The 57,671-nt window shown below is 43.8% G+C and carries 51 protein-coding genes and 1 tRNA gene (1 of these 52 cut by a window edge); 26 read left to right on the forward strand and 26 right to left on the reverse strand.

The window, feature by feature from the left end; all coding sequences use genetic code 11:
• Together OC23_RS01900 and OC23_RS01905 are read left to right on the forward strand one after the other, a co-directional pair.
• A protein-coding gene (locus tag OC23_RS01900) for a hypothetical protein (protein ID WP_038342353.1) crosses the window boundary here: on the forward strand, nucleotides 1-183 show its 3' end. It extends 333 nt beyond the left edge of the window; 183 of the gene's 516 nt are visible here — the last part of the coding sequence; its start codon lies off the left edge, out of view; its stop codon occupies nucleotides 181-183.
• Between the two features lie 56 nt (nucleotides 184-239).
• The gene (locus OC23_RS01905; protein ID WP_038342355.1) at nucleotides 240-503 is read left to right on the forward strand and encodes a 50S ribosomal protein L7/L12; all 264 of its coding nucleotides are present in this window, start codon (nucleotides 240-242) and stop codon (nucleotides 501-503) included.
• A gap of 38 nt (nucleotides 504-541) precedes the next feature.
• Here OC23_RS01905 and OC23_RS01910 read toward each other — a convergent pair whose 3' ends face one another.
• Nucleotides 542-1,870, reverse strand: a complete 1,329-nt coding sequence (locus tag OC23_RS01910; RefSeq protein ID WP_038342356.1) for a hemolysin family protein — start codon at nucleotides 1,868-1,870, stop codon at nucleotides 542-544.
• A gap of 144 nt (nucleotides 1,871-2,014) precedes the next feature.
• On the reverse strand, nucleotides 2,015-3,004 hold the full coding sequence (locus OC23_RS01915; protein WP_004773639.1) for a LysR family transcriptional regulator: 990 nt from the start codon (nucleotides 3,002-3,004) through the stop codon (nucleotides 2,015-2,017).
• Between the two features lie 527 nt (nucleotides 3,005-3,531).
• On the opposite strand from OC23_RS01915, the gene OC23_RS01925 reads away from it, so the two are divergent.
• The gene (locus OC23_RS01925) at nucleotides 3,532-5,136 is read left to right on the forward strand and encodes an isocitrate lyase (protein ID WP_038342361.1); all 1,605 of its coding nucleotides are present in this window, start codon (nucleotides 3,532-3,534) and stop codon (nucleotides 5,134-5,136) included.
• 284 nt (nucleotides 5,137-5,420) lie between these two features.
• Here OC23_RS01925 and OC23_RS01930 read toward each other — a convergent pair whose 3' ends face one another.
• The 3 genes from OC23_RS01930 to OC23_RS01940 form a co-directional block, all read right to left on the reverse strand.
• Complete coding sequence (locus OC23_RS01930; RefSeq protein WP_038342362.1) at nucleotides 5,421-6,047, reverse strand: superoxide dismutase; 627 nt, start codon at nucleotides 6,045-6,047, stop codon at nucleotides 5,421-5,423.
• A gap of 227 nt (nucleotides 6,048-6,274) precedes the next feature.
• A complete protein-coding gene (locus tag OC23_RS01935) occupies nucleotides 6,275-6,898 on the reverse strand; it encodes a superoxide dismutase (protein WP_038342364.1) in 624 nt (207 codons plus the stop codon).
• Nucleotides 6,899-7,225: 327 nt separating this feature from the next.
• Nucleotides 7,226-7,984, reverse strand: a complete 759-nt coding sequence (locus OC23_RS01940) for a Nif3-like dinuclear metal center hexameric protein (protein ID WP_038342365.1) — start codon at nucleotides 7,982-7,984, stop codon at nucleotides 7,226-7,228.
• Nucleotides 7,985-8,172: 188 nt separating this feature from the next.
• Here OC23_RS01940 and OC23_RS01945 point away from each other — a divergent pair, with 188 nt between their 5' ends.
• The gene (locus OC23_RS01945) at nucleotides 8,173-9,354 is read left to right on the forward strand and encodes a trypsin-like peptidase domain-containing protein (protein ID WP_038342366.1); all 1,182 of its coding nucleotides are present in this window, start codon (nucleotides 8,173-8,175) and stop codon (nucleotides 9,352-9,354) included.
• 202 nt (nucleotides 9,355-9,556) lie between these two features.
• On the opposite strand, the gene OC23_RS19565 is transcribed toward OC23_RS01945, so the two are convergent.
• The 4 genes from OC23_RS19565 to map all read right to left on the reverse strand — a co-directional run bounded on the left by OC23_RS19565 (nucleotide 9,557) and on the right by map (nucleotide 13,138).
• The gene (locus OC23_RS19565) at nucleotides 9,557-9,691 is read right to left on the reverse strand and encodes a hypothetical protein (RefSeq protein WP_264673645.1); all 135 of its coding nucleotides are present in this window, start codon (nucleotides 9,689-9,691) and stop codon (nucleotides 9,557-9,559) included.
• Nucleotides 9,684-10,889, reverse strand: coding sequence for an MFS transporter (locus OC23_RS01950; RefSeq protein ID WP_038342368.1), 1,206 nt, complete (start codon nucleotides 10,887-10,889; stop codon nucleotides 9,684-9,686). Before OC23_RS01950 ends, OC23_RS19565 begins: the two co-directional genes overlap by 8 nt.
• Before the next feature lie 164 nt (nucleotides 10,890-11,053).
• Nucleotides 11,054-12,109 (reverse strand): OmpW/AlkL family protein, encoded by a 1,056-nt coding sequence (locus OC23_RS01955; protein WP_171194720.1) that lies wholly within the window; start codon nucleotides 12,107-12,109, stop codon nucleotides 11,054-11,056.
• A gap of 204 nt (nucleotides 12,110-12,313) precedes the next feature.
• Entirely contained in the window at nucleotides 12,314-13,138 is an 825-nt protein-coding gene (map, locus tag OC23_RS01960) for a type I methionyl aminopeptidase (protein WP_038342369.1), read from the reverse strand.
• A gap of 213 nt (nucleotides 13,139-13,351) precedes the next feature.
• On the opposite strand from map, the gene rpsB reads away from it, so the two are divergent.
• Nucleotides 13,352-14,104 (forward strand): 30S ribosomal protein S2, encoded by a 753-nt coding sequence (rpsB, locus tag OC23_RS01965; RefSeq protein WP_004652723.1) that lies wholly within the window; start codon nucleotides 13,352-13,354, stop codon nucleotides 14,102-14,104.
• A 138-nt stretch (nucleotides 14,105-14,242) separates the two neighbouring features.
• Nucleotides 14,243-15,118 carry a translation elongation factor Ts gene (tsf, locus tag OC23_RS01970; RefSeq protein WP_038342370.1) on the forward strand — a complete coding sequence of 292 codons (876 nt, stop codon included), beginning with the start codon at nucleotides 14,243-14,245 and terminating at the stop codon, nucleotides 15,116-15,118.
• Between the two features lie 101 nt (nucleotides 15,119-15,219).
• Here the strand turns inward: tsf and OC23_RS01975 are convergent, their stop codons facing one another.
• From OC23_RS01975 to OC23_RS01980, 3 genes are all read right to left on the reverse strand, one after another.
• The gene (locus tag OC23_RS01975) at nucleotides 15,220-15,690 is read right to left on the reverse strand and encodes a copper resistance protein NlpE (protein WP_038342371.1); all 471 of its coding nucleotides are present in this window, start codon (nucleotides 15,688-15,690) and stop codon (nucleotides 15,220-15,222) included.
• 111 nt (nucleotides 15,691-15,801) lie between these two features.
• A complete protein-coding gene (gene ykgO / locus OC23_RS18640) occupies nucleotides 15,802-15,927 on the reverse strand; it encodes a type B 50S ribosomal protein L36 (protein ID WP_005231541.1) in 126 nt (41 codons plus the stop codon).
• 220 nt (nucleotides 15,928-16,147) lie between these two features.
• Nucleotides 16,148-17,062 (reverse strand): LysR family transcriptional regulator, encoded by a 915-nt coding sequence (locus tag OC23_RS01980; protein WP_038342375.1) that lies wholly within the window; start codon nucleotides 17,060-17,062, stop codon nucleotides 16,148-16,150.
• Between the two features lie 98 nt (nucleotides 17,063-17,160).
• Here OC23_RS01980 and OC23_RS01985 point away from each other — a divergent pair, with 98 nt between their 5' ends.
• Both OC23_RS01985 and OC23_RS01990 read left to right on the forward strand, forming a co-directional pair.
• A complete protein-coding gene (locus tag OC23_RS01985) occupies nucleotides 17,161-18,369 on the forward strand; it encodes an alpha-hydroxy acid oxidase (RefSeq protein WP_038342604.1) in 1,209 nt (402 codons plus the stop codon).
• Nucleotides 18,370-18,483: 114 nt separating this feature from the next.
• Nucleotides 18,484-19,800, forward strand: coding sequence for an MFS transporter (locus tag OC23_RS01990; protein WP_038342376.1), 1,317 nt, complete (start codon nucleotides 18,484-18,486; stop codon nucleotides 19,798-19,800).
• A 169-nt stretch (nucleotides 19,801-19,969) separates the two neighbouring features.
• Here the strand turns inward: OC23_RS01990 and OC23_RS01995 are convergent.
• The 3 genes from OC23_RS01995 to OC23_RS02005 all read right to left on the reverse strand — a co-directional run bounded on the left by OC23_RS01995 (nucleotide 19,970) and on the right by OC23_RS02005 (nucleotide 23,042).
• Nucleotides 19,970-20,045: transfer RNA gene (locus tag OC23_RS01995), tRNA-Gly, on the reverse strand.
• Between the two features lie 62 nt (nucleotides 20,046-20,107).
• A complete protein-coding gene (gene cysS, locus OC23_RS02000) occupies nucleotides 20,108-21,529 on the reverse strand; it encodes a cysteine--tRNA ligase (RefSeq protein ID WP_038342377.1) in 1,422 nt (473 codons plus the stop codon).
• A 106-nt stretch (nucleotides 21,530-21,635) separates the two neighbouring features.
• Complete coding sequence (locus tag OC23_RS02005; RefSeq protein WP_038342378.1) at nucleotides 21,636-23,042, reverse strand: purine-cytosine permease family protein; 1,407 nt, start codon at nucleotides 23,040-23,042, stop codon at nucleotides 21,636-21,638.
• A gap of 364 nt (nucleotides 23,043-23,406) precedes the next feature.
• Here OC23_RS02005 and OC23_RS02010 point away from each other — a divergent pair, with 364 nt between their 5' ends.
• The 11 genes from OC23_RS02010 to OC23_RS02060 all read left to right on the forward strand — a co-directional run bounded on the left by OC23_RS02010 (nucleotide 23,407) and on the right by OC23_RS02060 (nucleotide 34,320).
• Complete coding sequence (locus OC23_RS02010) at nucleotides 23,407-24,384, forward strand: KpsF/GutQ family sugar-phosphate isomerase (protein WP_038342379.1); 978 nt, start codon at nucleotides 23,407-23,409, stop codon at nucleotides 24,382-24,384.
• A gap of 3 nt (nucleotides 24,385-24,387) precedes the next feature.
• Nucleotides 24,388-24,927 (forward strand): KdsC family phosphatase, encoded by a 540-nt coding sequence (locus tag OC23_RS02015; protein ID WP_038342380.1) that lies wholly within the window; start codon nucleotides 24,388-24,390, stop codon nucleotides 24,925-24,927.
• 39 nt (nucleotides 24,928-24,966) lie between these two features.
• Nucleotides 24,967-25,515, forward strand: coding sequence for an LPS export ABC transporter periplasmic protein LptC (gene lptC, locus OC23_RS02020; RefSeq protein WP_038342381.1), 549 nt, complete (start codon nucleotides 24,967-24,969; stop codon nucleotides 25,513-25,515).
• Complete coding sequence (gene lptA, locus OC23_RS02025) at nucleotides 25,499-26,047, forward strand: lipopolysaccharide transport periplasmic protein LptA (RefSeq protein WP_038342382.1); 549 nt, start codon at nucleotides 25,499-25,501, stop codon at nucleotides 26,045-26,047. Before lptC ends, lptA begins: the two co-directional genes overlap by 17 nt.
• Nucleotides 26,047-26,793, forward strand: a complete 747-nt coding sequence (gene lptB, locus OC23_RS02030) for an LPS export ABC transporter ATP-binding protein (protein WP_038342383.1) — start codon at nucleotides 26,047-26,049, stop codon at nucleotides 26,791-26,793. The genes lptA and lptB overlap by 1 nt, the downstream gene beginning before the upstream one ends.
• Nucleotides 26,794-27,136: 343 nt before the next feature.
• Nucleotides 27,137-28,627, forward strand: coding sequence for a TolC family protein (locus OC23_RS02035; RefSeq protein WP_081407282.1), 1,491 nt, complete (start codon nucleotides 27,137-27,139; stop codon nucleotides 28,625-28,627).
• On the forward strand, nucleotides 28,624-30,747 hold the full coding sequence (locus OC23_RS02040) for a type I secretion system permease/ATPase (RefSeq protein ID WP_038342388.1): 2,124 nt from the start codon (nucleotides 28,624-28,626) through the stop codon (nucleotides 30,745-30,747). Before OC23_RS02035 ends, OC23_RS02040 begins: the two co-directional genes overlap by 4 nt.
• A 24-nt stretch (nucleotides 30,748-30,771) precedes the next feature.
• Nucleotides 30,772-31,962 (forward strand): HlyD family type I secretion periplasmic adaptor subunit, encoded by a 1,191-nt coding sequence (locus OC23_RS02045; RefSeq protein ID WP_038342389.1) that lies wholly within the window; start codon nucleotides 30,772-30,774, stop codon nucleotides 31,960-31,962.
• A gap of 93 nt (nucleotides 31,963-32,055) precedes the next feature.
• Nucleotides 32,056-32,655, forward strand: a complete 600-nt coding sequence (locus tag OC23_RS02050; RefSeq protein ID WP_038342390.1) for an IMPACT family protein — start codon at nucleotides 32,056-32,058, stop codon at nucleotides 32,653-32,655.
• Nucleotides 32,648-33,262 (forward strand): acyltransferase, encoded by a 615-nt coding sequence (locus tag OC23_RS02055; protein ID WP_038342391.1) that lies wholly within the window; start codon nucleotides 32,648-32,650, stop codon nucleotides 33,260-33,262. Before OC23_RS02050 ends, OC23_RS02055 begins: the two co-directional genes overlap by 8 nt.
• Nucleotides 33,263-33,477: 215 nt before the next feature.
• Nucleotides 33,478-34,320 carry a universal stress protein gene (locus tag OC23_RS02060; protein WP_038342392.1) on the forward strand — a complete coding sequence of 281 codons (843 nt, stop codon included), beginning with the start codon at nucleotides 33,478-33,480 and terminating at the stop codon, nucleotides 34,318-34,320.
• Nucleotides 34,321-34,439: 119 nt separating this feature from the next.
• Here the strand turns inward: OC23_RS02060 and OC23_RS02065 are convergent, their stop codons facing one another.
• From OC23_RS02065 to mutS, 5 genes are all read right to left on the reverse strand, one after another.
• Nucleotides 34,440-35,108 carry an O-methyltransferase gene (locus OC23_RS02065; protein ID WP_038342393.1) on the reverse strand — a complete coding sequence of 223 codons (669 nt, stop codon included), beginning with the start codon at nucleotides 35,106-35,108 and terminating at the stop codon, nucleotides 34,440-34,442.
• A gap of 131 nt (nucleotides 35,109-35,239) precedes the next feature.
• The gene (locus OC23_RS02070; RefSeq protein ID WP_038342394.1) at nucleotides 35,240-35,953 is read right to left on the reverse strand and encodes a D-Ala-D-Ala carboxypeptidase family metallohydrolase; all 714 of its coding nucleotides are present in this window, start codon (nucleotides 35,951-35,953) and stop codon (nucleotides 35,240-35,242) included.
• Between the two features lie 127 nt (nucleotides 35,954-36,080).
• Nucleotides 36,081-36,410: a ferredoxin FdxA gene (gene fdxA / locus OC23_RS02075; protein ID WP_038342395.1), complete on the reverse strand. Its 330-nt coding sequence runs from the start codon at nucleotides 36,408-36,410 to the stop codon at nucleotides 36,081-36,083.
• Nucleotides 36,411-36,578: 168 nt separating this feature from the next.
• Entirely contained in the window at nucleotides 36,579-36,746 is a 168-nt protein-coding gene (locus OC23_RS19110; RefSeq protein WP_038342396.1) for a hypothetical protein, read from the reverse strand.
• A gap of 136 nt (nucleotides 36,747-36,882) precedes the next feature.
• A complete protein-coding gene (mutS, locus tag OC23_RS02085; RefSeq protein ID WP_038342397.1) occupies nucleotides 36,883-39,540 on the reverse strand; it encodes a DNA mismatch repair protein MutS in 2,658 nt (885 codons plus the stop codon).
• 611 nt (nucleotides 39,541-40,151) lie between these two features.
• Here mutS and OC23_RS02095 point away from each other — a divergent pair.
• Entirely contained in the window at nucleotides 40,152-41,546 is a 1,395-nt protein-coding gene (locus OC23_RS02095; protein ID WP_038342399.1) for a hypothetical protein, read from the forward strand.
• A 108-nt stretch (nucleotides 41,547-41,654) separates the two neighbouring features.
• Nucleotides 41,655-42,272 carry a TetR/AcrR family transcriptional regulator gene (locus OC23_RS02100; protein ID WP_038342400.1) on the forward strand — a complete coding sequence of 206 codons (618 nt, stop codon included), beginning with the start codon at nucleotides 41,655-41,657 and terminating at the stop codon, nucleotides 42,270-42,272.
• A 135-nt stretch (nucleotides 42,273-42,407) separates the two neighbouring features.
• Here OC23_RS02100 and tcuB read toward each other — a convergent pair whose 3' ends face one another.
• The 6 genes from tcuB to OC23_RS02130 form a co-directional block, all read right to left on the reverse strand.
• On the reverse strand, nucleotides 42,408-43,538 hold the full coding sequence (tcuB, locus tag OC23_RS02105) for a tricarballylate utilization 4Fe-4S protein TcuB (protein WP_038342401.1): 1,131 nt from the start codon (nucleotides 43,536-43,538) through the stop codon (nucleotides 42,408-42,410).
• Complete coding sequence (gene tcuA, locus OC23_RS02110) at nucleotides 43,528-44,934, reverse strand: FAD-dependent tricarballylate dehydrogenase TcuA (RefSeq protein ID WP_038342402.1); 1,407 nt, start codon at nucleotides 44,932-44,934, stop codon at nucleotides 43,528-43,530. The genes tcuB and tcuA overlap by 11 nt, the downstream gene beginning before the upstream one ends.
• A 103-nt stretch (nucleotides 44,935-45,037) precedes the next feature.
• Nucleotides 45,038-45,967: a LysR family transcriptional regulator gene (locus OC23_RS02115; RefSeq protein WP_038342404.1), complete on the reverse strand. Its 930-nt coding sequence runs from the start codon at nucleotides 45,965-45,967 to the stop codon at nucleotides 45,038-45,040.
• Nucleotides 45,968-46,099: 132 nt separating this feature from the next.
• Nucleotides 46,100-46,894 (reverse strand): substrate-binding domain-containing protein, encoded by a 795-nt coding sequence (locus OC23_RS02120; RefSeq protein ID WP_038342406.1) that lies wholly within the window; start codon nucleotides 46,892-46,894, stop codon nucleotides 46,100-46,102.
• Nucleotides 46,895-46,991: 97 nt separating this feature from the next.
• Nucleotides 46,992-48,302 (reverse strand): MFS transporter, encoded by a 1,311-nt coding sequence (locus OC23_RS02125; RefSeq protein ID WP_038342408.1) that lies wholly within the window; start codon nucleotides 48,300-48,302, stop codon nucleotides 46,992-46,994.
• Between the two features lie 275 nt (nucleotides 48,303-48,577).
• On the reverse strand, nucleotides 48,578-49,507 hold the full coding sequence (locus OC23_RS02130; RefSeq protein ID WP_038342409.1) for a LysR family transcriptional regulator: 930 nt from the start codon (nucleotides 49,505-49,507) through the stop codon (nucleotides 48,578-48,580).
• 304 nt (nucleotides 49,508-49,811) lie between these two features.
• Here OC23_RS02130 and kdpA point away from each other — a divergent pair, with 304 nt between their 5' ends.
• From kdpA to OC23_RS02155, 5 genes are read left to right on the forward strand one after another with little or no spacing between them, the layout of a single operon-like run.
• Nucleotides 49,812-51,509 (forward strand): potassium-transporting ATPase subunit KdpA, encoded by a 1,698-nt coding sequence (gene kdpA, locus OC23_RS02135; RefSeq protein ID WP_038342412.1) that lies wholly within the window; start codon nucleotides 49,812-49,814, stop codon nucleotides 51,507-51,509.
• A gap of 16 nt (nucleotides 51,510-51,525) precedes the next feature.
• Nucleotides 51,526-53,538: a potassium-transporting ATPase subunit KdpB gene (gene kdpB, locus OC23_RS02140; protein ID WP_038342415.1), complete on the forward strand. Its 2,013-nt coding sequence runs from the start codon at nucleotides 51,526-51,528 to the stop codon at nucleotides 53,536-53,538.
• Between the two features lie 9 nt (nucleotides 53,539-53,547).
• Nucleotides 53,548-54,159, forward strand: coding sequence for a potassium-transporting ATPase subunit KdpC (kdpC, locus tag OC23_RS02145; protein WP_038342417.1), 612 nt, complete (start codon nucleotides 53,548-53,550; stop codon nucleotides 54,157-54,159).
• Nucleotides 54,160-54,172: 13 nt separating this feature from the next.
• Entirely contained in the window at nucleotides 54,173-56,821 is a 2,649-nt protein-coding gene (locus OC23_RS02150; protein WP_038342420.1) for a sensor histidine kinase, read from the forward strand.
• Nucleotides 56,822-56,832: 11 nt separating this feature from the next.
• Nucleotides 56,833-57,531: a response regulator transcription factor gene (locus OC23_RS02155; protein WP_038342421.1), complete on the forward strand. Its 699-nt coding sequence runs from the start codon at nucleotides 56,833-56,835 to the stop codon at nucleotides 57,529-57,531.
• Nucleotides 57,532-57,671: the final 140 nt, after the last annotated feature.

Here is a 57,671-nt window from a genome sequence, read left to right on the forward strand (position 1 = left end):
GCACAGGCAATTCAACGTGAAGATGCGATTGTGACGCATGATTTACACAATATTTTTCCATTCTGGAAAGAGGGCTGGCCAATGGTTCAGTTTGATAATGCCTATAAGATTCTTGCAGAAGATATCACCATCCATTATCAGGCAGTGCTTGACCAGTTAATTGCCCTATATGGCGGAAATTAAGGTATATCTCTTGTCCTGAACAACGATTTACGAAAATAACAAGGATTGTTAATTTTATGAATTTACCACCGGATATTCCGCCAGAAGCATTACAGGTATTGAGGGCAGGACAACTGATTGATGCCATTAAAATTACACGGGAAAAAACCGGTTTGGGCCTGAAAGAATCCAAAGATTTAATTGATCAGTATTTACAGGATCATCCGCAGGAACAGGCTTTGATTCAGGAGCAGCTGGCGCAACGTAGTCGTGGCAGTGTTAAAATCCTGCTGATCATACTGGCCATACTGGCTGGCCTGATCTGGTTCCTGATGAAATAAAAAAGCCCCGTTATGGGGCTTTTCTTATCTAGCATACATTACTGTTCTGGCGCTGCTGACGGATCAGTCTCCAGGCTTGGAACAATTTGTGTTACCAGTAACTGGTCAATTTTATAATGGTCAATATCAACTACTTCAAATTTAAAACCGGCATATTCTACTGCATCGGCAGGGCGTGGAATCTTGCGTAGACGATACATGATAAACCCGGCAATGGTTTCATAATTCTCATTTTCAGGAAACTCTTCGATTTCCAGTACATGTTTGACGTCTTCAATGGGCGTACTGCCATCAATCAGCCAGGAATGATTGTCACGTTTAATGATTTGCTGTTCTTCATCCATTGGGGTTACCCAGTCGCCCATGACCGTAATCATGATGTCACTGAGGGTAATCACACCAACGACCAGCGCGTATTCATTGATAACAACTGCAAATTTCTCTTTGGTTGAACGGAAACGGTCAAGCAGTTCGGACAGGGTCAGTGTATCCGGGATAATCAGCACATTACGGATGGTTGATTCATTGAGCTGGGTAAAGGATTGATTGTTGAGTATACGAACCAGAATATCCTTGGCATCAACATAACCGATCACCTGATCGATATGTTCATTACAGACCAGAAATTTTGAATAGGGATATTCGGCCAGTTTTTGACGAATACTTTCTTCCGGTTCGGTCAGGGTAAAAAATACCACATTCTCACGGGTCGTCATACTTGAAGGAACGGTACGTTCTTCCAGCTCAAATACGTTTTCGATGAAATGATGTTCCTGTTTTTGCAATACGCCAGCCTGTGCGCCTGCATCCATGACAGCCGAAATATCATCAAAAGTGATATTGTCATCACGAGTGGTATTGACTTTGAACAGCCGGAACAACAGATTGGCAATGGCATTGATGCCCCAGGCCAAAGGTTTGCAGATCTTGATAAAAATCTGGATCGGTTCAATCACGCTAATCGCGATTTTTTCCGGTGCGATCATTGCCAGCCGTTTTGGCATGAGATCGGCAAACAAAATAAAGAGTGAAGTGACCAGGGTAAAGGAGAGGGCAAACCCGATTGTCTGTAACCAAGGGCCGTCGTAAAACCGAACAATCAGATCGACAAAAAATGGCCGAAATGCTGCTTCACCTAAAATACCACCCAAAATTGCGACTGCATTTAAACCAATCTGGGATGCAGCGAAGAAATCGGCGGATTGTTCTTGTAAATCTAAAACTTTCTGTGCCCGGGTTTCGCCAGATTCGGCCAAAATTTTTAATTTAACTTTTCTGGCGCCAGCGAGAGCAATTTCTGTGAGTGATAAAAAGCCTGCTGCAGAAATCAGCAGAACAATGACAATAATATTTTGAAAGAGACTCACACATCACCTGTGTTGCATATTATTATGAATATGTTGTAACACAAAAAAGAACCGAGGTAATCAAAACATTACCTCGCTATAACAGTTTTGCAGAGCAAACAAGCATATCCATTAGGAATTAAATATTATTATAGAGCAATATTTTTAGTATTGTGAAAATTGTGAGTTATTTAATAGAAATTCACGGTTCTCTTCTTCAATCATCTGTCTTGCCACAAACAGGATCAGCTGTCTTAACCAGCGATGCGCAGGATGATGATGCAATAAAGGGCACCAAGCCATTTTTAATTCAAATTCCGGAATATAAAAAGGCGGATCTTTTATAACCAGCTTTGGATTCTGGGTTTGCAGGCGTGCCATACGGGTAGGCAGGGTTGCAATCAGATCAACATTTTGGGCCAAAAGTGCAGGCATCTGGTAATGGCGGGTAAAGACAGAAATCTTACGGCGCTGACCAATACGTTCCAGTGCCTGATCAATCCAGCCGAGGCCGGCCTGTTTATCCGGATTTACCCCGAAACCGACGCCCATGCCTGTTTTTGACACCCAGATGTGCTGGGCATCGAGATAGCTTTTCAGGTTAAGATGGGTAACCGCAGGATGCTTGTCATTTAAAATACAGCTAAAGCTATCGCGCCACACCAGTACCTGATGGAAGCTTTGCGGTATTTCATTAAAGCGGTTAATGGCCAGATCAACCTTACCCTGTTCCATGTCCCGATAAGACACATCACTTGGTGTCAGAAAATCCAGTACTACATTGGGAGCTTCCGAGCGTAATGCCTTGACCAGTCGAGGCACCAAGGTTGCTTCGGCATAATCGGAAGTCATGATGCGAAACACACGGGTACTGGTATAAGGACGGAATTCGGTACGTGGCTCCAGAATCATGGAAAGATCTGAGAGCGCATCACGGATACGCGGTTGTAATTCTAGGGCACGCTCTGTTGGTGTCATGCCTTCAGAAGAGCGAATAAGTAGGGGATCATTAAACAGATTACGTAAACGACGTAAAATATTACTCATCGCGGGCTGGGTCACACCCAATTGTTCTGCTGCACGTGTGACATTTTTTTCACGAAGAAGTACGTCAAGGTAAATTAATAAATTAAGATCGACCCGCTCCAGATTCATAAAAAAAATACCGAAAATAAAATCCTTAAATTGTGTTGAATTATGACATAACTAAACCCTTTTGTGTAACTTAATCCTACATAAAAGCAACAGCGACGCGCGCCGGAGCACCGTTTGGGTTTGCCAGTGCGGGTGTGCCGGTTGCCTTAAAAATGTTTTCTATCCTTGGCCTGTTTCGGCAACAGAAATGCAAGCAAAAACTGTATTTTTTTAACTTTTTAAACGGTAAATTGAGGTGTTTTTTGAACTGTAGAGTCTAAAAAATAGGGCGAAAATAGGCTTGTTGAGTATGTTGTTGTATTTTGAAAGTTTAATAAAAACATGTGTTTAATATGTGTTTTTGGATTTTTTGAAAAATGCCTATACATATATTTTTTAAGAAAATACCGAAGATTAAGCCAGAATATTGGATAAATCGCTTGCCAAAGACTAAGCTTTGATTCATGTTGATGAGGCGCTTGAAATCTAGACTAAATACAATCAGGTTTTTAGCCCCCATTCGATGCCAATCCTCAAAGGAATATATCATGACTACATATCAAACAGCGATTGATGCAATCCGCGAATTAAAAGCAAAATTTGGCAACACTTGGGCAGATATTAGTCCTGAAGATGCTGCACGTATGCAAATGCAAAACCGTTTCAAAACCGGTTTGGACATCGCAAAATACACAGCTGCAATTATGCGTCGTGATATGGCTGAATACGATGCCGATTCTAGCAAATACACTCAATCATTAGGTTGCTGGCACGGTTTTATCGCACAACAAAAAATGATTGCGAATAAAAAATACTTTGGCACAACAAGCAAGCGCTATATCTATCTTTCTGGCTGGATGGTTGCTGCTCTTCGTTCAGAATTTGGTCCGTTACCTGACCAGTCAATGCACGAAAAAACGTCTGTTCCTGCTTTGATCGAAGAAATCTACACTTTCTTGCGTCAGGCAGATGCTAAAGAATTAAACGACTTATTCCGTGCACTCAAGAAAGCACAAGATGCTGGTGATACTGCTAAAGCAGCTGAAATCACTGCACAAATCGATAACTTTGAAACTCACGTTGTGCCAATTATTGCCGACATCGATGCTGGTTTCGGTAACGAAGAAGCAACTTACTTGCTTGCGAAGAAAATGATCGAAGCAGGTGCATGTGCACTTCAAATTGAAAACCAGGTGTCTGATGCGAAACAATGTGGTCACCAAGCTGGTAAAGTAACTGTTCCACATGAAGATTTCATCGCTAAAATCCATGCATTACGTTATGCATTCCTGGAAATGGGCCTTGAAGAAGGGATTATCGTTGCGCGTACTGACTCTGAAGGCGCTGACCTGACTCAAAAAATCCCAGTAGTTAAAGAGCCAGGCGACATCGCTTCTCAATACATCAGCTACCTTGATACAACTGAAATCGACATCGCTGATGCTGAAGAAGATGAAATCCTGATCAAGCGTGATGGTAAACTTCACCGTCCTAAGCGTTTAGCTTCTGGTTTATATCAGTTCCGTGCCGGTACTCAAATTGACCGCGTGGTACTTGACTGTGTAACAAGCTTGCAAAATGGTGCTGACCTTCTTTGGATCGAAACTGCGACTCCAAACGTAGAAGAAATCGCTCACATGGTAAACCGTGTACGTGAAACCATTCCTAATGCGAAGCTTGTTTATAACAACAGCCCGTCATTTAACTGGACTTTAAACTTCCGTCAACAAGCTTACGATCGTTGGGTTGCTGAAGGTAAAGATGTTTCTGCTTATGACCGCGCTAAATTAATGAGCGCTGAGTACGATGACAGTGAATTAGCTGCTGATGCTGACGCGAAGATCCGTACATTCCAGGCAGATGCTTCTCGTGAAGCAGGTGTGTTCCATCACTTGATCACACTTCCGACTTACCACACTGCAGCGCTTTCTACTCATGAGCTTGCACAAGGTTACTTCGGTTCTGAAGGCATGTTGGCTTATGTTGCTGGCGTACAACGTAAAGAAATCCGCGGTGGTATCGCTTGTGTTAAACACCAGGCAATGGCGGGTTCTGACATCGGTGATGATCACAAAGAAATCTTCTCTGGTGACAATGCGCTTAAAGCACATGATGACGCTAAAAACACAATGAACCAGTTCGCTGCTCACTAAGCATTGGATTGATTCAAAAAAACCCTGCACATGCAGGGTTTTTTATTGTCTTAAAACTTGCATGACCCAAAATCAATCTTTGGTTTAGTCTTGATGGAACGATGTATTTGGTCTGACGATGAACCGGCAACAGCCTTGTGTTTACAAGATGGATAGAAGAAGGGGTGGCTTGTTTGCCCAAGCAGTGATTCTAAAAAATGATGCGAAGCTATGTAGCCTGAAAAATACAGACATAAAAAAACTGCTCATCAAGAGCAGTTTTTTTATATTGAAGAAATAATCAGTTATTTCTCAACACCTGCTGGTTGACCTGCAAGTTTGGCGTTTGCATAGTCCCAGTTAACCAGGCTTTCAAGGAAAGTTGCGATGTATTTTGGACGTAAGTTACGGAAATCGATGTAGTAAGCGTGTTCCCAAACGTCAATCGTTAATACAGCAATTTGGCCATGAGCAAGTGGAGTATCTGCATTTGAAGTTTTGGTAATTGATAATTTACCGTTTACTTCGTCAGCAACTAACCAAGCCCAACCTGAACCGAATTGAGTTGTTGCAGCAGCAGTGAACTCTTCTGCAAATTTTTCGTAGCTACCAAAAGCTTCGTCAATTTTTGCTGCAATCGCACCTGTAGGTTTGCCACCACCGTTTGGCTTCATGCTGTTCCAGTAGAATGTATGGTTCCATACTTGAGCAGCATTGTTGAAGATACCTGCTTTAGATGCATCGCCAGCAGTCGCCTTGATGATTTCTTCTAAAGTTTTACCTTCAAGATCTGTACCTTTGATCAGGTTGTTTAAGTTAACAACATAAGTATTGTGGTGCTTGTCGTGATGGTATTCTAGAGTTTCACGAGTGATGTGAGGTGCTAAATCATCATAGCCATATGGAAGTGCAGGTAAAGTAATGGTTGTCATGTTTCATTCCTTGCAAATTTGCTGGGTTTTACATTAAGTGCTTTTATTGTAAATGATTCTGTATGCAATAGGGCAGTCTTTTAATACACAAAATATGCAAAAAACTTCTGTATGAGACATATACCATACACAATATGTGGTTAGAGCTTATCGTGATTTCAGTTAAGCTTTTCTATCGCTCTAACCATTTTTTTCATTTTGAAATAAAGTGGTGTTTACCTTAAAAATCAAACTTTTTTGTTTTTTATGGCAGCCTGATAACGGCAATTGACTTCATTCCAGTCCACCACATTATAAAATGCAGCGATATATTCAGGGCGACGGTTCTGATATTTCAGGTAATAGGCATGTTCCCACACATCCAGCCCCAAAACAGGAATATGACCCTGCATCAGAGGAGAGTCCTGGTTTGCACTACTTTCCACAATAAGTTGTTGCTCTGCTGTTACACTTAGCCAGGCCCAGCCACTCCCGAAACGGCTAAGTGCTGCTTTGGTAAAAGCTTCTTTAAATGCATCAAAACCACCGAGTTGCTGGTCAATGGCTGCCGCGATAGCGCCTGTCGGTTCACCGCCACCTTGTGGACTCATGATGGTCCAGAACAGGGAGTGATTGGCATGTCCACCTGCATTATTGATTACCGTATTTTTAAGCTCGGCAGGCACTTCATTTACCTTGGCAACCAGTTCTTCTACAGGAAGTTTTTGCCAGGCTGTGCCTTCAATCGCGGCATTAATGTTATTGATATAGGTCTGATGATGTTTACTATGATGGATTTCCATGGTCTGGGCATCAATATGTGGTTCAAGCGCATCGTAAGCATAAGGAAGAACAGGTAAAGAATAGGCCATCTGGGTTTTCCTTTTTTAAATAAGTGATTTTTTACAGGGAATGGATTTGCCATTATTATTTGAATAATTGATAATGAGAATCAATATCTTTATTGCTGATTTTTTTATGCTTGAAAATGGATAAAAAATAAATTTTATTTATAGATCATTGAGACGCCAACGGATAGCAAACTAGCTCTGCTATGGCGTTGATAGCGTGTATCTAAATACATGAAATAGAGAATAGATTGAACAGAAAATAGGGTGGGTGCTTGTTGGGATTACAGTTCATGCCTGTTAACCCCTGAATGAAAAGGTATTTCATCCAGAGGTAATGTCTCGGTTGCTTTAGATCGGATTGTTTAATTCAAAATATTCAGATTCAATGGCAAACTGTGTTGCAATTGCCTGTGCTAAACGTTGTACTCCATAACGTTCAGTGGCATGGTGGCCACAAGCGAAATAGTGTACGCCGAGTTCTTTGGCTTCATAAAAGGTACGTTCGCTGACTTCGCCAGAGATATAGGCATCGCAATTTGCTTGCGCTGCCTTGCTGATAAAGTCTTGTGCGCCGCCCGTACAGAAGCCAACTTTTCTGATGGCAGTTTTATCGCTTGGCAAATGAATTACATTAAAATCAAAGATCGCTTGTAACTTTGTTTTGAACTGCTCGGGACTAAGAGCATGGTCTAAATAGGCAATGTTGCCGATAGGGTGCTTTTCACCTGGATCTAATGCGTCCAGATCATGTAATCCCATCAAATCGGCAATGGCGACGTTATTGCCTAAAGTCGGATGCGCATCTAGTGGCAGGTGATAGGCAATCAGGGAGATATTATTCTGAATCAGTTTTTTGATGCGATTGCCACGCATACCGGTAATCGGATAGGGTTCGCCTTTCCAGAAATAGCCATGATGTACCAGTAATACATCGGCTTGTTGGGCAATCGCGGCATCAATGGCATCTTCTGATGCTGTTACGGCACATAAAATTTTATTGACCTCGGCTTTGCCTTCAATTTGTAAGCCGTTTGGTGCGTAGTCTTTAAACTCGTTTGCTTTTAAGGTCTGATTACACCAGTGCACAATATCATGCAAATTTGCCATGCGATTCCTCAAATCATTAATCACTTTTATAGGAGTCAATAAAAACATATTTTTAAATGTAACTAAAGCTAGACAAAACTTTTTTAACTTTTGCATTGATTTTAAGCAATTTACTTTACAATAGTGGAAACTTCCAGTTCTTCAATAAATTACGTACATCACATAATTTCGCCTAGAGGATAATAGACGTGCGCCGTGCATTTACATGGTTACCTTGGGTATTACTCATTCTTGTTATAGTTAGTTTTCTGGTTTGGCAGAAATCACATCAACCGAAACCGACAGTAGCGGCTGATGGCGTAAAAATGCCTGCCGAGAAGGTTGAACCACTCATTGATACTTCACGTGCCGGTGGGGTGGTGTCCTATAGTGCTGCGGTCAAGGTGGCTGCGCCAGCGGTGGTAAATATCTTTACCACACAGAAAGTCAAACAGATGAATCATCCACTGCTGAATGATCCTGTATTCCGTGAATTTTTTGGCAATCAGGTGCCACAACAGCCCCAAAATGAAAACAGTCTGGGTTCAGGGGTGATTGTGCGTGCAGATGGTTATATCCTGACCAATAATCATGTTATTGCCCAAGCTGAACATATTGTGGTAGCGCTGCATGATGGACGCCGTGCCGAAGCGAAAGTGATAGGGACAGATCCTGATACAGATTTGGCCGTAATCAAGATCGAGCTGGATAAATTACCGGTATTGCCGTTTAAATTGAGCGGTAATGAAGTCGGAGATGTTGTACTTGCGATTGGTAACCCGTTTGGTGTTGGCCAAACCGTAACACAAGGGATTATCTCGGCAACCGGCCGTTCTGATCTGGGGATCAATACCTATGAAGACTTTATTCAAACCGATGCTGCGATTAACCCGGGTAATTCTGGTGGAGCATTGATTGATGTAGCGGGAAATCTGATCGGCGTTAATACTGCGATCTTCTCTCAGTCTGGTGGTTCATTGGGCATCGGCTTTGCTATTCCTGCCAAGGTTTGTCAGCAGGTGCTTAATTCAATTTTGAAAGATGGTCGTGTCGTGCGTGGCTGGTTAGGCATTAGCTTAATTCCAAATAATCTGGATGAAGATGTACTGGCTGCTAAACCGGTGGGTGTTACTGTTGCCGATGTTTTGCGTGAAGGGCCAGCCGATACGGCAGGCATTAAACGTGGTGACAAGATCATTCAGGTCAACAATGAACAGATTTCGTCTGCATCACACTTGATTAATTATGTTGCCTTGCAAGCGCCTGATAGCCTGATTGATGTGGTGATTGAGCGAGAAGGCAAGCAACAAACGGTACAGGTAAAAGTGGGAGAGCGTAAAGTGCAGCAAAATGCACAATCGCAATATATCCCGTTGCCGAAACGCCAGTAATAACCACTCAGTATTAACGGGCCAGGGGTTGTGAACATTGGCCCTTATGATTGCCAGTTATAAAAAAGCTTGTTGATTTGGATATCAACAAGCTTTTGGCATTTTACAGACTTTTTTATTTTTCATTTCATCATGTAAATTTTATACTTTGATGACAATTTATTGATCATTAGATGACAAATGTAAAAGATTGAAATACAGGTTAATGGGCGCAGAAAGCCTGATTAAAGTATTCAAATAAATCTGGGGTATGAAACCAGATCAAGATGGATGCACTGATTAAGCAGAAGATCAGTCCAAATAGCAGGATTTTAAGTTTTCGTTCAATATTAGTCATGAATCATGGCCTCTTCATTGACGAACAGATGAATGACGACACCAAAAGCACTTAAAAGCAAACAGGCAAGCCAGATCATATTATAGTTGCCAGCCATGTCATGATTGACACCGCCTAGCCAGCCTCCGAAAAATGACCCGATTTGATGGGTGAAAAATACAATACCGCTGAGCGTGGATAAATATTTTACCCCAAACATGTTGGCAACAATTCCATTGGTCAGTGGCACGGTAGACAGCCACAGTAAGCCCATAATGATACCGAAACTATATACTGTAAAGGTGCTAAGTGGTAAGCATAGAAAGGCAATGATTGCGACACCGCGTAATCCGTACAGTAACATCAGCAGTTTTGGTTTTGAGTAACGATCGCCTAACCAGCCTGCACCATAGGTTCCTACAATATTGAATAAACCAACCAGAGCTAAAAACACTGTACCCGTGGTAGAGTCAAAGCCATGATCGATCAAATAGCCGGGTAGATGCACACCTAAAAATACCACCTGAAAGCCGCAGACCAGAAAACCTAAGGATAACCACCAGAACGGTTTGTGATGGCCAGCAATTTTTAACACCTGTTTAAAACCAAGGCTAGGCTGACTCAATGTCTTGGGTGCTGTAGAGGTAGGAGATTTTAATAGCCAGGCCAAAGGAACAATGAAAGCTATGGCAAATGCACTGACCAGTAGTGCTGCTGGCCAGCCCATAGTTTTGAGTAACAGCAGGGTCGATGGCAGCATGATAAATTGACCGAATGAGCCAGCCGCACTGGCAATCCCCATCACCATGCTGCGTTTTTCTGGAGGCGCTGCACGGCCAACAGCCGAAAGCAGCACGGTAAATGAGGTTGCCGATAGAGCCAGTCCTATTACTAGGCCCAGGCTAAGATTCAGCAGTAGCCCTGTAGAGCTGAATGCCATCATCACCAGGCCAATCGCGTAGAGCAGTCCGCCTGCTGCGACGACTTTTTTGGTGCCATATTTATCGGCAATAGCGCCTGTAAAGGGTTGTGCTGCACCCCAGATCAGGTTTTGCATGGCAATGGCAAAACTAAAAATATGATGACCCCAGCCAAACGTTTCACTCATCGGGACAAGATACAATCCGAAGCCATGACGTACGCCTAGAGAAAGTGCAAGGATGAGCGCACTTCCTATCAGCATATAGATCAACTGTTTTGAGAATTGTGGCTTTGACATTGTTGTTATGATCAAGGAATAAGTGAAAAGTATTTTAAAATACTTCTGTCTATATTTCGATTCTAAAAAATAATTATCCTTTTATAAGTTTAAATACTATTTATGCTTTAAAAAATATTAAAAACAAAAAAAGCAGCGAAGGCTGCTTTTTTGAGAGAATTAGCTTAGAAACGATAGCCGACACCGACATAGGTAATTAATGGATCAATATCAATTTTGGTATTGGCACGAATCAGTTCTTTGCCGGTATTGCGGTCAGTCACATAAATTTTTGCTTCATTATTCATTTTTGAATAAGACACAGAACCTACAGCAAACCAGTTCGGATTAAAGTCATAAGTTGCGCCTACTGTCATGATCGGCGCAAAGGTATCGGTTGCTTTGAGTTTTACGACTGGATCGGCTGAAGAAGTTTTTCCATCTAAAGCTGCACCAGCTTTACCATCATGAATATTCTGGATCATGTGGCCTGCTTTAATTAAATCAGACTCGATTCCTGAGTTGATTTTTAAATCGTTGAAGTAAGCATACATGACACCCGCACCGACATAGGGACGGAATTTATTGACGCCTGATTTGCCGAATTGATAGTGTAATTCTACAGCAGGTAACCAGGCACGTGCTGTAGCCGCTTTATCGCCTTGGGTTAGATCTGTGATAAAGATATCTTGCTTTAAGCCAATTGAGCCTAACGTAGTATCCGCTTTACCCGTAAGAGGGGCGTAGATATTACCTTTGCCTTTAATGTTAACTTTTGGAGGAATACCTGCTTTAATTTCTAAGGAAACATTATCGGTAAAATGATAGTTGGCCATAATACCGACAGTATCAACATCATCTGCTTCCAGACCAGTTCCCTCACTTTTCCAGTTTGAAAGACCATTTACTGTTGCGGTACCAGTTAATAGCCCCGGTAAAGTCTTTGCTGGCAGAAGTTTCAATGCATCATATAACAGGGGATTTGAATCGCGATCTGCGGCATCAAGCACAGCCTGCTTAGACACATCTCCAACTTTTGATTCAGTACCTTCGGCAACACTGGTATTGATATTGACCGGATTGGCAGAACCTTGCGGCATGGCATGAAGCCAGCCAGCAGAAACCGAAAAGCGTTTAAATCCATCACCATCTTTAAAACTAAAATAAGGCGAGTTTGCAAAAGTAATTGTTGGAAAGGTACATAAACCTGTAAGCAGGCAAGCAAATGACTTCTTCATCATCTTGGGACTCCATGTCCTAACGTTTGTAAGGCTTTTTCTTGCGCCCACCATAACTCTTTTTTTTAAAAAAATTGTTTAGTTAAAATTTATAATTGTTATGCTTATGCAAAAAAATGTTTGATTTAGATAAATTGATGAAGGAATTATGAAGAGATAAAAAAAGCCACCGAAGTGACTTTTTTATAAAAAATTAAAGAAAATAAATTACATAAAACGAGACAGGTCTTCTTCAGGACGCGCGGTCAAGACTTCGATGCCGGTTTCGGTTACCAAAATCGTATGTTCATATTGGGCCGACAATTTGTGATCTTTTGTGACAACGGTCCACTTATCACCTAAAAGCTTGGTTTGCCATACGCCTGCGTTGACCATGGGTTCAATGGTAAAAGTCATGCCTGCTTCCAGACGCATACCTGTACCTTTTTGGCCGTAGTGCAACACTTGCGGTTCGTCATGGAAGACATTGCCGATTCCGTGACCGCAATATTCACGTACGACACTGAAACGCTCAGATTCCACATATTGTTGAATGGCATAACCAACGTCACCTAAGTATGAACCATCTTTAACAGTTGCCATACCGCGATACATGGCTTCCTGAGCCACTGCGCACAGGCGGTTTGCAAGGATAGAGGTTTCACCGCCAACGATATACATCATGTTGGTATCGCCGTGATAGCCATCTTTAATGACTGTGACATCGATATTGAGAATGTCACCATTCTTCAAGATTTTATTTTCAGAAGGGATACCATGGCAGACCACATGGTTAACAGAAGTACAGATAGAATGCTGGAAGGCTGGGCGTCCAGGTGCAGCGCCATATCCTACGCATGCTGGAATTGCGTGCTGAACATTCTCAATATGATTGCGACAGATTGTATCGAGTTCCAAGGTACTCACACCGGCTTTGATATGCGGCTTAATCATGTCTAGAACTTCAGCCGCCAACTTCCCAGCAACACGCATCTTTTCAATTTCTTCAGGTGTTTTGATTAATCGACGAGGGGCTGTATAAGTTGTATTCATGATCTCTAAAAACTTTTGGTAATTTGCAAGCGTCTATGGTATAAATAGCCGCCTATTTTATCAAATGCTTTTCGTGAATATATTTTACGAAGTTATCTGATAACAATAGTCGTAAAAAATCCGCACATATATCGACACATTACTCTGGGTGCCTAGCAATAGGTGGAGAATGCGGATATATGGAGGCCTAACCCAAACTTTAAGGTAAAGAAAATGGCAGATTACAACGTAAGCATGCGCGACCTTCTTCAAGCAGGCGCACACTTTGGTCACCAAACTCGTTTCTGGAACCCAAAAATGCGTCAATACATTTTTGGTGCGCGTAACAAAATTCACATCATCAACCTTGAGCACACTGTTCCTGCGTTAAATGATGCTTTGAACTTCGTTAACAACCTGGCGAGCAAAAAGAACAAAGTATTGTTCGTTGGTACAAAACGAGCTGCTTCTAACATCATCCGTGAACAAGCTCAACGCGCTGGTCAACCATACGTAGATCACCGTTGGTTAGGTGGTATGTTGACGAACTGGAAAACTCTTCGCCAATCTATCAACCGTTTAAAAGATCTTCAAACTCAATCTCAAGACGGTACTTTTGCCAAGCTGACTAAACGTGAAGCTTTAGAGCGTACCCGTGAGATGGAAAAACTTGAACGTGCTTTAGGCGGCGTTAAAAACATGGGTGGTTTACCTGACGCATTATTTGTAATCGACGTTGATCACGAAGCGATTGCAATCAAAGAAGCGAAAAACTTAGGTATTCCTGTAATCGGTATCGTTGATACAAACTCTAACCCAGACAACGTTGATTACGTTATTCCGGGTAACGACGATGCGATCCGTGCAGTAACTTTATATGCTTCTGCTATGGCTGATGCGATTCTTGCTGGTAAAGAATATGCTCAATCACAAGCAAATGCACAAGCGAAAGGCGACGACGCTGCTAAAGACGCTTCTGAGGCTTAATGCGTTTTGACGCAAGCTTGTCATTTTTGCGACATGTAATGGTGGCAGATTAAAGCGTCGAGATTGCAAACGGCCCAGAGTTTCTTTGGGCCGTTTTTGTTGAACAGATTTATTTTCTACCGATTTTAGGAGAACAACATGACTGCAATTACTGCAAGCATGGTAAAAGAATTACGTGACCGTACTGGTCTTGCAATGATGGAATGCAAAAAAGCATTAACAGAAGCTGGTGGTGACATCGAACTTGCGATTGATAACCTTCGTAAATCAGGTCAGGCAAAAGCTGCTAAAAAAGCAGGTAACATTGCTGCTGATGGTGCGATCACAATCATCCAAGACGGTAACAAAGCGATTCTTGTTGAAGTTAACTGTCAAACTGACTTCGTTGCAAAAGACGAAAACTTCAAAAACTTCTCTGATAAAGTTGCTGCTGCTGCACTTGCTGCAAACGAAACTGATGCTGCAAAAATTGCTGAACTTAAGCTTGAAGACGGTGCAACTGTAGAAGAAGCGCGTGTTGCACTTGTTCAAAAAATCGGTGAAAACATCCAGGTTCGTCGTGCTCAAATCGTTGAAGGCGAAAACCTGGCTGTTTACAAGCACGGTTTAAAAATCGGTGTTGTTGTTTCTTACACAGGTGATGCTGACACTGGTAAAGGTATTGCAATGCACGTTGCTGCGTTCAACCCGGTTGCAGTAAATGCAGAAGCTGTTCCAGCTGACTTGATCGCTAAAGAGAAAGAAATTGCTGAAGCGAAAGCATTGGAATCTGGTAAGCCTGCAAACATCGTTGAGAAAATGGTAACGGGTTCAGTTGAGAAATACTTGAACGAAGTTGCTCTTGATCGTCAAATGTATGTTATCGACAATGACAAGAAAGTTGCTGACGTATTAAAAGCAACTGGTACTGTTGTCGCTCAATTCGTTCGTTTCGAAGTGGGTGAAGGTATTGAGAAGAAAGCTGAAATGAGCTTTGCAGAAGAAGTTGCTGCTGCTCAAGCTGCTGCGAAGTAATTCGTATCTTCTAAAAAAACCCAGTCTTTTTGACTGGGTTTTTTATTGTCTATTAAAAAAAGCCCACTTCATCAAATGGGCTTTTTAATATTATTTAAGGTTTATTCAGCTTCTTTTTTAAGCTCGTATTTGCTTGCCAATTCACCTGTAATTTCTTTACCTTCTGTATCTAAAGCTTTCAGGTAGCCTTCAGCAACGAAATATTTACGACCGTCACCGGCTTTATCCAAGGTGATGACGGAAGTATTTTTGCTATCAAAGGTGAAGCTACCTTTACTTTCGAATACTTTACCATCGCCTTTACCTAAATATTTTTCTTTTAACTCATAAGTTTTATCTAGGTTGAGTTCAAGTTCAGTTTCAATACCTTCGCAGTCAGCACATGGAACTACGCCTTTATAAGTGCCATTCCAGTCCAGTGAGTTTTCTGCTGTGTGTGCACTATCGACTACTTCAGAAGATGCTTCAGTCGACGTTACTGATGCTGGTTCGTCGGTTTTTGGCGTTTCTGCCTTGTTACATGCGACCAGAAAAACAGAAGCTAAAGAGATTGCAATAATTGACTTTTTCATCCTGGATATTACCTTGTTTGAAAGTATTGATATCCAAGTTATTAGATTTTAAAAAGAAATGGAAGTAATGGAATGTAAGGGTTGTTTAACCTTTGGTAAAGCCGGACAAGCTTAACCTTGTCTGGCCTTGAAGCGTGGATTTGATTTGCAGATCACAAATAACTTGCCACGACGCTTTACAATCTGGCAATCAGCACTACGGCGTTTCGCACTTTTAAGGGATGAGCAGACTTTCATTGTGGTTCTCTATGTTAAATGTAATGTTATATTATTGCATAAATAGAGTGGTGTAAAGTTTGCTTTTTCCGGATAGGGTGTGCGCTGTTTTTCTGCAAGGGTAATCTTTCATACTGGTGGTATTCTATAATTATCCAGCTCAGCACTAGTTTTGCTATGTTTAGGAGAATCAGTGGGTAGGGGACAACCACCTGTCTGAGTGATTATGCGGAATAAATTTCTATAAAATATCATTCGGTCTTAGCGAAAAATTGATGTGTTCACGCACTAAGACCTGCATGGTTGGAATGATATTGCGTATATCGCCACGTCTCCATTGAAAAGCATAGTGCAATGAGGGTAAAGGAGGATTGCTTTCAAGTTGAATGAGAGTGCTGTCTATTCCGTTATTTGTCCAGCCTTTGGGTAAAAAACCAATCCCAACACCTTCCCGGATCATACCGGCAACAGCACTCCAGTTGTTGCAAGTAATGCGTTTAACTTCATGAATATTCTGGCTTAATAGCCAGTCATCCAGAATACGGGTTGTGCCTGCGCCAGAAGGCAGGGTGACAAGCGTATGTTGAGATAATAGGCTTTTTAAATCTTGGGGTGTAGCCTGAGCGAGTAAGGGCTGGGCGATCATCCATACAAAATCTGCTTTGATAATGGATTGAGATAAAATGCTGCTTTTAGAGGAACGCCCGGCCATGATGGCAAAGTCAAGTTCACCTGCATCCAGTTTACGTTCAAGTACTGCACCTACATCAACATAAGGCTCCAGATGTAATAAAGGATGCTGCTTCTGGGCAATGGCAATAAATTTGGGTAGCCATGTTAGTGCAGATAACTCTCCCACACCAAATTTTAATCTACCATTCAGCCCCTGATGTTCATTTGTAAAAGAAGTTTGTAGTGTGATGACAGCCTCGAGCACTTTGTTTGCCATGCCTAGTAAGCGTTCCCCATCCTCGGTTAAAACAGCCCGGTGCCCACCTCGATCAAACAGTTGATGATTTAAGATGCCTTCTAATTCATGAATTCTTTGTGATAACGATGACACTGATATATGTAAACGTTGTGCTGCGGTAGCAAAATTATCACAAGTTGCTGCCCAGTAAAAAGCTTCCAGTTGCTTGATGGTCGGAGATGACATTGTTCGATTTTTCCGAATAACCTTGTTTAAATAATATCGCTTTTATTTATGTTGCTCTATCACTATAAAGTAGATTGTGGAAGATGGATGAGCAGTTTATGGACGTAAATAAGCAAAATATTCAAGCAGGAGCGACGTCTTCTAAGAACCTGCCTAAAGTTCTGGAAGATATTTTATGTTTAGATGATTTTGAGGCAAAGGCACGCCGGAAACTCCCCCGGCCAATTTTTGGCTATATTGCTGGCGCGGCAGAGGAAAATACCAGCCTGCAGGATAACCGTACAGTTTTTAAAGATTATCGTTTTATCACGCAGGTCTTAACCGATGTTTCCCGGCGAGATCAAAAAGTAGAGCTATTTGGCAAAACTTATGCCTCGCCTTTTGGCATTGCCCCGATGGGCTTAAATGCATTGTCAACTTATCGGGGAGATGTGGTGTTAGCGCGGACTGCACAGGCTGCCAATATCGTTTCAATTATGAGTGGTTCATCTCTGATTCCTTTGGAAACTGTGGCAAAAGCTGCACCAGATACCTGGTTTCAAGCTTATCTTCCCGGAGATACAGCCCGTATTTTGGCATTACTGGAGCGGGTAAAGAACGCGGGTTTTCAAACCTTGGTGATTACGGTAGATATCCCTGTGTCTGCGAATCGGGAAAACAATGTGCGTACCGGTTTTTCGACCCCGTTACGGCCGAGTTTACGCTTGGCCTGGGATGGGTTGGCGCGACTTTCCTGGTTGTTTGGAACATTCTTTCGCACATTTATTAAACATGGGATGCCCCATTTTGAAAACTCCTTTGCAACAAGGGGGGCACCTATTTTATCGGCCAATGTGCTTCGTGATTTTTCTGCCAGGGATCATTTGAACTGGGAGCATTTCAAACAAATTCGTGAGTACTGGCAGGGACATCTGGTGATTAAAGGTGTGCTCAGTGTCAAAGATGCCTGCCTTGCAAAAGAGATGGGGGCAGATGGCATTATTTTGTCTAATCATGGTGGCCGTCAGCTGGATGGTGCCACTTCGCCGATGCGAATCTTGCCAGATGTTGTGAAGGCATTAGGTTCAGATTATCCGGTCATGATTGATAGTGGTTTCCGCCGTGGTTCAGATGTGCTCAAAGCTATTGCGTTGGGGGCAAAGATGGTCTTTGTGGGGCGTCCATTTAATTATGCAGCTGCTGTGGCAGGGGATGCAGGGGTTACGCATGCGATTACCCTGCTACGTGATGAAGTCGATCGTAATATGGCTATGTTGGGTGTTAATCGTTGTGATGAGTTGCATCCCGGTACGCTTATTAAATGTTGATCTTCGGATTGGCGCGTCTTTTTACTTTTAATAACCCGTTTGAATGATGACCTGTCTTATAGATGGAAACTATAGGCAATAGGGGTCATGTGCCTTAAATAAAGGATTATCAATATGCAAAATGTTCATGAAACAGAACAAGAAAAAGCCAGACGCCTAAAGAAAGTGGCCACAGCGACCATTGTGGGTTCAATGCTGGAATGGTACGACTTCTACTTATATGCCACCATGGCCTCTATTGTTTTTAGTAAAGTTTTTTTTGATAAATCTGATCCGGGTACAGCAGCAATTGCGGCTTTTGCAACCTTTGCAATCGGATTTATTGCCCGGCCCTTTGGCGGTATATTTTTTGGTTTTTTTGGCGATCGTTATGGTCGTAAGAAAATGCTTTACATTACCTTTTTGCTGATGGGCTTATGTACTGTCTTTATCGGTTTGATTCCCGGTTATGACACGATCGGGATTTGGGCGCCGATCCTGTTGGTTTTTTTCCGGATTATTCAGGGGCTTGGTGCAGGAGCTGAGTTTGCCGGAGCGGCAATTACTTCCTATGAACATGCATCAGATGAAAAACGTGGTCGTCAGGGTGCCTGGCCTGCATTAGGCTTAAATCTGGGCTTGTTATTATCCTCGCTGACTATTTTCTTGCTGACTTTAAATGGAGATGAATTTTTATTAAATGGCGGTTGGCGTATTCCGTTTTTACTCAGCTTTGTACTGGTGCTTGTCGGAGTGTGGGTAAGAAAAAGCTTGCCCGAAACACCAGATTTTGAGCAAAAAATTATTCATAATGAAGCTGAAATTAAAGCTGAAAATCCTTTTAAAAGTTTACTGAAGGCGAATCTAAAAGGCATCTTGGTGGTTTTGATTGTCGCAATTGGATATAACGCGCTCAGCTATATTTTTAAGACCTTCTCTTTAGCCTATCTAACACAATTTAAAGGAGTGACTGCTCATGTTACGTCCTTGTCGATTACCATTGCCAGTCTGGTTGCCATTGTTACTGTGCCATTGTTTGGCTGGTTATGTGATTACTGGAGTAGTAAAAAAGTCCTGATTTTAGGTGGGCTTTTATCGGCGTTATTTGCTTATCCATTTATGAAATTGCTGGAAACGGGTCAGGATTTATTGATCTATATGGCAATTGCGGTCGGAACGGGTATTCTGGCCCCCATGATGTTTGCCTCACAAAGTTCATTTTTATGCCGACAGTTTTCAGTAGAAAATCGCTCTACCGGTGTGAGTTCCAGCCGGGAAATTGGTACGGCAATTGCGGGTGGTCTGGCTCCATTAGGTGCCTTGAGCATGGTTGCAGCTTCGCCTACACATTCAACAGTCAGTGTCATCATGATTTTAATTACTGCGGCAGTATTTGTTGTGGTTGCTGCATTATGTGATCAGGGTTACCGATTTTCTAAACATAAAAACTAATCTCTGCCTTTAAACACGGCGAGGTTCAGATTTGGGATAGTGAGTAGTGACAAGTATTTATGCTTTATTGATGGAGTTAAATTGGTGTCGGGCCTGATTGGATTGGGTTGCCGGAATGAAAGATCACAATAAAAAAGCCCTTATCGATAGATAAGGGCTTTTTTGAATTTGGAGCGGGAAACGAGACTCGAACTCGCGACCCCAACCTTGGCAAGGTTATGCTCTACCAACTGAGCTATTCCCGCAATAGGACGCATTATAGAGAGTTTCATTCAACTGTCAACTCTCTAATGTGCTAAGTGCTGAATTAATCAGCACGTCGCCAGATTGTACCTTGACGCGTATCTTCCAGAACTACGCCTTGCTCCAGTAAAGACTGGCGGATGCCATCGGCTTTGGCAAAGTCTTTGGCTTTTTTCGCATCGACACGTTGCTGGATAAAGCTCTCGATTTCAGCATCAGAGAGGCTTAAAGCTTCTTGACCAATATCGGACTTGAGGAACTCATCTACATCATGCTGAACCAGACCAAGAATGTCAGTTAAATGACGCAAGGTTGAGTAAAGAGCTGTTGCCTGATCAGCTTGCTCTTCTTTCACCGCACGGTTGAGTTCCTTATTGAGTTCAAACAGGACTGCCATGGCTTCAGCCGTATTGAAATCATCACACATTGCATTGTTAAAGCGTTCAACAAAGTTCTGTTCTAAAGTCTCAATCGTTTTTTGACCATAGACTTGCTGATAAGCTTTGAAAGAATGATAGAAACGGCTGAGCGCTGTTTTTGCTTCTTTTAAGGCTACATCAGAGAAGTTAACTGGGCTGCGATAATGCGACGACACAATGAAGTAGCGAATTACTTCCGGATGGAATTTTTCCATCACATCGCGGATGGTAAAGAAGTTGCCTAAAGACTTGGACATTTTCTCGCCATCGACATTGATGAAACCGACATGCATCCAGTAATTGACATACTGTTCGCCAGTTGAGGCTTCACTTTGGGCAATTTCATTTTCATGATGCGGGAACATCAGATCCGAACCGCCACCATGAATATCAAAATGATTGCCCAGGCAGCAGGTCGACATGGCAGAGCATTCAATATGCCAGCCTGGACGGCCATTGCCCCATGGTGAGGCCCACGCCGGTTCATTTTCCTTGGCATGTTTCCAAAGCACGAAGTCAAACGGATGTTTCTTTTCTACTTCAACATCAACGCGTTCAGACGCACCCGCTTGCATGTCTTCCAGTTTACGGCCAGAGAGACGACCGTATTTGTCGAATTTGCTGACTTCAAAATAAACATCACCATTGCTGGAAGGGTAAGCAGCACCTTTATCAACCAAGGTGTTAATCATGCTTTGCATCTGATCGATATATTCTGTTGCCTTTGGTGCCTCATCTGGGGCAGCACAGCCCAGGTTGGCTGCATCTTCATTCATGGCATCAATGAAACGAGCCGTGAGCTGCTGAATGCTCTCACCATTTTCATTGGCGCGCGCAATGATCTTGTCATCAATATCGGTAATGTTGCGGATATAGCGAACTTTCCAGCCTTGGCTGCGCAAGAAACGAATGATGTAGTCAAATGCAACCATAACCCGAGCGTGTCCGATATGACAGTAATCGTAAACCGTCATACCACAGACATACATATCAATTTGACCTTCTTTACGTGGGACAAATTCAACTTTTTTACGTTGCTCAGAATTATATAGAACAAAAGGTTGCATAAGGGTTTTCAAACACTCTACAAAAATCGTTATTCATCATAACGTATGCACCATATTTCATAAAGTTATCGGCAGAAAAAAAGATGGTTTTAGTTTGCAATATTTTTTATTCAAAACCGGTTTGACTGACTGTCCGGATGTGCGGCTTTCTGGCGAAATGATAGTAAATCAATGCTGTTGCCAAAATGCCCACTAACCAGGAAATATCTACACCACCTAATAATGTGGCGATCGGGCCTGTAAAAACTTGAGTGTGAATGAAGGGGAGTTGTAGCAGTACGCCGATGACATAACAGCCAATGCCGACACTGTTCCAGCGGCCATATTTTCCATCCGGATCATATAATGCAGTGACGTCACATTGTTCTTTAGAAATGAAATAGTAATCGACCAGATTGATGGCACTCCAGGGAATAAAGAAGGTAAGCAGAAACAGGATAAAAGCCTTGAAGCTATTTAAAAAGCTATGTTCACCAAGGATTGCGATCAGGGTCGAGATCGTGACCATGGCAAGCACGACAGCTAAACGTGTATTTCTGGAAATCGGGATACGTGGATTAAAGCTATTCCAGATCGTTGCAATACACATAAAACAACCATAGGCATTGAGTGTTGACAGGGTCACCTTGCCAAAGGCAATACTGAAATATAAGAAAGTAACAAGTAATGCCACAGTATTCATTTCCACGACATACTGTACTTCGTTTCCAACAAAGCTGCCTTGAGAAATTTGTGCAATCAATACGCCTAAGGTCATAGAGATCTGCGAACTGAGCAGTGAACCCAGGCCAACAGCCAGAAAGACACGGCTGGAAGAGGTGTTTGATGGCAGATATCTTGAATAATCAGCGACATAAGGGCCAAATGAGATTTGCCATGAGGCAGAAAGGGAAATCGCGAGTAAAAATGAGGACCAGTTAAACTTTTGAACAGCAATTAACGCTGAAAAGTTTGAATGAGTTAAAATTTGAGTGAGAATAACGACAAAGGCAATCACCCCGATAATACTTGCAACCTTTCCAACCCAGTGAATTAAACGGTAGCCAATGGTGGCAAAGATTACAATAAAGGCTGCATAGATTAAAATCCCGGTACTATTGCTAACATGAATCAGTTGCGCAATAGCTTTACCAGCCAGCACCTCACCCGTTGCAGTAAAGCCGATATACATCAGGCATACCAGAATGATAGGAATACAGGCTCCATATACACCAAACTGAACGCGGCTTGAAATCATCTGCGGCAGACCCAGTTTGGGGCCTTGCGCGGCATGTAATGCCATCACCGTGGCGCCCAAGCATTGTCCGATCAACAAGCCGATGATTGACCAGAAAACATCACCGCCGAGCACAACAGCCAGCGCACCGGTAACAATTGCGGTGATTTGTAAATTGGCACCAAACCATAAGGTAAATTGGCCAAAAACAGTACCATGTCTTTCTTGTTCCGGAATGAAGTCAATTGTACGGCTTTCAAAAAATTGGGTTTTTTCTTTCTCATCCGCTGAGTTCATATAGACCTTGTCCTTAAAGTGTTGCTGTGCTGAAAACGATATGTTTACGCAGCTATTCTGTATATCCTGATATATATATGTATATACAACTAGCCCTAAAAGTGGGCAAACTGATTTGTGTTAAAAAAGGTAAGTCTGAAGATTTTTAAAGATGTGGTGATTTAGAGAGGGATGAACCGCCTTGAAATGGTGGTCTCAAGAAAGCTTTGTACAAGGCGCGATATTGCGATTTTCTCCATTTTTCATGAAAACTTATACATTTAGAAACGTGCATATTTCACAGTTATGTTAGAATCGCCAGTATTCTTTTGATTAAAATTATCTGCCGCTAGGTAGATAAAGTACTGTTTTGAGTCAAGCTCATATGTCACAAGCCATAAATTTTCAAAAAAGCGCAATAGAAACGCTGCGTATTGAACAGCAAGCGATTGAAGTGCTTGCCACACAAATTAATGAACGTTTTGATCATGCATGTGAAATCTTGTTGCAATGCAAGGGGCGTGTGGTAATTACGGGTATGGGAAAATCGGGCCATATCGGGCGCAAAATGGCTGCCACTTTTGCTTCTACAGGTACTCCCTCATTTTTTATGCACCCTGGCGAAGCTGGGCATGGTGATCTGGGCATGCTGGTGCGTGGAGACGTACTGATTGCGATTTCGAACTCGGGCAAAAGTGACGAAATCATGATGTTGATGCCACTGATCAAGCATTTAGGCGTGCCATTAATTACCATTAGCCGGGATGATAAAGGCCCAATGCCGCAAAATGCCGATGTCGCGTTAACCTTGGGCGCTGCCGATGAAGCTTGTCCTTTAGGTTTGGCACCCACCTCAAGCACAACCGCAACCCTGGTGCTGGGTGATGCTCTGGCCGTTGCTCTTCTGGAAGCCCGTGGCTTTACTGCAGACGACTTTGCACGCTCACATCCGGCAGGTGCACTGGGTAAACGCCTGCTTTTACATGTGAAGCACTTAATGCATACCGGTTCAGAATTGCCAAAGGTTCGTCCAGATACTCCGATGAACAAGGTGTTATATGAAATTTCGGATAAGCGCCTTGGCTTGACAACTATTGTAGATGAGCAGGACACCTTGCTTGGGATATTTACTGATGGCGACTTGCGCCGGATGATTGATCAGCAACAAGGTTTTGATGTCAATCTTTGTGTTTCTGAAGTCATGACCAAAAATCCAATGACGATTTCTCAGGAAGCCCGTGCGGTTGAAGCACTGGAAAAAATGCATGAGAAAAAAATCAACCAGTTTGTTGTGGTTGATGAGGCAAAAAAAGTGATTGGTGTAATCAGTATGCATGACCTTATTCAGGCAGGAGTAAATTAAGCCATGGCATCTTATGCTTTACAGGAACAAGCACGTCATTTACAGGCTCTGGTACTTGATGTGGATGGGATCTTAAGCGATGGCTTTGTGACCTTGACCAATACCGGGGATGAGATTAAATCCTTTGATATCCGTGATGGACTGGGCATGAAACTGGTGCAGCAGGCGGGAATGAAGGTGATCATTATCACAGGCCGTAAAAGCCATATTGTTGAAAAGCGGATGTCTGACTTAGGTGTAGATCTGGTTTTTCAGGGCCGTGAAGACAAAGGGACGGCCTTGCGTGAAGCCTGTGCACAGTTAGGTTTATTGCCTGAAGACTGTATTTATATGGGAGATGACTGGCCGGATTTGTCTGCATTTGCAATTGCAGGCATGAAAGTGACAGTCCCGAATGGCCATGAAGAAGTACGCCGCCGCGCCAATCTGGTGACCCAGGCAATGGGCGGCCGTGGGGCGGTTCGTGAAGTCTGTGATATGTTATTGATGGCAAAAGGTGTTTACCAAGAACTGCTTGAAAAATATCTTGCCGTACCACATTAATATAGTGTTGATTTGCTCAAAGGTTAGGTAACCCGGTTTATGGATACCAAAGTTTTATATGTCGTTGCTGTTGTTGTCGCTGCGGTGAGTGGTGGCTATTATTATTACAGCGGCAAGGCAAAAAAGCTGGATGTTGATTCAGCCAAGAATATGACTTATTCCGCACAGGGTGTTCATTTAACCCAGACTGATGAGCAGGGTAATTTATATGTTCGTGCTGAAGTGAAACAGTTGCAACAAAATATGCAACTGAAAACATCCAAGCTTGATCAACTCAACGCAGTAATGTACAAACAGGGCAAACCTGACGCAACGTTTTATGCAAAACAGGCGAATGGCTATGACGATAACAGTAAGGTTGTATTACTGGGTAATGTCGTGGCAACAAAACTGTCTGATCAGGGTAAAATGGAGTTTCATACCGATGAGCTTACAGGTTACCCAAAAACAAGAGAACTCGAAACACAACATCAGGTTACGGTTCAATCACCATCAGCTGAGTTTGTGAGTCAGGGTTTAAAGGCTAATTTGAATAATGGTCAATATGAATTTTACAAAATTCGAGGAAAGTATGCGCCAAGCTCTTAATTCTAAATCCCGTTTAACTTTCCTGAAACACGTAGGCTGTATTGCAGTTGTTGCATTAACTTCAACTGCAAGCTTTGCCTTGCCGTCTGACCGTAATCAACAGCTTTCTCTGGTTGCTGACCGTGCAACCTATAATGATAAAACTGGCGTGACGACTTATACCGGTAATGTTGTGATCGAGCAGGGCACAATGAAACTGCAGGCAAATTCAATCGTTGCCAATTTGAATAGCAAGAAAGAGATTCAAACGATCAGTGCCAAAGGCCAGCCTGCCAAGTTCCAGCAGCAGATAGATGCCAAGAAGGGACTGGCACGCGGTGAGGCCCAGAACATTGTCTATAATGCCGATACTGGAATTATTACCTTAACGGGCAATGCCTATCTGTATCAGGATGGCTCAAGTATTCGTGGTAACAGCCTGAAATACAGCATGAATAAAGGTGATGTTGAAGCGCAAGGTTCTTCAAGCAATCGCGTGCAGATCATTATTCCACCATCTAGCTCTAAAAGCTTCCCGGGGGCGCGTGATTAATGGAACAGGCAGTGCAGCAACCACAGACTTTATGTATTAAGCATCTGGCTAAAAACTATAGCAAACGTTGGGTGGTCAAGGATGTATCTTTTACCATGCAAAGTGGGCAGATTGTGGGGCTGCTTGGTCCCAATGGAGCCGGTAAAACGACCAGCTTCTATATGGTCGTCGGACTGGTTCGTATGGATAAAGGTGAGATCCATCTGGATGATCTCGACATGTCTGATCTGGCAATGCATGAACGCGCGCGTAAAGGCATCGGCTATTTACCGCAAGAGGCTTCAATTTTTAGAAAGTTAACCATTTCTGAAAATATTATGGCCATTCTGGAAACACGTAAAGATTTAAACAAGCAGCAGCGTCAGCAACGACTGAATGAATTGTTAAGTGATTTTAAAATTACGCATATTAAAGATTCATTGGGCATGAGTGTTTCTGGGGGCGAGCGCCGCCGTGCGGAAATTGCACGTGCCTTGGCTGCTGATCCGAAGTTCATGCTGCTGGATGAGCCGTTTGCAGGCGTGGACCCGATTTCTGTCGGGGATATCAAGGATATTATCCAGACCCTTAAAAACCGTGGGATCGGGGTGCTGATTACCGATCATAACGTGCGTGAAACTCTGGCGATTTGTGAGAAAGCTTATATCGTGAGTGAAGGCTCAGTGATTGCCGAGGGGACGCCTCAGGAAATTCTGGACAATGAGCAGGTACGTAAAGTTTATCTGGGCGATGATTTTGTAGTTTAGACTTGTCTGCCTCCGGCCATGAATAAAGAACCGCAAGGTTCTTTTTTTTATGCTGTGGATTTGGAAACAGTGAAATAACAGCCTTTGGTTATGGCAAAATCCTGATTTTTAGCTAATTGACTGAAAAATATTTATTTTAGTTTTTTAATTAGTTTGGCATAATCTATAAAAATGAGAACTGTTTTACAAAAATAAACACTTATAAATGTGTGAAAACGTGTTTAGAACATAGTGTTTTGTGTAAAAAAATGATTAAAATGAAAATGCTGAAATGATAACAATACGAAAAAATATGAACTTAAAGAAAGATATAAAAGTGAATAATGGATCATGGAAAAGAAGTATGAGTTTTAAGTGGTTACTTTATGCAGCAACGCTATCTGTACCAATGACACATGCAACAACACCAAGTGAACAGTATCACACTTTGAAGAACAATCTGTCCAAGCTGTTTGTTCCGCAAAGTAACGATGAGTTTAAAGTTGCACAGATGCAAAAATTGAGCAACTTCTCGGTAGATTCATCCCTGGGTAGTGATTTACCTGTGGTTGGCTCAGGACGGCCGCAAGAGACTGCAATCGCAAGTGCTTTCTGGCAGAATCAACGTAAAATATTGAAGGATGCGGTACGGGTCGCCGTGCAGCGCAATCCGGATATTGCCCAGGGGATTGCAGCATTGGCATCCCAAAATGCCAATATTGATGTCGCCAAATCCGGTTATTACCCACAGATTGGTGGCGGGATAAGCACTGGAGATCTAGGCAAGAAAAGTACCCGGGGTCAGCAATTGCTGACTTTGAGTGCAACCCAGATGCTTTATGATTTCGGCAAGGTTAAGTCTGGTGTCAATGTAGAAAAAGCAAAGGTTGTGGTAGGACAGGCCAATGTGCTGGTCAAAATTGATGACATCGCATTAGATGTTGCCCAGACAATTATCAATATTCAGCGTTATCAAACCCTTATTCGTATTGCCAATCAGCAGATCGCGGGTATCAAGCGTATTCAGGAGATGGCCAACCTGCGAGCCAATGCCGGTATCAGCAGTCAGGCAGATCCGATTCAGGCGCAGTCTTATTTGCAATCTGCCCAGTCGGCCATGATTGCGCAGCAGTCGTTGCTGAGCCAGTACCAGCAGCATTTGTATACCTTGCTGGGTTTTGATACCCGTAACGTACAGTGGAGTATTCCTGACGACTTTGTAAAACAGTCAGACCTATATGCAACACCTCAGTTTAATACCATTCCCCAAATGATTGCGGCGCAAGCCGGTATTGAAGTAGCGCGTAATCAAAAATTACAGACACAGGTCAGTAATTATCCGACACTATCTGTAAAAGGAGAACTGAGTCAGGCTTTACATGGACGCAATCCCGGTAATGATAAAGAAGGCGGGTTTGACAGCGCCATCATGCTCGAAGCCAGTAGCCAGTTTTATCAGGGCGGTGCAACCTCTTCCAAGACCCGTGCTGCCAGTTATGCTGAAGAGGCTGCAAGGGCGCAGGTCAATGCGGTTTATCTGAAAGTGCTGGACCAGATCCGCACCAGCCGTGAACAGATTGAAAATAAACAACGCCAGATGCAGGTGCTGGCAGGACAACAAGCAACCACAATACGTACAAGAGAGCTTTACCAAGAACAATATAAATTGGGAACCCGGACTCTGGTCGACCTGTTAAATGCAGAGCAGGCGATTCATAGTGCGAACTCAGAAGCTGAAACGGCACGTTATGATATTTACAGTAGCATTGCACAATATATTGCTGCGACAGGACGTTCCCGCCAAGCCTATGACCTCAATAATTTAAATATACAAGGATTTGAGGTACAACCATGATTACAAAAATAAATTATCAGCCATGGTTACAAGCTATATTAACCATCGCCAAACATTACCGCATTGAACCCTCTGAGGAACGGATTCGCTTACAGCTGGACTGGAACCAGAACCAGAACCTTGATGAGGTGCTGGTGCTGATCAGCCGGCAAATTGGACTGAACTTAAGAAAAGTTGCTTTTAGCAACGATGTAATCAACCCTTGGCGGTTACCGGTGCTGGTCGAGCTGGCCGATGGACAGGTCGGGGTCATCGACAAGGCTGATGGTACCGGTCATGTCAGTATCCAGCTCAGTGGTGATCAGGGGCTTTCCCAGAAATTTGCCGTGGGCGCCCTAAGGCATATCATTAAGAATGTCTACGTGCTGCGTCCGGAACAGTCCGTGCCTGATGCGCGTGTTGATGAATACATCAAGCCTTATCAGCAGAGCTGGTTCTGGTCGATCGTGTTGCAGGACTGGAAACGCTATATCGATATCATGCTGGCATCGATGATTGCCAACATTCTGGCATTGGCAACCATTATTTTCTCCATGCAGGTCTATGACCGGGTTGTTCCTTCACAGTCCGTTCCGACTTTATGGGTACTGGCCGCGGGGGTACTGATCGCCGCAATTTTCGAGTTTGTGCTGCGTCTTTCACGTATTTACATTTCAGATATTATTGGCAAACGTGCCGATTTAAGGGTGTCAGACCGTGTGTTTGGTCATGCACTGCGTATCAAGAACAGTGAGCGTTCCAAATCTACCGGTACCTTTATTTCTCAAATCCGGGAACTTGAAGGGGTTCGTGAGCTGGTCACTTCGACCACAATGGGTGCGATCGCCGATTTACCTTTTTTCTTCTTGTTTCTGGTTATCTTTGCGCTGATTGGCGGAAATTTATTTTGGGTCATGCTGCTGGTAGTGCCCTTAATGATTTTGCCTGCCATTCTGGCACAAAAAAAGCTCGCCCAGCTGGCACAAGAAGGGATGCGTGAATCCTCAATCCGGAATGCGATTCTGGTCGAAGCGGTGCAGGGGATTGAAGATATCAAGCTGTTACGTGCCGAGTCTCGTTTCCAGAACCAGTGGAACCATATGAATGAAGTGTCTGCCGACATTAGTATGCAGCAACGAAAAATCGTGGGTGTACTGACGGCATGGACACAAAAAATTCAGGGGCTGACCTATGCCGCCGTGATTCTGGTGGGATGCTTTGCCGTGATGGACGGTGAGATGACTACCGGGGCATTGGTGGCCTGTTCGATTTTATCGTCCCGTATGCTGGCACCGATTTCGCAAATCACCGGGATTTTAGGCCGTTTGCAACAGGCAAAAGTCGCCAAAAAAGGTCTGGATGAGCTGATGAAAAAACCTGTTGATCAGGCAGATCAGGCGCATCTTGTGCATAAAGAAGTCTTACATGGTGATTATGAGCTGAAAAATGTGGTGTTCCAATATACCGAAGAAGACCCAAGACCTAGCTTGTCGATTCCTCACCTGAAAATTCGTGCCGGTGAGCGTATTGCGATTCTGGGACGTAATGGTGCGGGCAAATCGACACTTTTACAGATTTTATCTGCAATGCAGTTTCCCAATGCCGGTTCGGTGCATTTGGATGATCTGGACATTAGCCTGATTGATCCTGCCGATGTTCGCCGTGATATGGGCTTACTCAATCAGAATGCTCACTTATTCTATGGCACCATCCGTGAAAACCTGACTTTGGGTGCACCTTTGGCACGTGATGAAGATATCTTGAAGGCGCTCAAAGTCACAGGCGCATTGAGCTTTGTACACGAGAAAAAGGAAGGACTGGACCATCTGGTGCTGGAAGGTGGCGTCGGGTTTTCTGGTGGGCAAAGACAGGCTTTACTGTTAGCCCGTCTATTGATCCGTCAACCGAATATCCTGTTACTGGATGAGCCGACAGCAGCCATTGATGATGTGGCAGAAAAGCAGCTTATTGATCATTTGCGCAACTGGCTGGGCTATCGCACCTTGGTGGTGGCAACACACCGACGTGCTGTTCTGGAACTGGTAGACCGGATTATTGTCATGAATGAGGGCAAGATCGTGATGGACGGGCCTGTAGAACAAGTCTTACAACAATCAGCAGTAAAACAAAAAATAGTTTAATACTTAGAGCATAGAGGCAAATTTATGAGTGAAGAACAAAAAACGAGTAGCCGGCCGATGAATGTAACTTATAAGGAACCTAAGTTACCTCGTTCGACGCTCGTTGTTTGGATGATTGGGATAGGTTTACTTGTACTCTTGATCTGGGCATGGTTATTTAATTTAGAAGAAGTTTCTACGGGGACAGGTAAGGTTATCCCTTCTTCAAAAGAGCAGATTATTCAATCACTTGAAGGTGGTATTTTAACCAAGCTGGATGTAAATGAAGGCGACGTGGTAGAAAAGGGGCAAATTCTGGCCCAGCTTGATCCGACCCGTCTGGCATCGAACGTTGGGGAATCGCAATCATTACTGATTTCTGCCCAGGCAACTGCCGCGCGTTTACGTGCCGAAGTGAACGGGACGCCATTGGTATTTCCGGAAGAGGTTCAGAAAATTCCTAAACTGGTGCAAGAAGAAACGGCGCTTTATAATTCACGCCGCGAAAATCTGCAGCAGTCACTGGCCGGCTATGAACAGGCCGCCAAACTGGTACGTCAGGAGCTTGCCATGACTGAACCGTTAGTGGCCAAAGGGGCTGCCAGTGAAGTTGAGGTGCTACGCCTAAAGCGTGAAGCCAATGATTTGAGCAACAAGATCAATGACACCCGCAACGAGTATTATGTCAAGGCACGCGAAGAGCTGTCCAAGGCCAATACCGATATCCAGACACAGCAACAGGTCGTTAAGGGACGTAATGACAGCTTGCAGCGTGCGGTATTTAGGGCACCAGTGCGTGGTGTCGTGAAAGAAATTGATGTGACCACTTTAGGCGGGGTCATTCCGCAAAATGGCAAGTTAATGACCATTGTGCCGCTGGAAGATAAATTGCTGATAGAAGCACGTATTTCACCCCGGGATATCGCTTTCATTCGTCCAGGGCAGGAGGCGCTGGTGAAGATTACGGCTTATGACTATTCTATCTATGGGGGACTGGATGGAAAAGTAACGGTCATTTCTCCTGATACCATCCGTGATGAAGTCAAGCAGGACCAGTTCTATTATCGTGTCTATATCCGCACCAATTCGGATCGGCTCTATAACAAGGCCGGCAAGGCTTTCAGTATCACACCTGGTATGGTTGCGACAGTAGATATCCGTACCGGTCAAAAAACCATTATGGATTATCTGCTTAAACCGTTTAATAAGGCCAAGGAAGCATTACGGGAACGCTAAGTTGTGCCGATATAAAAAACCTCGCCTCAAGCGAGGTTTTTTATTTGCTGTTTAAAAAGCTATAATCTGTTTTTCAGTTTCTATTTATGTTTTATGCCATTTACCATTGCCAGTACGGTAACTTTTGAAGAAGACATTAAAAAAAGTCGTTTCCAGGCGACTGCAGCTGTTGTGGAGAATGAACAGCAGGTTAAGGATTTTCTGGAACAATACCGGGATAGCTCAACCACACACCAGTGCTGGGCCTGGAAGATCGGGCATCAGGTTCGCTTTAATGATGATGGCGAACCTTCAGGTACAGCGGGTCGTCCCATTCTGGCAACAATAGAAGGCAATGAGCTCACCAATGTGATTGTACTGGTCAACCGCTGGTATGGCGGCATCAAGCTGGGTACGGGTGGACTGGTGCGTGCCTATGGCGGTTGTGCAGGTCAATGCTTGTTACTGGCAGAAAAGATTGAGCTGATCGAAAAGAAAGACATTCAGTTTGCCTGTCTGTTTAATGAATGGGCCATTATTCAATATGAGCTGATGCAGCAACAGATTGACTATCAGGAAAGTTATACCGAGACAGGAGTCGTTGTTGAGGCACGTGTTCAAGTCCACCAGATCGCACCATTAAAGCTCAAACTTCAGGATGTAACCCGGGGCCGTGAGCAATTGCGATTGATCGGGGAGCTAGCAGATGACTGATCCTTTATTGAAATATCGTGAGCAGCACAAGCAGCGCCTCAATTATATGCCTTGGCTGTACTGGACACTCAAGCCAAAACATCGTGAATGGGCTGAGGCATGGCAGGCTGAATATCAGGCTTATCTGATGGAGATGGAAACGGTTGAAATCGGCAAGAACTGTTTTATTTCTCCGCTGGCACAGATCTTTGCAGAGCGGGGCCGTAAGATTTCCATTGGCGATAACACTTTTATTGCTGCAGATTGTACCCTGCATGGCCCGCTAGAGATTGGCAATGAAGTGGCGATCAATCACCATTGTATTCTGGATGGAGGCCGGGCGGGGATCAAGTTACATGATCAGGTCCGGATTGCGGCCTATAGTCATTTATATGCTTTTGACCATGGCATGGAGCTTGATCGTGCCATTTACCAGCAGCCGGTGACTTCAAAGGGCATCGAGATAGGCCGCGATGTCTGGCTGGGCGCACATGTGGGAATTAAGGACGGGATTAAAATCGGAGATCATGCTGTTATTGGAATGAACAGTATGGTCACTAAAAATGTAGACGATTACGCAATTGTGGCCGGAAATCCGGCAAAAATAATCCGTTATCGGAATGACTAAATTTCGCTAAATGTGCCTTGTGCCAGCTAAAAAAATCTTGCAGCAAGAATGGCTTATGTTGCTATGAGAGCTTTAGCTGCTAAAGTGCAATATCAACACAGCCTGTTAAAAAGCTGATGAGATTCGATACATAAATTTAACCTTCATGGCTTTTATCTATGCTAAGTTAAAAATAAGTAGAAGACCTAAGGTATTTACCTAAAGAGAGGCGAAAAATGAACCGTGTAATTGCATGTATCGATTCTTCACCCTGCATTGATGCTGTGGCCGAAGCAGCTGTATGGGTGGCCAAGCAAACACAGCGGGAATTGGTACTGTTGCAAATCCTGGACTATTATCCAGCAAGCTATCATTTAGGTGAAATCAGTGGTGTGATCGGTTTTGAAAGTAACGCCATGCTCTTAAAAGAGCTGGCCGAGCTGGAACAAAAGCAAAGTGAGCTCGCACTGGATTATAGCAATAACCTGCTCAAACATATCTCGGAATTAATCGAAAAACAGTATGGCCTGACCAGTACTAAGATTCAGGAAAAAGGCGATTTTCTTGAGCAAAGTTTTAATATTCTCAACGAAAAAGACATTGTCATTATTGGACGGGTAGGTGAGCGGGCTGCCGAGAAAAACAAGCCGATCGGTAGTAATGTGGAAAACTTCATTCGTGGGGCGAACTGTACGGTAATCACGGTGGGCGAGCATTTCCAGCCACCGAAGCGATTTATATTCGCTTATGAATATTCACCGACCTGTCAGAAAATGCTGCAACGAATTGCCCAGAGTGACCTGCTGAAAAAACTGCAATGTCATCTGCTCTATGTCGGGGATCATCCGGAAATGCTGGCAGAGCCTGAAAAGTATTTAACCGATGCCGGCCTGGAAGTGCTATCGGTGTACCGTTATGGCGATGTGGCCCAGAATATTCTTGAATATCAAAAGGAACATGATATCCAGTTAATTGTATTGGGGGCCTTTAGCCATAGTAAAATCCATCAGTTCTTCCTGGGAAGCATCACAACGACAATCTTCCGGAATGCCAATGTTCCTTTGCTGGTGGCTAAGTAATTCATTTTCTTCCATATAGTTATCCGCAATTCCTGTGGATAACTATATGGAAAAGCACTAGAGATAAATATAATTATTTGATATTACACAATTAAATTAAACAGGTTGTTTTTTAATCTCTATTTTACAATGGCGATTGCAAAGCCATCATGGCCTTTTGAGCCGACAGTCTGTAATGCTGTACAGGACAACAGTTGAGGGTGATCCTTTAACGCTGTGAATGCCTGACGGATACCTTCAATACTTGGTTTCTTGTTATTTTCATCCAGAATTGCCCCGGCACGAATGACATTGTCTAGCACGATGATCGTACCTGAACGGGAAAGTTGCAGACTCAGTTCAAAATATTCAGGATAGCTTTGCTTGTCTGCATCAATAAAAATCAGGTCAAACGGTTCGCTGCCTTCGGCAATCAGTTGTTTCATGATATCTGCACCACGGCCTTTTTTGAGCTCGATGGTGGTGGGCATATTGGCAAAATCAATATTTTCCTGGGCAATCATCACGTGGGTATCACGTCCTTCCACCGTGAGCAGGTAACCATCTTCAGGCAGGGCCTTTGCCAGCCAGATGGTACTATAGGCGCCAAATGTTCCCAGTTCCAGTACCCGTTTGCACTGGTTCATCTGCACCAGCATTTGTAAAAACATGCCTTGATTAGGGGCAACAGCCAAATGATTAGAAAAACCCTGCGTATCGGTATTGTCTAATGCATGTTGAAGTCTTGGGTCTGTGGGAATTAAATGTGAATTGATATAGTCATCAATGTCGGTCCACATCTGTTGCATAATCAAGTTTACCTATGAATCTGTTAGCTGCATTTTAAACATTTATGAACAGAGTGCAATTTGCTTGCTTAATTAATCCTGCGCAATCAAACAAAAAAGAGACCGCCAGGATCTCTTTTAGGGGAGTGTTTTTAGAAATTACACATTGAACTGTTGCGTGTGAGGTCGGGACCCCAGGTACGGTAACCTTGTGTATCAATATGGATCTGTCCTGAACTATAGAGGCCAACGCCTAAATCCAGACTTTGTCCATGCTGGGCCCAGAACTGGCATAGCTTGAACTTGGTCTGTTCAATATAGGTGTAATCTTGTGGGTGCGGATATTGAGGCCCAATGCGGAAATCAATAGCCGAGTTAAACAGATGTTTTGATGAGCCGGCGCCGCCAGCACATTGGTTTAATGGTAAATCGCGGTACACCGAGGTTACCTCGAAATCAGTCAGGACTTTTGCCGCAATCAGGTATTTAAAAACACGCAAGGTCGGCAAAGAGTTCTTCCATAATTCGCGGTTAGGAACCATGTATTCTGAGCGACCGCATTTTTGCCAGTCCCGAGCAGTTCTTAGCAGTTCAAAACTCGGAATAATATGGGCAACGTTATTACGCGCCAGAAACTGTTCATATTCACGCACACGGGCATAATTGTCGCCCTGACCAAGCCATTGGCGATAGGAGGCAGGTTCGACTTTATTGGGAACAGGACGAGTTACGATAACCTGCTCTTGTGGAATATAAATTCTTTTGCCTTGGTTCTGGTTTTGTTTGGTGGTTGAACTGGTGCAACCCACCATCATCACAGGGATGATAAATAATGATAATAGACCCTGTAATTTATTTCGAATCATAAAAAAGTGCAGTTCATAATCGTTTGAGGTAGTATTTTAATGCAAAATAGCGCATGAATAATGATGTAATTGCAAAGAAATGTGTGTTTCAGGTATAAAAAAGACCAGTAAAAACTGGTCTTTTAAATTATCTTTCCAGATATTGCAGCTTGTCCGGCTTACCGTTCCACTCTTCACGATCAGCAGGCTGTTCACCAATCTGAGTAATGTTGTTGCCTGCCCATTTTTCTGACAATTCAGCATTCAGCTCGATAAAGACTTCCTGACCTTCCGGTAATTCATCTTCAGAGAAAATTGCATTTGCCGGACATTCCGGTTCACATAATGCACAGTCAATACACTCATCTGGATTGATCACAAGGAAGTTTGGACCTTCATAAAAGCAGTCGACTGGACAAACTTCAACACAATCTTGATATTTACATTTAATACAATTTTCAGTGACAACAAAGGTCATGGCGGCAGCTACCTAAAAAATATGGTTTTCATTTTGCATAGCGTATTTTAGGCAAAAAATACCGATAGAAACAATTCCTTTTATTGATATTTATTATTCGTATCAATGAAATGGACTTATTTATATGACTTTTGTTGATAATAACTCTCAACTACAGCCGCAATCTGCTTATTTATGCTTTTTCTTGAGACCACCACCATCTTGCTTGTTTACTGTTGACCAGGCTATACGTTCAGCTTCTTCCTGAGTGCGTCCCTGTTCCAGTTCGCTTTCCTCGATGTGTTTAGCCTGACGTTTCTGTTTTGCCGTATAGGCAGATTTATCGCCACGAGACATGGTGTTTCCTCCACAGAATCATTTTCTGACTATAGCAATAGCATGAAGTTTAATAAGGGAGGGTGAGAAAATGTGAGATTGCGCAAGACTATGTAAAAAAGCCCTATCGCATCAGACAGGGCTTATTGGTGGCGAATCAGTTTTCAAGTGCCTGACTTGTCTTGGATAAAGCCTTCAGTTGATAGAGCTGTTCGAGTGCCTGACGTGGCGTGAGGTCATCGATATCAATATTCTGTAACAACTCCAGAGCTGGCGATTTTACTTCTACCTCAATGATTTTCTCAACCACCTGACTTTCAATTTCATGTTCAACCGCACTGAACAAGTCGTTTTGCACGCTACTTTGCAGATGCTGATGTTGCTGTTTTTCCAGTATCTTCAGGCGTTTTTGCGCTTCCTTGATCACGCCTGCAGGAATACCGGCCAGTTTGGCAACCTGTAAACCATGACTTTGGCTGGCTGGGCCTTGTTGCACTTTATGCAGCAAAATCAGGTTGCCATTGAGTTCCTGCGCGGTGACGTGATAGTTGTCAATTCCCGTTTCACTGCCCAGTTCAGTCAGTTCAAAATAATGGGTCGCAAACAGACATAAACATTTCACCCGTTTGGTCAGGTCAAGCACACAGGCCCAAGCCAGAGACAGACCATCATAAGTACTGGTACCACGACCGACTTCATCCATCAGCACCAGGGACTGGCTGGTGGCATGATGCAGAATCTGTGAAGTTTCAGTCATTTCAACCATAAAGGTCGATTTACCTGTAGATAAATCATCGGCTGAGCCGATACGGGTAAAGATACGGTCAATCGAACCCAGCTTGGCAGATTTAGCCGGTACAAAGCTACCACAGTAGGCAAGCAGGCTAATCAGGGCAGTCTGGCGCATAAAGGTCGATTTACCACCCATGTTCGGCCCGGTAATGATGGCCATACGATGCTGTGGATCAAGAAAGGTGTCATTAGGCGTGAACGGGGCTTTATTTAATGCTTCGACCACCGGATGGCGACCCGCCTGAATCTTGATACAGGTTTCAGCGGTAAATTCGGGTCTTGCCCAACCATTTAATCTGGCCTGATGGGCAAAGTTTGCCAAGACATCGATATGTGCAATCGCGGCACTCATCATTTGCAGATGGGCAATGTTCTGACGCAGTTCATCCAGTAGTGACTCAAACAAAAGCTTTTCGCGGGCAAGGGCACGAGACTCACTTGAAAGGACCTTGTCTTCAAAGCCTTTTAGCTCTGGTGTGATATAACGTTCGGCATTTTTAAGCGTTTGACGACGAATATAATCGGCAGGCGCCTGTTCTGCCTGAGCACGTGTCAATTCGATATAATAGCCGCTGACCCGGTTATAACCGATTTTCAGGGTATTAATACCTGTACGTTCCCGTTCTTTGATTTCCAGATCAATCAGGAACTGACCGGCATGATCACGAATCTTGCGCAATTCATCCAGCTCTTCATCGTAGCCTTCTGCAATGACATTACCATCACGTAACAACACCGGTGGATTTTCAACAATCGCAGCCATCAAGTGCTGATGTAGACTCTTAAAATCACCCAGCTCTTGGTCAAGCTGTGTTAGTAGTTTAGATTGCTGGGTTTTTAATACAGGCGCCAAGGCATGACGCAAGAACGGAATCTGTGCACAGGCGTGACGCAGTTGAACCAGATCACGGGGACGGGCACTGCCTAGGGCAACACGACTGAGCACCCGTTCAATATCACCAATTTCTTTGAGAACCAGACGTACTGGTGCTTCATGAAAGCCTTTTAATAGCTGTTCTGTTGCATCAAGACGGGCATCGAGAATCGCGGTATCTCGGATAGGCTGCATCAGGGTTCGGCTCAGCAAACGTCCACCCATTGCGGTTTGGCAATCATTGATCAGCTGGAACAGCGAAGTGCCATGTTCAAATAAAGGTTCAATGATCTCCAGATTGCGACGGGTAATCGGATCAAGTGCGATAAAGTCAGTACTTTGCTCAATCTGGATGGAGCGGATATGGGGTAACGCCGTTTTCTGGGTTTCTTTTGCGTAGTGAATCAGCGCTGCCGCAGCAGCTCTGGCCAGCGGTAACGGATCGAGGCCAAAACCAGACAAGGTTGATACCGAAAACTGGTCACACAATGTCTTTTGGGCATTATTTAAATTGAAGTCGACATTTGGACGCTTGGTAATCGGGCAGTCCAGATTTTTCTTGATTTGCTCAATAATGTTTTGATCAATCAGGTCTTCATCAATCAGGATTTCGCTTGGCATCAAGCGTGCCAGTTCAATTGCCAATTGTTCCGGCTTGTAATCTTGTTGCTGGACTTTAAAAATACCTGCACTTAAGTCAAGCAAGGCAAAACCGATCTGGTTTTGCTGGATACATAGCGCAACCAGATTGGATGACTGATAACTGCTGAGCAGGGCATCATCGGTTAAGGTTCCAGGCGTCAAAATACGGACAACCTTGCGCTCAACCGGGCCTTTTCCAGTAACTTCACCTACCTGTTCACAGATCGCAACGGTACGACCCGCTTTGACCAGACGTGCCAGATAGCCTTCTGCTGAATGATAGGGAACCCCCGCCATCGGAATCGGTTGACCGCTGGCCTTACCACGATGAGTTAAGGTAATGCCTAGCAGCTTGGCTGCTAAATGGGCATCTTCAAAGAAAAGCTCGTAAAAATCACCCATACGATAGAACAGCAAAGCATGCTGGTAGTCCATTTTGACTTTGAGGTACTGCTGCATCATAGGAGTGTGGGAAGATAAGTCAGCCATGATTTCAGCGCTGTTCATTCGTGCTAAATCCTTGAAATTTAATATTTACGGTCAGAAGAGCGAATTAAGCTCTTCAACGAATATCGGTGCAAATCTGACGCAGTTAGATAAAAAGTATAGCTTTTATGTCAAATCAGGGGGCATTCATCTGCCAGCCCTTGGCAAATTTGCATGTCAGACATCTTAACAAATCAATGCAGATTCACAAAAAGGATTGCGGTAATGAGTGAAGAAATAAGCAGCAAAAGGGAAAGGGCGGGTCTGTTTACGCTATCGATCAGAATAGGTTGAGCGCTCCAGCGATTAGCCATGCTTATAAATACTCAGCTTTAAATATTCTGGCCAAAAACCAAGTAGGTCTAAAGATAAAAGAGTTTTTGATTCTCTTTCTTATTATATGCCTTTTATGCTTTCCCAATTTAGAACGATTCAAATCCTATCGATATTGTGCTGCAGCAAGTAAAAGCTGACATGAAGTGAATCATGAATTTTAAAAAGATGCTTGCAATTTAATCTATGTGGATTATTATTTAATCTACATAGATTAGTTCTTGTCGGGATTGTGCAAGATCTATAACAACAATGATGGAAAAAGTGTTTGATAATTAGGCTTAAAAGGATGATGTCTGATGCAAAGATCAAAAAAAATAAACGTTGGCGTATTACTGGCTATTCTCGGTTTAGTAAGTCTGAGCGCGTGTAACGAGAGTGATAATACTAATCGGGTAAGCACCCCATCTGATACGGATTCAGTATTAACAGATTGTATGTGGCAAAATTCGGTGACCAGTAAAACCCATACAGGGGAAGACCCGTTGAACTTTGCTTTTCCTGACTCAAATGTAAGCTATTGGTCATCAGAGTTCACCGTTCCAGAAGGCGCTAAAGTGATGATTGATGGAGATTACCCATATTCACGTCATTTTTCTTTGGTGAGTTATAGCGCGCAAGGTGAACGTGTTAATTCATTGCTGGATCGAGCGATTGTACCAAACCCAGGATCCACAAATCCTTTTGTTGTGGGAAATAATCGTTTAGGTAAAGAACGTGCTTATTCAACACAATTACAATTGGCAGACTTACCAGAAAAGCCTGCTACAAATACCCTGTATGCACCTAAAACTGCTGACAATAAGGTTGCAATTCTATATCGGGTCTATGTACCTAATAAAAATATGAATGAAAAAGGTAATGTCAGTTTTCCCCGGTTTAAAGTACAGCTTGCAAGTGGTGAAGTTAAACACGGGCAAGAGGTTTGCAATATTTTACAGGTGAAAAAAGGTCCGATAGACCGTACAACAAGCCTGCCATTGGCCGCCACTCTGGCTGCTTTTAACCAAAATAGATATACCGGTTTTCCCGCTCAGCTAGAACCAAAATGGTATAAGGCATTTAGTGGACTGGATAATTTTAAATGTACCTATAAATTTGATCCGGTCACCAAACAGCCGTTGGATAAATGTGAAGGGCTAAGCGTAACGCCTAAGCTGAACTATTGGGCCACGCCTGATAATGAATATGTTTTTGCAACCACTAGCCGACGTCTAGGTAAAGTGATTGAGCTTCGGGGTAAAGTTCCGAATACAGAAAAAACCTTTAATAATGATCAATTTGTGCAAAAAACTGATGTGCGGTATTGGTCGATCTGTACCAATGAAATCATCAGTACGGCAACTAATTATTGTTTATATGATGAGAACATCCAGAAAGTTGATAAAGATGGTTTCTATACCATTGTTGCTTCATTGGCAGAAGACCGTCCAGCCAATGCGCGAGAAGAATGCGGGGTATATTTCCTTGAATTAAGCCCACGTGGTTCAGGCTATATGGCAGAAGACGGTAAGGCGTTTGGACATGCTGATTTTGGTATTTTCATCATGCGTAATCTGTTACCGAATCCAGAATTTAAACAGGCTGTACAGAATGTAAAAGCGTGGGGAGAGGAAAAGGCGGTGATGGGTGATTATCTACCCGATATAAACTATACTTCCAGGGAAGCTTTTGAAACTAAAGGCTGTTCTTAGGGAATAAGCCAGCATGGAACAATAAACCAATCTGGAATAGATTGGTTTATTTTTTGGACTGGCCCGATATTTCTCCGGATAGGTTTGGATGGTTGCGTGAAGAATTGAATGAGTAAGCAAACTAAAGAAAAACTGATAGAAGCAGCGATAGTTCTTTTTTCACAGAATAATATTGAAACCCTATCGGTGCAGAAGATTAATGAAACAGCAGGTGTTGCAAACAAATCAGCGCTTTATTATCACTTTAAATCGAAATGGGGGCTGGTCGAAGCTGCATTGGATCATGTCATGCAACCTTATGTGACAGAAAGTTTGGCCTTGTTAAATAGCATTCATCCAGATCACGTACAAGTTGCTGATGTTGTCGATGCTTTGATGAAACCCATGGTCAAAATTCTTTTACAGGAGAATGGAATACATTACATCAAGTTTTTTTCAAAAACGATCAGTGCAGGAGATGAAGGGCGACGGATCGTTGCCAACACGCTTGTCCCGATTTCGAATAAAGCAGTGCAGTTATTACAGCGGGCTTTACCTGATGCCGAACCCGATGCAGTTTCACTTAAAGTCCTTTTTACATTTAATATCATTCTAAATGTAATCAGTGATATTGGTCTGGAGCATTTCTGGCCGACTAAGGTCAAGGATCATCGTTTGCTGGGTAAATACTTAAAAGATTATATTGAAGGCGGTATTAATTTCAAAATAAACGAAATTTATAAGTGATAGGCCTATCTGCCAGTTAGCCTTTACTTGAGCTAATTTAAGCACTGGCTAATCAATTTTACAGTCTTTCCATTCTGGCGCTGAATGGCTGAATATAAGACAGAAGTTATGAATGCCTTATATTCATATACAGATTTATTGTTTTGTTAGCCTATTTTCAATCGCAAACTTGAGTAAAGACGCACTGCGGTAAAAACCATGTGCGAACTTTCCAAATGGCATGGTAATAAAGAAAGTCATGACCGTAGCTAAATGGAACATCAGTAAAACTGCCATATAAGGGGTATTGCGAAGTGCCATGAGGGCTAGGCCTGAAGCACTGACTAAAATTAAAAGGAAAATAAAGCCCCGATCTACAGGTTTTTGCTCACGGTCACCATGCAATGGATGACGTTTAAGATTTAAATAGAGCAAGCCAGATGGTCCAATCACTAAGCCAAGCCCCCCCAACGTACCTAAAATCACAGGCAAGCTAAAGATAGGATAAGGTGCGTGTAGGTCAAGAAAATAATGATATAAAGTCGCTACACCTGTGGCTGCAAAGCAAAGCATAAAGCCATAAAAGGTCAGGTGATGGAACACACGGCGGATGTGTGTATAACGATCATCTTGCTCATTACAGCCTTTGCCATGACCACCATCTAAATATTTAAGTGTTAATACATTTTGAGAGGCTTGAATAAGGTCTGGTTTCTCAACTTTGCCGTGAATGACTTTAGACGTCTGCCGCCAGAATTTGCTAATTCCAATGCCGAGCAAAATAATTGCAACTGTAAAGGTTGTTCCAAACAGCAGCGCTAAAAAGTGATGTGGGAAAATCGCATAGAAATGACCTTGATAGCCTGCAAACAGGTCGGTGCCTTTGTACCACACCACAGCGAACATGCATAAAAAGAAAATGAGTGATAACACTGAAACAAAAGCAATACCTACAGACTTATAAAGTCGGCCTAAAGGCTGAGGGGTCGCAAACTCTTGGTAAGTTTGCAAACGGACTTGTGCCATCGCTTTTGGAATATTGACACCAAACTCGTGCGGCGGGGCATATTGGCAAGCATGTAAACATGCACCACAGTTATGGCATAAGTTTGCCATGTAATGAATATCGGCTTGATTAAACTCAAGGCGCTTGGTCATAGCCGCAAAAACAGCACAAAATGACTCGCAGTAACGACAAGCATTGCAAATCTGTAGGGCTCTTTGAACTTCTTGCTCATGGTCAGAGAGCTGAACCACTGGAATCAGGGCTTTGGTACTAGCATTCATGTTCAACTCCTTGTGAAAGTGCATAGTGGGCTGCATTTTTTCCGGCAATGCGTCCAAAGATTGTGCCGATCGACATGCCAACGCCTGCGGTATAACCCTGACCGAGTACATTACCTGCCATCATTTCACCTGCGACAAACAGGTTGCGGCTGGCTTTATTGTTAAAACGCACCGCAGCATCGTCTTCGACTTTTAAACCTAAATAGGTAAAGGTAATGCCGGGTTTAAGCGCATAGGCATAGAAAGGTGGCTGATCGAGAGGAACGGCCCAATGGGTTTTGTTGGGAACAATATTTTGGGTAGTGCAGTCATCTAAAACGGTATGGTTAAAGCTGCCTTGCACACAGGCCTGATTAAATTCTTCTACGGTATGGCATAAGGTTTTTGCATCCAGCCCGATTTTTTCGGCTAACTCTTGAATGCTATTTGCTTTTACACCAGCAAATACAGGTGGCATAAAGCGACCAATCGCTTTTGAATCAATAATCGAATAGGCAATTTGCTGTGGCTGTTTGGCAACAAGACGGCCCCAAATCGCATAACGTTTTGGCCAGAAGTCTTCGCCTTCATCGTAAAAACGTTCGGCTTTGTTATTGACCACAATTCCCAAGGAAACGCAGTCAATACGGGTACAGATACCGCCGTCATATAAGGGGGCGCGTGCATCTACAGCGACGCAATGTGATTGTGATGGGTCACCAATAATATCGGCGCCTTGATCGATCATAAATTTGAGCAAGTTGCCCTGATTAAAGCGGGTTCCACGAATAATGAAATTATCGGCAGGCCATTCGCCGTTTTCATTTTGTCCCCATGCTTCTCTTAACCATTCCAGATTTGACTCAAAACCACCTGCGGCCAATACACAGCTTTTCGCTTTAAACACACGGCCATCTTCGGCAATGGCAGCTTCAAAATGTCCTTGGTTTAACTTTAGATCTTTAATTTTTGTGTTGTATAAAATCTCAATACCAAGTTCTTGGGCACTACGGTAATACGCATTAATGAGGGCTTTACCGCCACCCATAAAAAAGGCATTGGTACGTGCAACATGCAAAGCCCCCGATAGTGGTGGCTGAAAATTCACACCATGTTTACGCATCCAGTCTCGACAGGTCGCCGTGCTACGAATCACCAGACGAGCTAAGTGCTCATTGGTTTTGCCCGCAGTCACTTTAAGTAGGTCTTGCCAATATTCCTCTTCGGGATAGGCTTCGACCAATACATCTTGAGGGGCATCATGCATGCAACGGAGGTTACGCGTGTGTTGTGAGTTACCACCACGCCACTCTTTGGGTGCTGCTTCTATGACCAGCACAGAAGCACCACTTTCTTTTGCTGTGAGCGCGGCACACAGTGCGGCATTCCCACCACCAATCACAATTACATCATGCATGGATGTCTCCCTTTCTCAGCTCGGGCTAATGTAGCTTTAAAAGGGAATATGCAGTGAGAGGCTAGGCTTGAATGGGTATTTAATAAAAATAAACACTAACAGCTTAAGTGTTTATGAGTTCCGCACCAGGCCAGCCTTTTTCATTCATCATATTGGTCACACAGGCACGAATTACCACTTTGGTAGCTAAGGTGGCAGGTGAGAGCTCTTCTTCAGAAAGACTAATCAAATAGTTAATGCGTTCAATGGCAGGTTCTATAATACGTAGTAAACATAGGTCTTGCCGTGAGTTTAATGAGGCACCCGCAGGTTGAATGGTTGCCATTTTCAGTTGGCTAATGCTTTGCATTAACAAATGCAACCCATCAATTTCATAGGCCACTCTAAGTTGATGAATTTTCTGTTCCAGTAACAAGCGCAGTCCATGTCGTTGGCTCGGTAAAATCAGGGGAAGTTGTTTAAGCTGTGAATGAGTAATCGTTTGAGTGCTTATACAGCTTTCAAGTTGGTACTGGCTCAGCACTTCTTTCGGAGAGATTACAAACATCTGTTCTTTGACTAAAGGCTGTATAGCCCACTGTGGGTCGACATCATCACTAAAGATGATGGCAACATCGAGCTGTCTGGCATTAACTAAAGCTTTTAAGTCACCTGATAAGCCCTCGATTAAACGGACTTTAATGTCGGGGTAACGGTTTCGCATCAGTTTTAAAAAGTGGGTGCCCATCACCGCCGCGACACTTGGCGAAAAACCGACGGTGACATGACCGCTTAAACGGGAAGAATGAGCTGAATCTACAGCATGGTCTAGGTGTCTAAGCGCCAGTTGAACCTGTTGAAAAAAAGCTAAGCCCGCAGGGGTGGGAACTGTACCCAAAGCGGTACGTTGTAACAGGCGAATCGAAAGCTCGCTTTCTAATTTTGAGATTTGCTGACTTAATGCAGACGTTCCAATATCGAGATTTTTGGCAGCTTTGCCCAAGCTTCCTGTCTCGATCACTGCAATAAAATACTTGAGTTGTTTGAGTTCCACGGCAAATACTACATTGTCCTTTATGGATGAATTCTACACTGCTTTGTTGCTCTACATTTTGTTCTATTACGCTGCGTAAAACGTTCCAAGAGTAAAGGCAACATCAGCTCAAAATGCTGCCTTTTAGGGCTTTTATTGTTTAACCTGCTCAAGACCCTGTTGTTCAATAATTTGTGTGGCTTGAGACGATTTTACAAATTGAATAAGCTGTTTGGCGACTTTTGCATGTTCCGAGTTTTTACCAATGCCCGCCGCAAACACAGTCACTTTTTGGTACGGTGCAGGGATTGGACCAACTAACTCAACTTGACCATATTGGCCAGTAAACGGTTTGATTTCACTGATTTGCTGGAAACCAATATCAAACTGGCCTTCGGCAATACGTTTGGCAACGCGGTCGCCAACCACTTTTTCTGCCTTACCAGCAATCACTTTGTATTCGACCGGCGGAAAGCTTGGGAAAACATCTTTTTCAAGATGCGTACCGCTGGCACTTGCGGAATAGCCGATGTGCTTGGCATTGAGTAAAACTTTCTCAAATTTTGCCGCAGAGCTAATATCCGGTTTTGGCGCACCTTTAGGAACAGCCATGCCAATGCTTGAATTGACCAAAGCGCTTTGTGAATCTGGGTCGACATAGCCTTTTTCTGCCAGCTTGCTCAGCTCTGGCGCTGCCAACACCACTACATCAAAACGCTCACCACGATCAAGTCGATTGGGAATAGCCGTTGGTGATGCACCCATGGATGAGCCGGATGAGAGATGTACGGTGTGACCAGTTTGTTGTTCAAAGATTGGAATAAGTTTTTCCATAGATGAATAAAAACCGCCTGAACTAATCACTTCGAGGATATCTGCGTAAGCAAGCGTTGAGCCTAAGCCTGCACCCGCTAGGCAAATGGTCATAAAGATCGGGGACGTTTTCATAGGATCTCACTTTAATGATAGGAGAGCACAGTCACAGTACGGAGACTTCAGATCCGCCGTACTGTTCATTAAAATCTCAGGTGAAGTCGTTGTTGTTTTAAGCGCTCACCTTGGCAGGCTCAGCAAGCGCGTCAGTATTGTTCTGTTGAGAACCTCGGCATAAATACAAGCTTGAGATGAGGCTACATACCGCAGCAAGCATGAGCCAGAATGCCGGGGTACTGGCATTACCGGTATTTTCAACAAGGAAGGTACAGGCCATAGGGGTCATGCCACCAAAAATCGCAGCGGCAAGGCTGAACGCCAAAGAGAAGCCAACGGTACGGACACGTTTTGGCATCACTTCTGCAAGGGTTGCGACCATGGTACCGTTGTACATACCAAAGAAGAACGAGAAGTAAGCAAGGGTAATCAGCAGGTTGGAGAAACTGATGTCACTGACTAACCAGCTTAAAACCGGATAGCTGGTAAAGATCGCAAGGGTGGTAATACCAACTAACACAGGACGGCGACCAATTTTGTCTGAAAGCAAGCCACCCATTGGTAACCAGAAGAAATTCGACAAACCCACAAACACGGTGGCTAACAGGCTGTCGGTTACCGACATTTCTAAAGTGCGTTTTGCATAGACGGTGGTATAAACCGTAATAAAATAGAATGTGGTTGTGGTCATGGCACTCATCATCATGCCGGCAAGGACAATGCGCCAGTTGTTGACCAGTGTGCTGAAAATTTCTTTTGAAGAGGGATGCGTTTTTTGCGCTTTAAAGTCTTCCGTTTCTTCTAAAGTACGGCGGAACAAGAAGATTAGAGGAATAATCAAACAGCCAATTAAGAATGGAATACGCCAGCCCCATTCACCCACTTGAGCGGTGGTTAGGATGGTGTTGAGCCAGTAACCCAGTAAGGCTGCAAATACAACCGCAATTTGCTGGCTGCCAGACTGCCAGCTGGTAATAAAGCCACGGTTTTTATCAGTTGCGATTTCAGCCAGATAAATTGAAACACCACCCGATTCCACACCGGCCGAGAAGCCTTGTAACAGACGTCCAATCACCACCAGAATCGGTGCAAGAATACCAATGGTTTCATAACCCGGTACAAAGGTAATCAGAATGGTGCCGATGGCCATCAGGCTTAAGGTCACAATCAGTCCTTTACGACGTCCCACCCGATCGACATAGGCACCCAAGAAAATAGCGCCGAGAGGACGCATCAGAAAACCCGCAGCAAATACGGTAAATGTCATCATTAAAGAGACATATTCATTATCAGAATGGAAAAACTTTGCTGCGATATAGGTGGCATAAAAGCCAAAAAGAAAAAAATCGTATTGTTCTAAAAAATTGCCACTGGTTACATTTAATATTTTTTTAAAGGTAGCACTGCGCTGATTTGCAACATCCATAAAGACCTCCTTGGCCTGACAAAATGGAAACGTTCACAATTTTCATGAGCTGGATATACAGGGTTCTGCTCCAAACCCTTGACAGGCGAAGGGGTGAGCCGAGATCTGGAGATATCCTGACGAGAAAATGTGATGCCTTGTTTCCAGTTCAAACTACACATCTATATTCCGATAAACCGAAATTCACTGATCATCCGGAACAAAATGTAATCTTAAAAAGCAGGCAGGAGTGAGAGGACAAAATTAATGAGGTCTTTAATAAAATTAATGACCAGTTATAAAATTATTTCGGAGCATGGCCAGATTTGATTTTGAATCAGTTCCTTGACACAGGCTTTAATTGCAGATTTTGCGGCGAGGGCCGCAGGTGACAGTTCTTCTTCGGCAAGGCTGACCAGATAATTGATCCGCTCAACTTCAGGATCAACCAGTTTAAGTAATTGAATCTTGTGCTGATACTCCTGCAGGCAGGCACTTCCTGGGCGCACACTGGCAAGGTCCAGATGAATCAGGCTATCCATCAGCAGGTGCAGGCCATCAATTTCATAGACGACATTGAGTTGACCAATCTTGTGCTCAAGCAGCTTTCTTAAACTATGGCGCTGACGTGGCAATACCAGCGGAATATCACCAATTTGCTGCGACTGAATCATTCCGCTTTTAATACATTCGCCAAGCCCGTATTTTTCCAGCACTTCCTTGCGTGCCATCAAATACATCTGCTCGCGTACCAAAGGCTGGATCGACCACTGCTTATCAATTTCATTGGTAAAAATAATGGCGATATCAAGCTGACGCGAATTAATTGACTGAATCAGGTTACCCGACAGGGTCTCTACAATTTCAAGGCGAATGTCCGGATAACGTTCAGACATCAGTTTCATTAACGGGATGCCAATCAAGGCGGTAATGGTCGGTGGAAACCCCAAGCTGACATGCCCCGAAAGCCGTGCCGAATGTGCAGCATCTACAGCGAAGTTCACCTGACGCAAGATCAGCTGGGAATGTTTTAAAAAGGCAAGACCTGCAGGGGTTGGGGTGACGCCAAAAGCATTCCGCTGTAATAAGCGTATGCTTAACTCTTGTTCGAGCTTACTAATTTGCTGGCTGATGGCCGAAGCACCGACATCGAGTTTTTGCGCAGCTTTACCGATGCTACCTGCCTCAACTACCATTAAAAAATACTTTATTTGTTTGATTTCCATGAAATATATTCTTTTATATGTGGGCATCTGATTGTTCAGTAAAGCAATTTAATCACTATGATGGGCATTATCAATAGGATGAGAACACTATCGGTAGGATGAGTTCACGCTGTTGTATGACAAGTATATAGCAATACCTGCCTTGAGCTCATAGCAGAATAAAGACAAAGAGGATGATCTTCTTTCATCAATCAGGATAGGTTTTTATTTACGCAAAATTTACGAGTTCGGCTTTTTTCAATATAGAGAATTTACGCCTTCAATTTCCATACTAAAGCTGACCTATTATTAAATGGCATCTGCTATGTGGGAATTTATCTCTGTATTTGTCCTTTCATTACTGCTGGCTTATCCGCTCGGGACTTATCTTGCCGATGTGATGCAGGCCAAGCCAATGAAAAGTGATGCGCTGTTTAACTGGATTGAACAGCCGATTTATGCTGTGCTCGGTGTCAAGCGTAACGGCATGAACTGGCGGCAATATCTGGGTGCTTTTATGCTCAGCAATGCTTTACTGCTAGGAGCCAGTCTCGCCATCTTGATGACTCAAGCATGGTTACCGCTAAATCCGGACCATATTCCGAATATGAATTGGGATCTGGCTTTACATACCAGCATTTCATTCCTGACCAATACTAACCAGCAACATTATTCAGGGCAGGCGCAACTGTCTTACCTATCGCAAATGACCGTGATTGTGGGATTGCAGTATTTGTCGCCCATTATGGGACTGGCCTTACTGGTCGCCATGTTGAGGGCTTTGTTTCTGCAATCGGGGCTTAAGGACGGAGCAAATAAAAAAGACTGGCAGACGATCAATCTAGGAAATTACTGGATGGATCTCATCCGCCCATTGTTTCGGTTCTTTATTCCACTCGGCTTGATTTTTTCTTTGTTGCTGACATTTCAGGGCGTTCCAGCAACTTTATCTGCTGGTCCAACCGCACAGGTTCTGGAACAAACGGCAGACCTTAAAACCCAGCATCTTCCACTGGGACCCGTTGCTCCGATGGTGGCAATTAAACAATTAGGCAGCAACGGTGGAGGCTGGTATGGACCGAACAGCAGTGTGCCATTAGAAAATCCAACGCCGTTGTCCAATGTGATCGAGATGATTGCGATTTTACTGATTCCATTGTCCGTGGTGTTCATGCTTGGACGCTTTATCCAGCGTAAGAAATTAATGTGGATGATTTTTGGCAGCATGTTACTGATGTCGCTGGCCTCAACCTTGTTGACGCTGTGGACTGAAAAATCTTCCTTAATTCCAGATACTGCCTTAATGGAAGGCAAGGAAGTCCGTTTCGGGGCCAAAGCATCGGCATTGTGGGGAAGTTTGACCACCCAAGTGAATAATGGCTCAGTCAATATGATGCATGACTCGGCTTCACCACTGACCGGACTGGTAGAACTGTGCAATATGCTGATCAATGCCATTTGGGGCGGGATCGGCTGTGGTCTATTACAGTTCTTTATTTATCTGTTCCTTGCAGTATTTATCGCAGGCTTGATGACAGGGCGTACCCCTGAATTATTTGGTCGCAAGATTGAAGTCACGGAAATCAAACTTTTAGCATTGGTAATTCTATTACAACCTGTGGTGATCCTGGGCTTGACCGCAATCGCGATTGCCTTTCCATCCCTTACAGGTCATTCAAATCCCGCTTTCCATGGCATTAGCCAAGTGTTCTATGAATATGTCTCGGCCTATGCCAATAACGGCTCAGGTTTTGAAGGCCTGGGCGATAACACGCTGTGGTGGAATCTGAGTGCCAGTGTGGCGTTATTGGCAGGTCGTTATAGCGTACTGATTATTCCTGTACTGATAGCAGTCAGTTTGGCAACTAAAACGCAAGCTGCTGAAAGTAAAGGTTCTTTACAGATCGAATCCCCAACCTTCGCTTTAACTTTAATCGGGATCGTGCTGATTTTGACCGTATTGCAATTCATGCCTGTGTTGGTGATCGGGCCAATTGCAGATTATTTATCTCTAAAAGTTTAAGCGTGGAGCAAGCACAATGAAACATTCTCATGCGACACAACAGATGGATATTTTGAATAAAGACATTATTCAACAGACCTTTCATAAGTTGTTGCCACAATATGCTTTTAAAAACCCGGTAATGGCCTGTGTCTGGGTAGGAACAATTCTAACGATTGTTGCGACTTTGTTGGGTCATGCCGGCCTTGGTTTTGGCTTGATCCTCAGTCTGATTTTACTGGTCACGGTGTTATTTGCCAATTATGCAGAAGCGGTTGCAGAAGCCAAAGGGCGTGGACAAGCTGCATCTTTACGGCAGGCGCGTGAAAATTTAACTGCAAATCGTATCCTCGACTTAAATGCGATACCGAATACGATTTCAGCCAATCTGCTCAAAAAAGATGATCTCGTTATCGTGAAAGCCGGTGAAATTGTTCCTGCGGATGGTGAGATTATTCAGGGTTTTGCCACCATCAATGAATCGGCTGTTACCGGTGAGTCTGCACCGGTATTGCGTGAAGCCCATACCGATCGTTCAGGGGTAATTGGCGGCACCAAGGTTCTGTCCGATGAGATTATTATTCGTGTCAGCAATGAAGCTGGTCATAGCTTTCTGGATCGTATGATTGCCTTGGTTGAAGGGGCTAATCGCCAGAAAACACCGAATGAGATTGCACTGAGTATCTTGCTCAATATCATGACCATCACCTTTATTGTAGTGGTCATCACCTTACCTTTTATTGGGTCTATGGTCGGGATTAAAATCAGCATGGTATTGCTGATAGCACTACTGGTATGTCTGATTCCAACCACGATTGGGGGCTTATTGCCTGCAATTGGTATCGCAGGAATGAACCGCGCTTTAAAAGCCAATGTCTTGGCCAAATCAGGTAAAGCCGTTGAAGTTGCGGGTGATATTGATGTGCTGTTGCTGGATAAAACGGGAACGATCACCTATGGAGACCGTCAGGCTACCGCCTTTTATCCATTGGCGGGCGTGACAGCCACCGAGCTACGTCAAGCAGCCATGCTGACCTCTTTTGCAGATCCCACCCCTGAAGGCAAATCGGTCATCAGTCTAGGGAAAGAACTGGGTGAAAGCATCCAAGAGCCAAAAGATGCAGAATTTATCCAGTTTAGTGCCTCGACACGGTTATCTGGGGTGGACTTGGTCAATGGGCAAAAGATTCGAAAAGGTGCTGTCGACGCCATTCTGAACTTTACCCATCAACAGATCAAAGACAATGTCGAGCTTAAAACCCGGGTCGAACAAGTGGCTTCTAAAGGGGCGACACCGCTTGTGGTGGCTTCAAATCATAGCATTCTGGGCGTGATTGAGCTCTCGGATGTGATTAAATCAGGGATTAAACAACGCTTCACACTGTTACGTGAGATGGGCATCAAAACCATCATGGTGACAGGTGATAATCCGTTGACTGCCGCGGCGATTGCAGCAGAAGCGGGTGTGGATGACTACATTGCAGAGGCCAAACCTGAAGATAAACTGGCATGTATCCGTAAACAACAGGCAGCGGGTAAACTGGTGGCCATGGTGGGTGATGGGACCAATGACGCACCTGCCTTGGCGCAGGCGGATATTGGTCTTGCCATGAACTCGGGCACGCAGGCCGCGAAAGAGGCGGGCAATATGGTGGATCTGGATTCCGATCCGACCAAACTGCTTGATGTGGTGGAAATTGGCAAGCAGCAATTGATTACCCGGGGTGCCTTAACCACCTTTTCTTTGGCCAATGATGTTTCCAAGTACTTTGTGATCCTGCCTGCCTTGTTTGCGGTAGCCATTCCACAACTTGCGGTGCTGAATATTCTGCAACTTGGCAGTCCGAGCAGTGCGGTGATTTCAGCCTTGATTTTTAATGCCTTGATTATTCCGATGTTGATCCCTTTGGCATTAAGAGGGGTACAGTTTAAACCTGCCAGTGCCTTGCAACTGTTGCGCCGTAATATGCTGATTTATGGTGTAGGCGGCGTGATCTTTCCGTTTATTGCAATCAAGTTGATTGACCTTGTTGTGTCATTGTGGATTTAGGAGATGAAAATGAATACATTAGAAAATCTGCCCTTATCAACCGAAGCTCAATCAATGCTACGTCCGGGTATGGGGCTTGTTTTGGTGGGATTTTTAATGGCTGGACTTTTGTACACTACGGCCAGTGTTTCTATCGCGCAACTGATTTTTCCTACGCAGGCCAATGGCAGTTTGATTGAGTTAAATGGAACAATTGTAGGTTCGCGTTTAGTTGGACAACCTTTTAGCAGTGAACAATATTTTCATGGTCGGCCCAGTGCGGTAAGTTACAATGTCGATGCAATGGCAGGCAGTAATTTGGCAATTTCCAATCCAGAGTTACAAAAACAGATTAAGCAAAGAACCGTGCAATTTGCTCATCGTCATCATATTTCAGAGCAACAGGTGCCGAATGAGATGATCACTGCATCAGGCAGCGGGATTGATCCGGACATTTCACCTGAAAGTGCCTTGTTACAGGTGAAACGCGTAGCAGGGCAACGCCATTTGGCAGAGCAACAATTGCGGGATTTGGTGCAACAACAGATTCAGTCGGCCCAGTTCGGTGTCTATGGGCAAGCGCGGGTCAATGTGCTACAGCTCAATCTGGCCTTAGATCAATTGTCATCTACATCTCGTTGATAGAGTCACATTTATGCAGATTGATCGCAATAACAAAGCAGATGCATGGTTGGCGCATAGTCAACGTGAACAGTCTGGACGTTTGACCATTTTCCTGGGGGCTGCGCCAGGTGTAGGCAAGACCTATGCCATGCTGACCCGGGCCCATGAACTGATGCAACAAGGGCAACAGGTGGTGGTGGGCGTGGTTGAAACCCACGGTCGATCTGATACCGAGCGCATGATTCAAGGTCTCAATGTGATTCCACGAAAGACGGTAGAATATCAAGGCCGCTTATTGGAAGAGATGGATCTTGACCAGATCCTTAAAATAAAGCCTGAAATCGTGCTGGTAGATGAGCTCGCACATCGCAATGTACCGAACAGTCGGCATGAATTTCGGTGGCAAGATGTTAATGAATTGCTGGATGCAGGAATTGATGTTTATAGCACTTTAAACATTCAGCATCTGGAAAGCCTGAATGATGTGGTGTACCAGATTACGGGCATTCGGGTGGCTGAGACCGTTCCCGACGCATTATTCAAGCGATTGAAAGACATTCGTCTGGTCGATTTGCCGGTACCTGAGCTATTAGAGCGGATGAACCATGGCAAGATTTATTTAGCCGATGTTGCCCCCCATGCATTACAGGGGTTTTTTAAGCCTGCCCATTTAACCGCATTACGTGATTTGGCGATTCAGACTGTTGCAGGGCAGGTTGAGATTGATTATCGGGAAAAGTTTGTTGCGCAGGGACAGATTATCCCGATTCAAAATCATGTCATGCTGGCGATTGACGGTTCAGCGTTTTCTGAAGATTTGGTGCGACGCGCGCATCGTATTGCAGAACGACGCAATGCAAGCTGGAGCGTAATCTCGATCCAAAAGAGCCAAAACGCCAATACCCAAGCCTTTGCCGTGACTAAAGCCTTTAATTTAGCCAGGAAACTGGGGGCCGATACCTATTTGCTGTATAGCAATCATATTGCATCGACCATTTTGCAGGCAGCCTATGATTATGGTGCATCCAATATTTTATTGGGGAAAAGTCCAAGCAAGTCGCTCTGGCAACGTCTGTTTTCTGACCATATTGCCGATCAGCTTTTAGAAAAGCAGCATCCCTTTGAGATTACCTTTGTTCAACCATTAAAAACTCAAAATCATCAGGCCAGGTCACAGGGTGATCATGTCCGCTCATCCTGGTTTGAACAGGGGCCAGCTTTCAATCCGCGCGAGATGATCGAAAGCATTTTGATTGTTTTACTTGGCTTGATTGCGGCAACCGTAAGTGATCATTTTATCGGTTATAGCGAGCTGGCTTTAATCTTTGTGGTCACCGTGCTGATCGTGGCGATGCGCGCCAGAATGTTCATCGCCATTCTGAGTGTACTGATTTGCTTCTTGTTATATAACTATTTATTTATTGAACCACGATTTACGCTACGAATTAGTGCCGAGCGTGGGGTCATGACCATCATTATCTTCATTATTTCGGCCTTGCTGGTTGGGCGTTTAGCCAATCAATTACGTGCCCAGGTGCTGAGTTTACGTGCAGCCAATTCGGTTTCCTTACAAATGCAGGAATTGGAACGGAAACTGTCTAGCTGTGTTGATATTGAGCAAGTGATGAATGTTGCCAAGCAACATTTAGAGAGCTGTTTAACAGCGACGGTCTGGCTCAGAATCGGAGAGCAGGAATTAGGCGATAGCAGTGTATTGAATGAAAAAGACCAGATTGCAGCAAACTGGACCCAGAAAAATGCCAAACCCTGTGGACGGTTTACCAATACCTTAACCCAATCGGACTGGTGGTTTAATCCATTGAATCTGGTCGGCGGTTATGGTGTGATTGCACTGCGGTTTAGTCCAAATACAGACACCATCAGTTTTGAGCAGCAGCGGCTGGCTGAACTGATGATCGATGATATTGCCCAAACCACGTCGCGGGTGCAGTTGTCTTTGCAGTTGGAAAACTCCCGCATTGTCGCCGAAACTGAAAAATTGCGTTCGGCATTATTGTCGTCGGTTTCCCATGATTTACGTTCACCTTTGGCGGCGATGATCGGTTCGGCGGATAGCCTGAAATACTATGCTGCGCAGATGTCCGCAGAAGATCGTGAAAGTTTACTGGACACCATTCATGTCGAAGGGGAACGACTGGACCGTTATATTCAAAACCTGCTGGATATGACCCGGCTCGGTCACCAGGGATTAAGCTTGAGTCGCGACTGGATTGCGGTGGAAGAACTGATTGGTTCAGCGACCCAGCGACTGAAACGCTACCAACCTCATGTCAGTATTGATGTTCAGATTCCGGAAGACTTGCCGCAACTGTATGTGCATCCTGCCTTGATTGAACAGGCGATTTTTAATGTGCTGGAAAATGCGGCCAAGTTTTCACCAGATCATGTGCCAGTGGAAATCCGGATTCGGCAGGAGGAAAACGCGCTTCAGATTGATATTATGGATCAAGGGATGGGCATTCCTGAAGAAGAACGCGAACAAATCTTTGATATGTTCTATACCATGCAACGTGGAGATCGTGGTAAAACAGGAACAGGTTTAGGGCTTGCCATTGTAAAAGCGATTATCGGGGCGCATATGGGCAGCATAGAAGCTTTAGCGGGAGCTCATGCGCAAGGGACTTTAATTAGAATACGCTTACCACTTCATCAGGATTAAAATCATTCTTTATGCCACACACATTCAATCAGCATGCTTCTATTCTCATCATCGATGATGAGCCGCAAATTCGAAAATTTCTGGATATTGCCTTACGGGCGCAAGGTTATTCGGTTCATGTCGCTGAGAATGGGGTGAAAGGACTGGAAAGTCTGGCGAGCCGTGGTGCAGATCTGCTGATTCTTGATCTGGGTTTGCCCGATATGGAGGGACAAGAGGTGTTGACAGAATTACGGCAATGGTCAGATATTCCCGTGATCGTCTTATCTGCGCGGCCGGATGAAAATCAAAAAATCAGGTTACTGGATGCCGGTGCCAATGATTATGTGACCAAACCTTTTAGTATTCAGGAACTGTGTGCCCGTATCCGGGTCATGTTCCGCAATAAACCGCAGCACTTAGAACAACATATTGTCTTTAACGATGGCTTGCTTTGGGTCGATTTCGCCGAGCATACGGTGCAATTGGCAGGTCAGGAAATTACCTTGACCAAAAAAGAATTTCAGCTCTTGGCGCTGCTGATTCGTCACCAAGGCAAGATTGTGACGCAAAAACAGATCATGACCGAGTTATGGGGCATTAGCCATGAAGAAGACACCCATTATCTGAGAATCTTGGTGAAAAAACTCAGAACAAAAATTGGCGATTCAGCCCTCAGTCCCAAATATATTTATACCATTGCAGGGGTCGGTTTACGTTTTTTGGGCTGAGTCTTTAAGCATCGTACAACTTGTAGACAGGGCTGATTTTAATTTTTATTTAAATCTTGATAAAACAAATCCTACTTATTTGCCATTTGTTATACTCTCTATTCCACTATTTGTCTTAATTTTTTCTTGCTTCTTAAATA

Origin of the sequence: Acinetobacter sp. A47 (genome assembly GCF_000805455.1) — a bacterium.
In the GTDB taxonomy this organism is placed as follows: Bacteria; Pseudomonadota; Gammaproteobacteria; order Pseudomonadales; family Moraxellaceae; genus Acinetobacter.

Bases quoted from the DNA above. Each gene is read 5' to 3' on its own strand.
- OC23_RS01950 (WP_038342368.1), bottom strand. From the start codon at position 10,889: ATGTCAAAGCCACAATTCTCAAAACAGTTGATCTATATGCTGATAGGA.
- kdpC (WP_038342417.1), top strand. From the start codon at position 53,548: ATGAATACATTAGAAAATCTGCCCTTATCAACCGAAGCTCAATCAATG.
- OC23_RS01915 (WP_004773639.1), bottom strand. From the start codon at position 3,004: ATGAATCTGGAGCGGGTCGATCTTAATTTATTAATTTACCTTGACGTA.
- OC23_RS02050 (WP_038342390.1), top strand. From the start codon at position 32,056: ATGCCATTTACCATTGCCAGTACGGTAACTTTTGAAGAAGACATTAAA.
- mutS (WP_038342397.1), bottom strand. From the start codon at position 39,540: ATGAACAGCGCTGAAATCATGGCTGACTTATCTTCCCACACTCCTATG.
- OC23_RS02045 (WP_038342389.1), top strand. From the start codon at position 30,772: ATGAGTGAAGAACAAAAAACGAGTAGCCGGCCGATGAATGTAACTTAT.
- lptA (WP_038342382.1), top strand. From the start codon at position 25,499: ATGCGCCAAGCTCTTAATTCTAAATCCCGTTTAACTTTCCTGAAACAC.
- OC23_RS01975 (WP_038342371.1), bottom strand. From the start codon at position 15,690: ATGAAAAAGTCAATTATTGCAATCTCTTTAGCTTCTGTTTTTCTGGTC.
- OC23_RS02015 (WP_038342380.1), top strand. From the start codon at position 24,388: ATGGCATCTTATGCTTTACAGGAACAAGCACGTCATTTACAGGCTCTG.
- tsf (WP_038342370.1), top strand. From the start codon at position 14,243: ATGACTGCAATTACTGCAAGCATGGTAAAAGAATTACGTGACCGTACT.
- lptB (WP_038342383.1), top strand. From the start codon at position 26,047: ATGGAACAGGCAGTGCAGCAACCACAGACTTTATGTATTAAGCATCTG.
- OC23_RS02055 (WP_038342391.1), top strand. From the start codon at position 32,648: ATGACTGATCCTTTATTGAAATATCGTGAGCAGCACAAGCAGCGCCTC.
- ykgO (WP_005231541.1), bottom strand. From the start codon at position 15,927: ATGAAAGTCTGCTCATCCCTTAAAAGTGCGAAACGCCGTAGTGCTGAT.
- OC23_RS19110 (WP_038342396.1), bottom strand. From the start codon at position 36,746: ATGTCTCGTGGCGATAAATCTGCCTATACGGCAAAACAGAAACGTCAG.
- OC23_RS02010 (WP_038342379.1), top strand. From the start codon at position 23,407: ATGTCACAAGCCATAAATTTTCAAAAAAGCGCAATAGAAACGCTGCGT.
- OC23_RS02155 (WP_038342421.1), top strand. From the start codon at position 56,833: ATGCCACACACATTCAATCAGCATGCTTCTATTCTCATCATCGATGAT.
- kdpA (WP_038342412.1), top strand. From the start codon at position 49,812: ATGTGGGAATTTATCTCTGTATTTGTCCTTTCATTACTGCTGGCTTAT.
- cysS (WP_038342377.1), bottom strand. From the start codon at position 21,529: ATGCAACCTTTTGTTCTATATAATTCTGAGCAACGTAAAAAAGTTGAA.
- OC23_RS02060 (WP_038342392.1), top strand. From the start codon at position 33,478: ATGAACCGTGTAATTGCATGTATCGATTCTTCACCCTGCATTGATGCT.
- OC23_RS02120 (WP_038342406.1), bottom strand. From the start codon at position 46,894: ATGAAAACGTCCCCGATCTTTATGACCATTTGCCTAGCGGGTGCAGGC.
- OC23_RS01925 (WP_038342361.1), top strand. From the start codon at position 3,532: ATGACTACATATCAAACAGCGATTGATGCAATCCGCGAATTAAAAGCA.
- OC23_RS02150 (WP_038342420.1), top strand. From the start codon at position 54,173: ATGCAGATTGATCGCAATAACAAAGCAGATGCATGGTTGGCGCATAGT.
- OC23_RS19565 (WP_264673645.1), bottom strand. From the start codon at position 9,691: ATGACTAATATTGAACGAAAACTTAAAATCCTGCTATTTGGACTGATC.
- rpsB (WP_004652723.1), top strand. From the start codon at position 13,352: ATGGCAGATTACAACGTAAGCATGCGCGACCTTCTTCAAGCAGGCGCA.
- map (WP_038342369.1), bottom strand. From the start codon at position 13,138: ATGAATACAACTTATACAGCCCCTCGTCGATTAATCAAAACACCTGAA.
- OC23_RS02130 (WP_038342409.1), bottom strand. From the start codon at position 49,507: ATGGAAATCAAACAAATAAAGTATTTTTTAATGGTAGTTGAGGCAGGT.
- OC23_RS02070 (WP_038342394.1), bottom strand. From the start codon at position 35,953: ATGATTCGAAATAAATTACAGGGTCTATTATCATTATTTATCATCCCT.
- OC23_RS01955 (WP_171194720.1), bottom strand. From the start codon at position 12,109: ATGATGAAGAAGTCATTTGCTTGCCTGCTTACAGGTTTATGTACCTTT.
- OC23_RS01935 (WP_038342364.1), bottom strand. From the start codon at position 6,898: ATGGCCTATTCTTTACCTGTTCTTCCTTATGCTTACGATGCGCTTGAA.
- tcuB (WP_038342401.1), bottom strand. From the start codon at position 43,538: ATGAATGCTAGTACCAAAGCCCTGATTCCAGTGGTTCAGCTCTCTGAC.
- OC23_RS01930 (WP_038342362.1), bottom strand. From the start codon at position 6,047: ATGACAACCATTACTTTACCTGCACTTCCATATGGCTATGATGATTTA.
- OC23_RS02040 (WP_038342388.1), top strand. From the start codon at position 28,624: ATGATTACAAAAATAAATTATCAGCCATGGTTACAAGCTATATTAACC.
- fdxA (WP_038342395.1), bottom strand. From the start codon at position 36,410: ATGACCTTTGTTGTCACTGAAAATTGTATTAAATGTAAATATCAAGAT.
- tcuA (WP_038342402.1), bottom strand. From the start codon at position 44,934: ATGCATGATGTAATTGTGATTGGTGGTGGGAATGCCGCACTGTGTGCC.
- OC23_RS02035 (WP_081407282.1), top strand. From the start codon at position 27,137: ATGAGTTTTAAGTGGTTACTTTATGCAGCAACGCTATCTGTACCAATG.
- OC23_RS01990 (WP_038342376.1), top strand. From the start codon at position 18,484: ATGCAAAATGTTCATGAAACAGAACAAGAAAAAGCCAGACGCCTAAAG.
- OC23_RS02125 (WP_038342408.1), bottom strand. From the start codon at position 48,302: ATGGATGTTGCAAATCAGCGCAGTGCTACCTTTAAAAAAATATTAAAT.
- OC23_RS01985 (WP_038342604.1), top strand. From the start codon at position 17,161: ATGGACGTAAATAAGCAAAATATTCAAGCAGGAGCGACGTCTTCTAAG.
- lptC (WP_038342381.1), top strand. From the start codon at position 24,967: ATGGATACCAAAGTTTTATATGTCGTTGCTGTTGTTGTCGCTGCGGTG.
- OC23_RS01940 (WP_038342365.1), bottom strand. From the start codon at position 7,984: ATGGCAAATTTGCATGATATTGTGCACTGGTGTAATCAGACCTTAAAA.
- OC23_RS02065 (WP_038342393.1), bottom strand. From the start codon at position 35,108: ATGCAACAGATGTGGACCGACATTGATGACTATATCAATTCACATTTA.
- OC23_RS02005 (WP_038342378.1), bottom strand. From the start codon at position 23,042: ATGAACTCAGCGGATGAGAAAGAAAAAACCCAATTTTTTGAAAGCCGT.
- OC23_RS01980 (WP_038342375.1), bottom strand. From the start codon at position 17,062: ATGTCATCTCCGACCATCAAGCAACTGGAAGCTTTTTACTGGGCAGCA.
- OC23_RS01905 (WP_038342355.1), top strand. From the start codon at position 240: ATGAATTTACCACCGGATATTCCGCCAGAAGCATTACAGGTATTGAGG.
- OC23_RS02095 (WP_038342399.1), top strand. From the start codon at position 40,152: ATGCAAAGATCAAAAAAAATAAACGTTGGCGTATTACTGGCTATTCTC.
- OC23_RS02100 (WP_038342400.1), top strand. From the start codon at position 41,655: ATGAGTAAGCAAACTAAAGAAAAACTGATAGAAGCAGCGATAGTTCTT.
- kdpB (WP_038342415.1), top strand. From the start codon at position 51,526: ATGAAACATTCTCATGCGACACAACAGATGGATATTTTGAATAAAGAC.